Annotated in this window: 54 protein-coding genes (1 of these 54 cut by a window edge); 34 read left to right on the top strand and 20 right to left on the bottom strand. The window is 58.3% G+C overall.

The features are described from left to right. The 5 genes from KOL70_RS18245 to KOL70_RS18225 all read right to left on the bottom strand — a co-directional run. Window positions 1-432 carry the 5' portion of a GNAT family N-acetyltransferase gene (locus KOL70_RS18245; protein ID WP_021509059.1) on the bottom strand. Its footprint begins 81 nt before the window's first position, so 432 of the gene's 513 nt are visible here — the first part of the coding sequence; its start codon is at window positions 430-432; the stop codon falls past the left edge of the window. Window positions 433-441: 9 nt separating this feature from the next. Then, entirely contained in the window at window positions 442-1,374 is a 933-nt protein-coding gene (locus KOL70_RS18240; protein ID WP_058759106.1) for an ABC transporter substrate-binding protein, read from the bottom strand. A gap of 17 nt (window positions 1,375-1,391) precedes the next feature. After that, entirely contained in the window at window positions 1,392-2,705 is a 1,314-nt protein-coding gene (locus KOL70_RS18235) for an LLM class flavin-dependent oxidoreductase (protein ID WP_216864123.1), read from the bottom strand. Window positions 2,706-2,784: 79 nt separating this feature from the next. Beyond that, the gene (locus tag KOL70_RS18230) at window positions 2,785-3,921 is read right to left on the bottom strand and encodes an amidohydrolase (RefSeq protein WP_215481275.1); all 1,137 of its coding nucleotides are present in this window, start codon (window positions 3,919-3,921) and stop codon (window positions 2,785-2,787) included. 12 nt (window positions 3,922-3,933) lie between these two features. Then, complete coding sequence (locus tag KOL70_RS18225) at window positions 3,934-4,929, bottom strand: MsnO8 family LLM class oxidoreductase (protein ID WP_215481274.1); 996 nt, start codon at window positions 4,927-4,929, stop codon at window positions 3,934-3,936. Window positions 4,930-5,348: 419 nt separating this feature from the next. Between KOL70_RS18225 and KOL70_RS18220 the strand changes: the two genes are divergently transcribed. The 8 genes from KOL70_RS18220 to KOL70_RS18185 are packed head-to-tail and all read left to right on the top strand — an operon-like array spanning window position 5,349 to window position 13,756. Beyond that, complete coding sequence (locus KOL70_RS18220; protein ID WP_215481273.1) at window positions 5,349-6,971, top strand: TIGR04028 family ABC transporter substrate-binding protein; 1,623 nt, start codon at window positions 5,349-5,351, stop codon at window positions 6,969-6,971. 10 nt (window positions 6,972-6,981) lie between these two features. Then, window positions 6,982-7,926, top strand: a complete 945-nt coding sequence (locus tag KOL70_RS18215) for an ABC transporter permease (protein WP_199189147.1) — start codon at window positions 6,982-6,984, stop codon at window positions 7,924-7,926. After that, window positions 7,923-8,780, top strand: a complete 858-nt coding sequence (locus tag KOL70_RS18210; protein ID WP_150360323.1) for an ABC transporter permease — start codon at window positions 7,923-7,925, stop codon at window positions 8,778-8,780. The genes KOL70_RS18215 and KOL70_RS18210 overlap by 4 nt, the downstream gene beginning before the upstream one ends. Beyond that, window positions 8,777-10,387, top strand: coding sequence for an ABC transporter ATP-binding protein (locus tag KOL70_RS18205; RefSeq protein ID WP_215481272.1), 1,611 nt, complete (start codon window positions 8,777-8,779; stop codon window positions 10,385-10,387). Before KOL70_RS18210 ends, KOL70_RS18205 begins: the two co-directional genes overlap by 4 nt. Further along, on the top strand, window positions 10,384-11,388 hold the full coding sequence (locus KOL70_RS18200) for a putative FMN-dependent luciferase-like monooxygenase (protein ID WP_215481271.1): 1,005 nt from the start codon (window positions 10,384-10,386) through the stop codon (window positions 11,386-11,388). The genes KOL70_RS18205 and KOL70_RS18200 overlap by 4 nt, the downstream gene beginning before the upstream one ends. Before the next feature lie 12 nt (window positions 11,389-11,400). Beyond that, window positions 11,401-12,504: an alkylhydroperoxidase domain protein gene (locus KOL70_RS18195; protein ID WP_215481270.1), complete on the top strand. Its 1,104-nt coding sequence runs from the start codon at window positions 11,401-11,403 to the stop codon at window positions 12,502-12,504. A gap of 2 nt (window positions 12,505-12,506) precedes the next feature. Continuing rightward, window positions 12,507-12,884 carry a peptidase dimerization domain-containing protein gene (locus KOL70_RS18190; RefSeq protein ID WP_031280000.1) on the top strand — a complete coding sequence of 126 codons (378 nt, stop codon included), beginning with the start codon at window positions 12,507-12,509 and terminating at the stop codon, window positions 12,882-12,884. 23 nt (window positions 12,885-12,907) lie between these two features. Continuing rightward, the gene (locus KOL70_RS18185; RefSeq protein ID WP_215481269.1) at window positions 12,908-13,756 is read left to right on the top strand and encodes a VOC family protein; all 849 of its coding nucleotides are present in this window, start codon (window positions 12,908-12,910) and stop codon (window positions 13,754-13,756) included. 154 nt (window positions 13,757-13,910) lie between these two features. Here KOL70_RS18185 and KOL70_RS18180 read toward each other — a convergent pair whose 3' ends face one another. Next, window positions 13,911-14,177 carry a YdgH/BhsA/McbA-like domain containing protein gene (locus tag KOL70_RS18180; protein WP_058770242.1) on the bottom strand — a complete coding sequence of 89 codons (267 nt, stop codon included), beginning with the start codon at window positions 14,175-14,177 and terminating at the stop codon, window positions 13,911-13,913. A gap of 621 nt (window positions 14,178-14,798) precedes the next feature. Here KOL70_RS18180 and KOL70_RS18175 point away from each other — a divergent pair. Genes KOL70_RS18175 through KOL70_RS18130 form a run of 10 tightly spaced genes read left to right on the top strand, consistent with a single transcriptional unit; the run spans window position 14,799 to window position 24,865 of the window. After that, window positions 14,799-16,382: an arylsulfatase gene (locus tag KOL70_RS18175; protein ID WP_127834936.1), complete on the top strand. Its 1,584-nt coding sequence runs from the start codon at window positions 14,799-14,801 to the stop codon at window positions 16,380-16,382. Window positions 16,383-16,430: 48 nt separating this feature from the next. After that, a complete protein-coding gene (locus tag KOL70_RS18170; protein ID WP_215481268.1) occupies window positions 16,431-17,726 on the top strand; it encodes an anaerobic sulfatase maturase in 1,296 nt (431 codons plus the stop codon). Continuing rightward, window positions 17,723-18,724, top strand: coding sequence for a MoxR family ATPase (locus tag KOL70_RS18165; RefSeq protein ID WP_215481267.1), 1,002 nt, complete (start codon window positions 17,723-17,725; stop codon window positions 18,722-18,724). The genes KOL70_RS18170 and KOL70_RS18165 overlap by 4 nt, the downstream gene beginning before the upstream one ends. Next, window positions 18,721-19,650, top strand: a complete 930-nt coding sequence (locus tag KOL70_RS18160) for a DUF58 domain-containing protein (RefSeq protein ID WP_215481266.1) — start codon at window positions 18,721-18,723, stop codon at window positions 19,648-19,650. Before KOL70_RS18165 ends, KOL70_RS18160 begins: the two co-directional genes overlap by 4 nt. Then, entirely contained in the window at window positions 19,631-20,068 is a 438-nt protein-coding gene (locus tag KOL70_RS18155; protein WP_215481265.1) for a DUF4381 family protein, read from the top strand. The genes KOL70_RS18160 and KOL70_RS18155 overlap by 20 nt, the downstream gene beginning before the upstream one ends. Continuing rightward, on the top strand, window positions 20,061-21,038 hold the full coding sequence (locus KOL70_RS18150) for a VWA domain-containing protein (RefSeq protein ID WP_215481264.1): 978 nt from the start codon (window positions 20,061-20,063) through the stop codon (window positions 21,036-21,038). The genes KOL70_RS18155 and KOL70_RS18150 overlap by 8 nt, the downstream gene beginning before the upstream one ends. Further along, a complete protein-coding gene (locus tag KOL70_RS18145) occupies window positions 21,035-22,537 on the top strand; it encodes a VWA domain-containing protein (protein WP_215481263.1) in 1,503 nt (500 codons plus the stop codon). Before KOL70_RS18150 ends, KOL70_RS18145 begins: the two co-directional genes overlap by 4 nt. After that, the gene (locus KOL70_RS18140; protein WP_215481262.1) at window positions 22,534-23,550 is read left to right on the top strand and encodes a BatD family protein; all 1,017 of its coding nucleotides are present in this window, start codon (window positions 22,534-22,536) and stop codon (window positions 23,548-23,550) included. Before KOL70_RS18145 ends, KOL70_RS18140 begins: the two co-directional genes overlap by 4 nt. Continuing rightward, the gene (locus tag KOL70_RS18135) at window positions 23,547-24,569 is read left to right on the top strand and encodes an HAD family phosphatase (protein WP_211726844.1); all 1,023 of its coding nucleotides are present in this window, start codon (window positions 23,547-23,549) and stop codon (window positions 24,567-24,569) included. The genes KOL70_RS18140 and KOL70_RS18135 overlap by 4 nt, the downstream gene beginning before the upstream one ends. Next, a complete protein-coding gene (locus tag KOL70_RS18130; RefSeq protein ID WP_150058950.1) occupies window positions 24,566-24,865 on the top strand; it encodes a YicS family protein in 300 nt (99 codons plus the stop codon). Before KOL70_RS18135 ends, KOL70_RS18130 begins: the two co-directional genes overlap by 4 nt. 83 nt (window positions 24,866-24,948) lie before the next feature. Here KOL70_RS18130 and fetB read toward each other — a convergent pair whose 3' ends face one another. Together fetB and fetA are read right to left on the bottom strand one after the other, a co-directional pair. Continuing rightward, entirely contained in the window at window positions 24,949-25,710 is a 762-nt protein-coding gene (fetB, locus tag KOL70_RS18125) for an iron export ABC transporter permease subunit FetB (RefSeq protein ID WP_021509035.1), read from the bottom strand. Then, window positions 25,697-26,365 (bottom strand): iron ABC transporter ATP-binding protein FetA, encoded by a 669-nt coding sequence (fetA, locus tag KOL70_RS18120; protein ID WP_215481261.1) that lies wholly within the window; start codon window positions 26,363-26,365, stop codon window positions 25,697-25,699. The genes fetB and fetA overlap by 14 nt, the downstream gene beginning before the upstream one ends. Window positions 26,366-26,525: 160 nt before the next feature. Between fetA and KOL70_RS18115 the strand changes: the two genes are divergently transcribed. Then, window positions 26,526-27,425, top strand: a complete 900-nt coding sequence (locus tag KOL70_RS18115; RefSeq protein ID WP_215481417.1) for a nickel/cobalt transporter — start codon at window positions 26,526-26,528, stop codon at window positions 27,423-27,425. 101 nt (window positions 27,426-27,526) lie between these two features. On the opposite strand, the gene fhuE is transcribed toward KOL70_RS18115, so the two are convergent. Further along, window positions 27,527-29,725, bottom strand: a complete 2,199-nt coding sequence (gene fhuE / locus KOL70_RS18110) for a ferric-rhodotorulic acid/ferric-coprogen receptor FhuE (RefSeq protein ID WP_211724603.1) — start codon at window positions 29,723-29,725, stop codon at window positions 27,527-27,529. A gap of 712 nt (window positions 29,726-30,437) precedes the next feature. On the opposite strand from fhuE, the gene KOL70_RS18105 reads away from it, so the two are divergent. Beyond that, window positions 30,438-30,839, top strand: a complete 402-nt coding sequence (locus KOL70_RS18105; RefSeq protein ID WP_021509031.1) for an H-NS family nucleoid-associated regulatory protein — start codon at window positions 30,438-30,440, stop codon at window positions 30,837-30,839. A 143-nt stretch (window positions 30,840-30,982) separates the two neighbouring features. Here the strand turns inward: KOL70_RS18105 and KOL70_RS18100 are convergent, their stop codons facing one another. Genes KOL70_RS18100 through KOL70_RS18090 form a run of 3 tightly spaced genes read right to left on the bottom strand, consistent with a single transcriptional unit; the run spans window position 30,983 to window position 34,602 of the window. Further along, window positions 30,983-32,182 (bottom strand): aminotransferase class I/II-fold pyridoxal phosphate-dependent enzyme, encoded by a 1,200-nt coding sequence (locus tag KOL70_RS18100; RefSeq protein ID WP_215481260.1) that lies wholly within the window; start codon window positions 32,180-32,182, stop codon window positions 30,983-30,985. A 16-nt stretch (window positions 32,183-32,198) separates the two neighbouring features. Continuing rightward, window positions 32,199-33,497 (bottom strand): LLM class flavin-dependent oxidoreductase, encoded by a 1,299-nt coding sequence (locus KOL70_RS18095; protein ID WP_058770255.1) that lies wholly within the window; start codon window positions 33,495-33,497, stop codon window positions 32,199-32,201. 34 nt (window positions 33,498-33,531) lie between these two features. After that, window positions 33,532-34,602 carry an iron-containing alcohol dehydrogenase family protein gene (locus tag KOL70_RS18090; protein ID WP_058770256.1) on the bottom strand — a complete coding sequence of 357 codons (1,071 nt, stop codon included), beginning with the start codon at window positions 34,600-34,602 and terminating at the stop codon, window positions 33,532-33,534. Between the two features lie 252 nt (window positions 34,603-34,854). Between KOL70_RS18090 and KOL70_RS18085 the strand changes: the two genes are divergently transcribed. From KOL70_RS18085 to KOL70_RS18045, 9 genes are all read left to right on the top strand, one after another. Next, the gene (locus KOL70_RS18085) at window positions 34,855-35,400 is read left to right on the top strand and encodes a GNAT family N-acetyltransferase (protein WP_215481259.1); all 546 of its coding nucleotides are present in this window, start codon (window positions 34,855-34,857) and stop codon (window positions 35,398-35,400) included. Then, on the top strand, window positions 35,397-36,548 hold the full coding sequence (locus tag KOL70_RS18080) for an amidohydrolase (RefSeq protein WP_215481258.1): 1,152 nt from the start codon (window positions 35,397-35,399) through the stop codon (window positions 36,546-36,548). Before KOL70_RS18085 ends, KOL70_RS18080 begins: the two co-directional genes overlap by 4 nt. Next, window positions 36,545-37,861: an MmgE/PrpD family protein gene (locus KOL70_RS18075; RefSeq protein ID WP_215481257.1), complete on the top strand. Its 1,317-nt coding sequence runs from the start codon at window positions 36,545-36,547 to the stop codon at window positions 37,859-37,861. Before KOL70_RS18080 ends, KOL70_RS18075 begins: the two co-directional genes overlap by 4 nt. A 40-nt stretch (window positions 37,862-37,901) precedes the next feature. Beyond that, window positions 37,902-38,606 carry a YafY family protein gene (locus KOL70_RS18070; RefSeq protein WP_215481256.1) on the top strand — a complete coding sequence of 235 codons (705 nt, stop codon included), beginning with the start codon at window positions 37,902-37,904 and terminating at the stop codon, window positions 38,604-38,606. Window positions 38,607-38,723: 117 nt separating this feature from the next. Next, the gene (locus KOL70_RS18065; protein ID WP_071813632.1) at window positions 38,724-38,966 is read left to right on the top strand and encodes a ParD-like family protein; all 243 of its coding nucleotides are present in this window, start codon (window positions 38,724-38,726) and stop codon (window positions 38,964-38,966) included. Then, entirely contained in the window at window positions 38,929-39,270 is a 342-nt protein-coding gene (locus tag KOL70_RS18060; RefSeq protein ID WP_021313439.1) for a type II toxin-antitoxin system RelE/ParE family toxin, read from the top strand. Before KOL70_RS18065 ends, KOL70_RS18060 begins: the two co-directional genes overlap by 38 nt. A gap of 72 nt (window positions 39,271-39,342) precedes the next feature. Continuing rightward, the gene (locus KOL70_RS18055; RefSeq protein ID WP_215481255.1) at window positions 39,343-39,726 is read left to right on the top strand and encodes a VOC family protein; all 384 of its coding nucleotides are present in this window, start codon (window positions 39,343-39,345) and stop codon (window positions 39,724-39,726) included. 499 nt (window positions 39,727-40,225) lie between these two features. Further along, window positions 40,226-41,380: an MFS transporter gene (locus KOL70_RS18050; RefSeq protein ID WP_215481254.1), complete on the top strand. Its 1,155-nt coding sequence runs from the start codon at window positions 40,226-40,228 to the stop codon at window positions 41,378-41,380. Between the two features lie 34 nt (window positions 41,381-41,414). Then, the gene (locus KOL70_RS18045) at window positions 41,415-42,209 is read left to right on the top strand and encodes a hypothetical protein (protein ID WP_058759084.1); all 795 of its coding nucleotides are present in this window, start codon (window positions 41,415-41,417) and stop codon (window positions 42,207-42,209) included. A 124-nt stretch (window positions 42,210-42,333) separates the two neighbouring features. Here KOL70_RS18045 and KOL70_RS18040 read toward each other — a convergent pair whose 3' ends face one another. The 4 genes from KOL70_RS18040 to leuE all read right to left on the bottom strand — a co-directional run bounded on the left by KOL70_RS18040 (window position 42,334) and on the right by leuE (window position 46,677). Then, complete coding sequence (locus tag KOL70_RS18040) at window positions 42,334-43,041, bottom strand: cysteine hydrolase family protein (RefSeq protein ID WP_215481253.1); 708 nt, start codon at window positions 43,039-43,041, stop codon at window positions 42,334-42,336. Beyond that, window positions 43,034-44,344 (bottom strand): cytosine permease, encoded by a 1,311-nt coding sequence (locus KOL70_RS18035; RefSeq protein ID WP_215481252.1) that lies wholly within the window; start codon window positions 44,342-44,344, stop codon window positions 43,034-43,036. The genes KOL70_RS18040 and KOL70_RS18035 overlap by 8 nt, the downstream gene beginning before the upstream one ends. Then, on the bottom strand, window positions 44,337-45,785 hold the full coding sequence (locus KOL70_RS18030) for an amidase (RefSeq protein WP_215481251.1): 1,449 nt from the start codon (window positions 45,783-45,785) through the stop codon (window positions 44,337-44,339). The genes KOL70_RS18035 and KOL70_RS18030 overlap by 8 nt, the downstream gene beginning before the upstream one ends. Window positions 45,786-46,038: 253 nt before the next feature. Continuing rightward, the gene (gene leuE / locus KOL70_RS18025; RefSeq protein WP_058770263.1) at window positions 46,039-46,677 is read right to left on the bottom strand and encodes a leucine efflux protein LeuE; all 639 of its coding nucleotides are present in this window, start codon (window positions 46,675-46,677) and stop codon (window positions 46,039-46,041) included. Window positions 46,678-46,715: 38 nt separating this feature from the next. Here leuE and KOL70_RS23765 point away from each other — a divergent pair, with 38 nt between their 5' ends. Further along, the gene (locus tag KOL70_RS23765; RefSeq protein WP_256445338.1) at window positions 46,716-46,847 is read left to right on the top strand and encodes a hypothetical protein; all 132 of its coding nucleotides are present in this window, start codon (window positions 46,716-46,718) and stop codon (window positions 46,845-46,847) included. A 31-nt stretch (window positions 46,848-46,878) separates the two neighbouring features. On the opposite strand, the gene KOL70_RS18020 is transcribed toward KOL70_RS23765, so the two are convergent. Then, a complete protein-coding gene (locus KOL70_RS18020; RefSeq protein ID WP_104093355.1) occupies window positions 46,879-47,760 on the bottom strand; it encodes a LysR family transcriptional regulator in 882 nt (293 codons plus the stop codon). Window positions 47,761-47,883: 123 nt separating this feature from the next. On the opposite strand from KOL70_RS18020, the gene KOL70_RS18015 reads away from it, so the two are divergent. Beyond that, entirely contained in the window at window positions 47,884-48,738 is an 855-nt protein-coding gene (locus KOL70_RS18015) for a Vmh family MBL fold metallo-hydrolase (RefSeq protein WP_215481250.1), read from the top strand. A gap of 48 nt (window positions 48,739-48,786) precedes the next feature. Here KOL70_RS18015 and KOL70_RS18010 read toward each other — a convergent pair whose 3' ends face one another. Then, window positions 48,787-49,767, bottom strand: coding sequence for an alpha/beta hydrolase (locus KOL70_RS18010; RefSeq protein WP_369974302.1), 981 nt, complete (start codon window positions 49,765-49,767; stop codon window positions 48,787-48,789). Window positions 49,768-50,109: 342 nt separating this feature from the next. Between KOL70_RS18010 and yddG the strand changes: the two genes are divergently transcribed. Then, on the top strand, window positions 50,110-51,024 hold the full coding sequence (yddG, locus tag KOL70_RS18005; protein ID WP_215481249.1) for an aromatic amino acid DMT transporter YddG: 915 nt from the start codon (window positions 50,110-50,112) through the stop codon (window positions 51,022-51,024). 47 nt (window positions 51,025-51,071) lie between these two features. Here the strand turns inward: yddG and KOL70_RS18000 are convergent, their stop codons facing one another. Beyond that, a complete protein-coding gene (locus tag KOL70_RS18000; RefSeq protein ID WP_031279996.1) occupies window positions 51,072-52,040 on the bottom strand; it encodes a GlxA family transcriptional regulator in 969 nt (322 codons plus the stop codon). 112 nt (window positions 52,041-52,152) lie between these two features. Between KOL70_RS18000 and KOL70_RS17995 the strand changes: the two genes are divergently transcribed. Then, window positions 52,153-52,794: an HD domain-containing protein gene (locus KOL70_RS17995; protein ID WP_215481248.1), complete on the top strand. Its 642-nt coding sequence runs from the start codon at window positions 52,153-52,155 to the stop codon at window positions 52,792-52,794. A gap of 556 nt (window positions 52,795-53,350) precedes the next feature. After that, window positions 53,351-55,027 (top strand): DUF4041 domain-containing protein, encoded by a 1,677-nt coding sequence (locus tag KOL70_RS17990; protein ID WP_215481247.1) that lies wholly within the window; start codon window positions 53,351-53,353, stop codon window positions 55,025-55,027. Between the two features lie 307 nt (window positions 55,028-55,334). On the opposite strand, the gene KOL70_RS17980 is transcribed toward KOL70_RS17990, so the two are convergent. Continuing rightward, a complete protein-coding gene (locus tag KOL70_RS17980) occupies window positions 55,335-56,402 on the bottom strand; it encodes a mechanosensitive ion channel family protein (protein ID WP_058770269.1) in 1,068 nt (355 codons plus the stop codon). Window positions 56,403-56,565 lie beyond the last annotated feature (163 nt).

Here is a 56,565-nt window from a genome sequence, read left to right as displayed (position 1 = left end):
CTCCATATCTTCGCGCAGCTCAAACTGCGGCTGATAGCCGTGGCCGATATACAGCTGTACCGCTTCCGGCTGACGGAAACCGGTGGTGAGAAACACGCGCTGATAGCCTGCGCGCAGCGCCCGGCGCTCCAGTTCCTGCAGGATCAGCAGTGCCAGTCCCTGACGGCGCAGGTCACGCCGCGTCCAGATGCGCTTCAGTTCGGCGGTGGTAGCATCCCACGGTTTGTAGGCCCCCATGGCGATGATCTCACCGTCGCGCTCCAGCACGATGAACAGCCCGCGCGGCGGCAGATACCACTCGGTCAGCTCAACTTCATTGTGCTTCCTGAAGAAATCGCCGTAGCGTGCTGCATATTCACCAAACAGACCGTCAAGAATCGGCTGCAGCTCCGGCGCTTCCGGTGACACTTCGCGGAAAAATTGCTGGCTCATGCCGCCTCCTTAATCGCCCAGTCCGGGCGGATTGATCTCGGAACGATCCAGACGCTCCACGCCTTCACCCCAGCGGTTCAGCACCTTGTCGTAGTCACCGTTTTTGATCACGCCATTGAGTGCGGTGTTAATTGGCTGCACCAGCCCGTTGTCTTTCTTCACCGTCACCGCGATGTGCGCCGCCTTCGGCCAGCCGCCGTCCACGCTACCCACCAGCCGGGTCTTTTTGGTCAGCGCCGCTTTCCATGCGCCAATCACGTTAGGGCCGAAGTAAGCGTCGGCGCGCCCGGCCTGTAGCGCCAGCGTCTGCGCAGCGTCATCTTTGGTATAAACCGGTGTGAAAGGCTTCAGTCCCTTAGCCTGATTCTCTTTATCCCAGGCCAGCAGGATGGCCTCCTGATTGGTGCCGGAGCCGACGATGATGCGCAGGCCGGCGATATCTTCTGCCTTGCTCAGCGAGGTAATCGGGCTGCTGGTTTTCACATAGAAGCCCAGCGAATCTTTGCGGTAGGTGGCAAAATCAAAACGCTGTTTACGATCTTTGGTCACCGTCACGTTGGTGATCGCCGCGTCATATTTGCCCGATGCCACGCCCAGCGGCCAGTCTTCCCACGAGGTGGGCACGATGTTGAGCTTCAGCCCGAGGCTGTCGGCCACCAGACGCGCGATATCCACCTCACTGCCCAGCAGCGTTTTATTGTCGTCGCTGAATACCGTGAGCGGCGGCGAGTTGAGTGCCGCCACCGCCACGGTGAACGATCCCGGCACGGCAAATTTATGGCCCGCCGGAATTTGCGCCACGGCGGCAGGATTCTCTGGCGTGTTGATGGGCGTTTTATTGGCGGCAAGACTCACCTGCTGACCATTGACGGCCACGTCCTCGGCCAGTGCCGCACTGCTCAGGCCCAGTAACAGCAGCGCAATCAGGGATTTTTTCTGCATAGCGTATTTTCTCATCGTTATTGTGGTGTGAACTGGTTGAGCGGTTGTTTCAGACCAAAGCTGGCGCGCAGCGTGCTGCCCGGGTATTCGCGACGCGTGAGGCCGCGCGCCTGGAGAACCGGAATCACCTGATCAACAAAACGCTCGAAGGTGTCCGGCGTGCCGCCCTGAATAATGAAACCGTCAGTGGCTTCGGTTTCGAACCACAGCTGCAGACCATCCGCCACCTGCTGTGGCGTGCCGTGAAACAGCGGACGCGGCGTCGCGGCTTCCAGCGCCGCCTGGCGCAGCGTATGGCCGTGTTCGCGCGCCTTGCGTTTGATTTCTTCGGTGGTGCTACGGAAGCTATTCTGGCCAATATCGCCAATGTCCGGGAACGGCTGGTCGAGCGGATACTGCGAGAAGTCGTGATGGTCAAAGAAGCGACCAAGGTAGTTGAGTGCATCCTCAATTGAGACCAGCGCCGCGGTGGTCTGGTACTGGCGCTCGACGTCTGCGTCATCCTCCCCCACGATCACACTGACGCCCTGGAAAATGTGCAGATCGCCCGGTTCACGCCCGTTCGCCACCAGCTGCTGCTTCACATCCCGGTAGAACGCCTGCGCTTCTTCGCGCGTTGGCTGATGGGTGAAGATGGCGTCAGCATGACGCGCCGCCAGCTTGCGGCCATCTTCCGAGGCGCCCGCCTGAAAGATAATCGGCCGGCCCTGCGGCGTGCGCTCAATATTCAGCGGCCCCTGTACCTGGAAAAAATCACCGTGATGATTCAGCGTGTGCAGTTTGTCAGGCGCATAGAACTGACCGCTGGCTTTGTTGCGCACAAACGCGCCCTCTTCCCAGGAATCCCACAACCCTTTCACCACCTGCAGATATTCGTCGGCGATGCGGTAGCGCAGCGCATGCTCGGGATGCTGCTGACGCGAAAAGTTTTTTGCCGAGCCCTCCAGCGGCGATGTCACCACATTCCAGCCCGCGCGCCCGCCGCTGAGATGATCGAGACTGGCGAACTGGCGGGCGACGGTGAACGGCTCACTGTAGGAGGTGGACACCGTACCGACCAGGCCGAGATGCTCGGTGACGCCGGCCAGCGCCGACAGCAGCGTCAGCGGTTCGAAGCGGTTAAGAAAGTGCGGGATCGATTTCTCATTGATGAACAGGCCATCGGCGACAAACAGGAAATCCAGTTTGCCAGCCTCGGCTTTACGGGCGATACGGCGGGCGTAATCAAAACTGATGCTGGCATCCGCCTGCGCCGCCGGATGACGCCAGGCGGACATGTTGCCGGATGCGCCGTGCAGAATGGTGCCGAGGCGCAGTTGTCTTGCAGTCATAATCGTCTCTCTTTGCTCATGGCGCAGCCTGCCGGCGATAGCCTTATCGCCGTACAGCGCTGCCAGAAATGGAAGGAAATCAGTTAAGGATGGCGTCGCGACATCGCGCGTTTAGCTGCTGCAATGCCTGTTGCGCCAGCTGACTAAAGTAGTGTGCTGCCGGGGCGATCAGCGCTTCATCGGGGTTGAAGCCACCGTGATGCAGGCCAAATTCACTGGCGCTGCCAATGCTGACAAACGCGCCCGGGAGCTGCTGCAGGTAATAAGCGAAATCTTCACCGCCAAGGTGCAGCTCAGCCTGTTGCACCTGATAACCCACCTGCTGCGCCACCTGACTGGCAAACTGTGCCCAGTGGGCGTCGTTCTCCAGTACCGGCGGCCCCGGATGCCAGCTAAAGGTGGCCGTGGCACCGCTGGCGGCGGCGATATTGACCACCACCTCGCGCGCACGCTGCTCCAGCTGCGCGCGCACCTGTTTATCGTGCGTGCGCACCGTGCCGCCAAATTCCGCTTCAGCCGTCTGCTGACCGTCGTGCCTGTGTGCATCAATCCGCGTGACGCTCAGCACCAGACTGTCCAGCGTATTAAAGCTGCGGCTGGTGAGGGATTGCAGCGCCTGAATAATCTGGCTGGCGACCAGGATGCTGTTTACGTCCGTGCGGGTGCTGTGCACGCGCACCACAAATTTATCGGCGTTGGCATAAAACGCACCGCTGCGCGTGGCAAAGGTGCCCGTGGGCAAACCCGGTTCGTTGTGCATGCCAAAAATCGCCTGTACCTGATCCAGCACCCCCGCATCGATGAACTGCCGCGCGCCCTGGGCAATCTCTTCCGCCGGCTGGAACAGGATGCGCACCCGCCCCGCTAGCTGAGCTTCCCGTGTTTTCAGCTGCAGCGTGGCACCCAGTATCACTGCACTGTGCACATCGTGACCGCAGGCGTGCATGACGCCGGCTTGCCGTGAACGAAAAGGCAGCCCGGTGGCTTCATGGATCGGTAATGCATCGATATCGGCACGCAGGGCGATCAGGGGCGCGCCCTGACCCACTTCCGCCACCACGCCGGTGTGCAGCGGATAATCCAGCAGGCGCACGTCAGCCTGCTGCAGCCAGCGGCGCAGCCGCGCGCTGGTTTCCACTTCATGACCGGAGAGTTCCGGCCAGCTGTGCAGCTCGCGCCGCCAGTCAATCAGCTGCTGTTCGCTTACTATCGTCACAGGACCTCCCGGTCAGGCGCTAACCAGACGATGCGTCGCCAGCAGTTCGAGGGATTTCACCCGCGCCTGCTCCTCCGCCACCGGCGTATCAATAACAAACTCTTCAATGCCGTAGCGCTGGTGCAGCGCATCAAGCTGCGCGTGCACCTGTGCCGCGGTCCCTTTCAGCAGCGACGGCGTGCGTGGCTCAATCACGTAGTCACTGAAGCCGCCCTGACGCACATAGCGCTCAGCCTGTTCAATGCTGCCGACGTTAACGCTCTGTCCGCCCGTCACGCTGACGTGATAAATGCGCAGTGTGTCGACCAGCAGGTCGGCTTCTGCCGGCGAATCCGCCACCACCACCTGTACCGCCACCAGCGCACGCTGACCCTGACTGTGCTGGCGATAGCTGTTCAGCACCTGTGCCATCAATTGCGGATCGCCGTTGTGGTGTGCGGCGAACACCAGCTGCCAGCCGAGCTCTGCCGCCAGTCGGGCGCTCGCTTCGCTGGCCCCGAGCAGAAAGCGATTGGCCGGACGCGGCGGCTGCGGCGTGGCGCGCAGAATCTCTTCATTCCCCACCGGCGGCACACTGAGCCAGCTATCCAGCAGCGCCAGCTGTTCGGCAAAGCTGCCTTTCTCCTGCTGATGCACCCCCAGTTGCAGCGCGCGGGTGGAAAGCGGCAGTCCGCCGGGCGCTTTCCCCACGCCCAGGTCGATACGTCCAGGTGCCAGCGCAGCCAGCAGGTTAAAGTTTTCCGCCACTTTATAAGGGCTGTAGTGTTGCAACATCACGCCGCCGGAACCCACGCGGATATGTCGGGTCTGGCCAATGATCCAGGCAATCAACAATTCCGGCGAAGGACTCGCCAGCTGGTCGCTGTTGTGGTGCTCCGCCAGCCAGAAGCGGTGATAACCCCAGGCTTCCGCGCGCTGAGCCAGCTGCAGTGTGCGATGCAGGGCCTGCGTGGCGCTCTCACCTGCTGCAATCGGTGATTTGTCGAGCAAACTCAGTCGGTATGACATGCGCCTGTTCCTTATTTCGATGAATAGGGTTGCGATGAATATGGCGCTTAGTGTGGCGGGGAGATTTATATTTCGTAAAACAACTAAATCGGCAAAGCGAATCAGGAAATGAGAAATAGTCATAATACTTGCTGGTGAAAGCCTGATTTTTCGTAAAGCGGATTTCGCTTTCTGTCGGGGTAACATTACGCGAGGAAGTAATGATCTGCAGCAGCAATAACATCAGCGCAGGTTTTCAGGTTGAGAAAAAAACAATTTTTATCGCGCCAGGAAAACAACCCGGTAATTGCGGCATACAATTAATTCTCCGCTTTTGTTATTTTCGCAAAAGCTTAGTGCAATTCATTGGTTCAACTGACGGGTTGCACATTTGATGATGATTTCAGCCCACCGGGCACTTGATAACAAAGGAAATCATCATGAAGACGCATTTTCACTTGCGGGCGCTGAGCTTAGCCCTGCTGACAGGGATATTTAGCGCCCACGCGGCGGAGACGCCGGTCAAAGGCGGCACGCTGATTTATCTGGAACAGCAGGCACATACCAATCTTTATCCGCCGGCCGGGGGTTTTTATCCCAACGGCGGCATTCTTAATCAGATCACCGACAAACTGACGTGGCAAAATCCGAAAACGCTGCAGGTGGAACCGTGGATTGCCGAAAGCTGGAGCAGCAACGCGGATAAAACGGAATACACTTTTAAAATTCGCCCTGGCGTCACCTTTTCCGATGGCACGCCGCTGGATGCGAATGCCGTAGCGAAAAACTTTGATACTTACGGACTCGGTAATAAAGCCCAGCGCCTGCCGGTGTCTGAAGTGATTAATAATTACCAACGCAGCGAAGTGATTGATCCCCAGACGGTGAAGTTTTATTTCAAACAGCCCTCACCTGGATTTTTACAGGGCACGGCCACCATTGGCTCCGGCCTGGTTTCGCTCAGCACGCTGCAGCGCAGTTTCGACCAACTCGGCGATGCGCGCCATATTATTGGCTCCGGGCCGTTTGTGGTCAGCGATGAAAAGCTTGGGCGGGAAGTGGATTTAACCGCGCGCAAAGATTACCAGTGGGGACCGAAAAACAGCACCCAGCAGGGACCGGCGAATCTGGCTGGCATCAAATTTATCGTCACACCGGAAGATAGCGTGCGCATCGGCGCGCTGCTGGCCGGCCAGGCCGATTTTATTCGCCAGGTGCAGGCGTATGACGAAAAACAGGCGCAGCAGCAGGCGTTCCCGGTTTACGCAGCGCCGACGCGTGGCGTCAACGACAGCATCAGCTTCCGCCCGGATAACCCGCTGGTCAGCGATCTGCGTGTACGTCAGGCGCTGTTACACGCGACCAACGCGCAGCAGGTGGTGCAAACGCTGTTTTCACCTAACTATCCGCAGGCCACCTCGGTACTCGCCGCCCCGGCCGCCGGGTATGTCAACCTCGCGGACAAACTGAAATATGATCCCGCCCGCGCCAGGCAACTGCTTGATGAGGCTGGCTGGCAGCCCGGCAGCGACGGCATCCGCGCCAAAGCGGGGCAAAAGCTGGCCCTGACCGTGTATGAATCGCTGCCGCAGCCGCAGAACAAAGAAGTGCTGCAGCTGGTGGCCCAGCAGTGGCGTCAGGTTGGCGTCCAGCTCACGGTGAAAGCCGGTGACGCCGGCAGCCGCACGCTGGACAACCTCGATCCGCTAAAAACCCCGCTCACGGTCTCGGAAGTGGGCCGCGCCGACCCGGACGTGGTGAAGAGCATGTTTTATCCCGCCAACCGCGATGCGCTGCTGCAAAAAGGCGGCTCCAGCGACAAAGTCCGGCATTTCCGTGACGACCAACTCAACAAGCTTTTGGTGGCGATCTCGGCCGAAGTCGATCCGGCGAAACGTCTGGCGCTCACCGGAGACGCCCAACGTTATCTGCTGGATCAGGCTTATGTGATCCCGATCTTTGAAGAGCCGCAGGTGTTTGCCGGCGCGCCGTGGCTGAAGGGCGTGAGCTTTGAAGCCGTAGGCCGACCGTCGTTCTACGGCGCATGGCTGGAAAAACATTGAGAGGATGATGATGCGACACTCAATGCTGCATAGAGCGGGACAAAGCCTGCTGGTGTTATGGGCGGCGTTTACCCTGTCGTTTCTGCTGCTGCAGGTGCTGCCGGGCGATGCGGTGCTGATCAAGTTCCAGAATCCGGATCTGGGTCTCAGCCCGCAGCAAATTGCAGAGATGCGGCAGGCCTACGGTGCCGATAGCCCGATCTGGCAGCAGTATCTGCATACGCTGCTGGCGATGCTGCGCGGTGACTTTGGCTACTCGGTGCAGGCAGGTGTGCCGGTCAGCGATCTGCTGCGCAGCAATCTGCCCGCCACGCTGCAGCTGGCGCTGGCGGGATTTGCCGTTGCCTGCGTGGTCGCCTTCGCACTGGCGGCGCTGGCGCGACTGCCTGCGCTGCGCCTGCTGCGTACGCTATTGCAGTCGCTGCCGGCACTGTTTATTTCGCTGCCGACGTTCTGGCTTGGCATCGCGCTGATTCAGCTGTTCTCCTTTCAACTGCGCTGGATTCCGGTGATCAACCCATCGCCCCTGCAGGGACTGATTCTGCCGGTGCTGACTGTCGCCGTGCCCATCTCCGCCCCGCTGGCCCAGATTCTGCTGCGCAGCATCGATCAGGTTGCTACTCAGCCGTTTGTCGCCGTGGCCCGCGCCAAAGGTGCCAGCGCACAACACGTGCTGTGGCGCCATATCATGCGCAACGCGCTGCTGCCGGTGCTCAATGTGGCCGGTTTGCTGCTGGGGGAACTGATCGCGGGCGCGCTGATTACCGAAACCGTGTTCGGCTTAAGCGGCATCGGCCAGCTGACCCAGCAGGCGGTCAACAATCAGGATGTGGCGGTGTTACAGGCGGTAGTAATGATCTCCGCACTGGCGTTTGTACTGATCAATCTGCTGGTCGATCTGCTGATGCCGCTGTTCGACCCACGTCTGCAAACCGTAGCCGGAGGAAATTCATGAGTCTGGTCGATTACTCTACCGCGCGTCAGGGACAGCCGGCCTTGCGGCGCGATCGTGCCCGTCGCCTGCAGCCCGGCTTGTGGCTGGCATGGACGGTGCTGGCGCTGGCGTTTGTGGCGGCCGTGGCACCGCAGCTGTTTACCCACTATAGCCCGACCGAAGGTATTGCCGGCGCGCAGCGCTTAGCGCCGCACAGCGCGCACTGGCTCGGCACCGATCAACTTGGACGCGACCTGCTGGCGCGCATCGTCTATGGTGCCTCGCAGTCGCTCTCTGCGGCGGTCGCGGCGGTGGCGATGGGGCTCACTGGCGGAACCGCGCTGGGCGTCCTGGCCGGGGCCGTGGGCGGCCGCGGTGAACAGGCACTGATGCGACTGGTTGATGTGCTGCTTTCAATCCCGGCGCTGCTGCTGTCATTAAGCCTGCTGATCCTGCTGGGTTTTGGCACCGTGCACGCTGCGCTGGCGGTGGGCATCGCCTCGATTGCCAGTTTTGCCCGGCTGGCGCGCGGCGAAGTGGTGCGGGTACGCCGCAGTGAATATGTGGAAGCGGCTTATGGCAGTGGCGGCCGTTTCTGGCAGGTACTGTGGCGCCACATTGTCCCCAACTCGCTGACCGCGGTGATTGCCTTCGCCGCGCTGCAGTTTGGTCAGGCCATTCTGGCGCTCTCAACCCTCAGCTTTCTCGGCTATGGCACGCCGCCACCGACCCCCGAATGGGGTTTGCTGATCGCCGAAGGCCGCAACTATCTGGCTACCGCGTGGTGGCTGACTACCTTTCCCGGCGTGGTGGTGGTCGCCGTGGTGCTGGCGGCGAATCGCGTCAGCCGTCAGCTGGCAGGAGGTGACGCATGACAGCGCTATTGAGCGTGGAAAACCTCAGCCTCAGCTATCGCCAGCGAGGCGTGTGGCGTGAAGTGGTGCATAACGTGAGCTTTTCCCTGCAGCCGGGCGAAATGGTGGCGCTGGTCGGTGAATCCGGCTCAGGCAAAACCACCACGGCCCAGGCGATTATCGGTCTGCTGGCGGACAATGCCCGGCGCGATAGCGGTAAAATTTTGCTGAACGGCACCGATATCGCCGGCTGGTCATCCCGGCGCATGGACAGCGTGCGCGGCGTACATATCAGCCTGGTGCCGCAGGATCCCGGTAATTCGCTTAATCCGGTGAAGACCATTGGCGATCAGGTTGGCGAGATCCTGCAGCTGCATCAGAAGCTTAGCCGGACCGCGCGCCAGCAGCGCGTGCTGGAGCTGCTGCAAAAAGTTGGACTGAGCCATCCTGAGCAGCGCCTGCATCAATATCCGCATCAGCTCTCTGGCGGGATGAAGCAGCGCGTGCTGATTGCCATCGCGCTCGCCCTGCAACCACAGTTGATCATCGCCGATGAGCCGACCAGTGCGCTGGATGTCACGGTGCAAAAGCGCATTCTCGATCTGCTCGACCAGCTACGCCGTGAGTTCGCCACCGCCGTGCTGTTTGTCACCCACGACCTGGCGCTGGCCGCGGAACGCGCGGACCGTCTGCTGGTGTTTCGTCACGGCGAGATCCAGGAACAGGGAAGCGCAGCGACGCTGGTCAGCGCGCCACAGCATCCTTATACCCGCCAGCTATTACAGGACGCGGTGCCCGACGCTACCGCTCTGCCTTATCCGTCCGCAGCCCGTTTTTCCACACCGGCGATTCAGCTCAACGCCATCGATAAACAGTTTGCGCTTGGCAGGCAGCAGACGCTGACGGTGGCGAAAGCGGTCAGCCTGACGGTGCCACGCGGCACGACGCACGCGCTGGTGGGTGAATCCGGCTCCGGCAAAACCACGCTGGCGCGCATTCTGCTTGGCTTTGAACGCGCCGATCGCGGCAAAGTGGTGATCGACGGCATTGATGCCAGCAGCCTGCGCGGCGAAGCGCTGCGCCAGCTACGGCGCAAAATCCAGTTTGTATACCAGAATCCGTTCGCCTCGCTCGATCCGCGCCAGACGCTGTTTAACATCATTGAAGAACCGCTGCGCAACTTTGGCTCGCTCAGCGCCGCCGCACGCCAGCAGCGGGTGCACGAAGTGGCGCAGCGGGTGGCACTGCCGCTGGAACTGCTGACGCGCAAGCCGCGCGAGCTGTCCGGCGGCCAGCGTCAGCGCGTCGCCATCGCACGGGCGTTGATCCCGCAACCGGCGATCCTGGTGCTGGATGAGGCAACGTCAGCACTGGACGTCACGGTGCAGGCGCAGATTCTGCAGCTGCTGCAACAGTTGCAGCGCGAGCTGGGCCTCACCTATCTGTTTATCACCCACGATTTGGCCACCGTACGACGACTGGCACACAGCGTTACCGTGCTGCGCGCCGGCGAAGTGGTTGAACAAGGTGACACCGTCACACTGTTCAATGCGCCGCAGCATCCCTACACCCGCGCGTTGATTGACGCCATTCCGGTTTTCCGTCCGCTGATTAAGGAGTCTGCATGACGCGCAAACGCATCGGTTTTTTTACCCGCCTGCTCGACGACACCACGGCGCAACAGCGCTACCGGCTGGCGACGGAACAGATTCAGCATGCTGAACGCTGCGGACTTGACAGTGCCTGGATCGCGCAGCACCACTTTCATGAAAAGGAAGGCGGGCTGCCCTCACCGCTGGTGTTTCTTGCTCACGTGGCCGCGCACACACGTCATATCCGCCTCGGCACCGGCATCATCACCCTGCCGCTGGAAAATGCCCTGCGCGTGGCCGAAGACGCGGCGGTGCTGGACCTGCTGAGCGACGGACGACTGGAGGTGGGGCTCGGATCCGGCGGCACGCCGACCTCATTCTTGCCGTTTGGCCTGACCAGCGAACAGCGCGCTGGCGTGTTTGCCGACCAGTTGCATACGCTGCTCAGCGCGTGGCGCGGCGACACGCTGGCCCATCCGGACAATCATCTCTATCCGCCGGCTCCCACGCTGGCGCAGCGCGTGTGGATCGCCACCTTTTCCGTTGCAGGCGCGACGCGTGCCGGCCAGGCCGGTCACGGGCTGATGTTATCGCGCACCCAGCCGCGGCCGGCGGGCCACCCGGACCTGTCGCTGCAGCAGCTGCAAAACCCGATGATCGATGCTTATCTCGCGGCGCTGCCGTCGGGCGTTGCGCCCCGCATCCTGGCTTCACGCACCGCGTTTGTTGCCGACTCAAACGACTACGCGCGCCGCCTTGCCGCGCCCGGTCTGCAGCGCCAGGCAGAGCAGTTTCGCAAGGCGGGCCACGACATCACCGGCAGCACGCTGGAGAGCCACGCGCGCCAGCTCGATGCGCATATCGGCGATGCGGACGCGGTGCTGGCTTCGCTGCTGGCCGACAGCACGCTGACGCGCGCCACCGACATCACCTTCCAGGTGCACTCTATCGATCCGCCGCACGCCGATACGCTGCGTTCGGTGGCGTTAATTGCTGAACATATTGCCCCCACGCTGCGTGCGCTGGGTACCGCTTAACAGGAGAAAACCATGTCTCAGGCTACAGATTTACTGGCGGCGCTGGCCGATATCGACCCGGCGGCGCAACTGGCAGAGGCGCGCAACGTGCGTCAGGCCGCGACCCGACACGCCCAGGGCAGCTATGAGGTGCTGTTTGACCCGGATGACGATGATTTCCCGCTGGCGCAGCGCTACGCGCTCGCCGGGCAGGTCGCCGGCTGGCACGGCGTCACGTCATTGCAGGCACACTATCAGCAGCAATCCAGCGAAAGCCCGGCAGATGCGCGCTTTGCCGCCGGTCGCGCCTTTGCTGAGCTGCTGAGCCTGCATCCGGTCGACGCCACACCGCAACAACTGACCACGCTGCGCCATGCCGGCTGGACGCCGCGCGGCATCGTCACGCTGGCGCAGCTGGTGGGATTTGTCAGCTTTCAGAGTCGCCTGCTGACCGGCCTGCGCCTGCTGAGCGGTGAAGCATCGCGCGCGCAGCCGCATGCGGTGGCCGGCAAATGGCATAGCGCCCCGCTCACGGCCAGCGGTCAGACTGCGCTCACCGCATTTACCCAGCAGGAGCTGGGCTGGGAGCCGTGGCTGGCAGCCAAACCGCTCAGCGAGTTTACAGCGGAAGAACAGGCGACACTGGCAAAAAACGGTCATAGCGAGTCCGACTATTTCCGTCTGCTGGCGCGCAATCTGCCGCTGCTGGAACAACGCACGCTGACGGATAAAGGCATTTTTTATACGCCGGGCGGTTTGCCTCGCGCCGAGCGCGAACTGGCGGCCACGGTGGTGAGTAAAGTCAACGGCTGCATTTACTGCGCGTCCGTGCATGCCCGCAAAGCCAGTCAGCTGTCAAAAGATGAGACTGCGGTGCAGAAACTCCTGAATGTCGCGCCGGGTGCCGAGCTGGCACACGGCCAGTCCGCGCGCTGGGCGGCGATTATCGATTTTGTCGCCACCTTATCGCTAACCCCGGTCGCCAGCAGCCAGACCCAACTGCAGGCGCTGCGCGAGCACGGACTGGATACGCTGCAGCTGCTGGACCTGATCCAGTCCGCCGCGTTTTTTGCCTGGGCCAACCGCCTGATGCTAACGCTGGGCGAACCTTTCTTACCCGAACAGCCGCAGGGATGACCATGACACACACGTTATCTGCCACACCGGCAGCGTTTACTGACCATTTTCATATCACCATTCACGGCAAAGGCGCTCACGCTGCACGTCCGCATGAGGGCATCGACAGTATCGTTACCGGCAGCCACATCGTCAGCGCGCTGGCGGCCGCCGGCCTGGATGTCACCCGCTTTCAGGGCGGCAACAGCTGGAACGTGCTGCCGCCAGAGGTCGTCGTGGAAGGCGTGCTGCACAGCGAGGATGCCAGTGCGCGCCAGCGGTCATCGGCGCAGGCCGCGACGCTGGTCAGCCATATTGCCCGGGCGTTCGGCGCCGAAGCGCAGCTCGCCTGGCAACCGCAACGCGAAGCCGAACGCAGCGCGACACCGCGGTCATCGTAATGATGCGAACCAGGAGGCAGATAATGGCGATACCGGTACCCGTTCCACAGCTCGATCATGCAGTGATCAATGTTGCCGATCGGCTGGATGACGCCAGCGCGCTGTATCGCCGGCTCGGTTTCCAGCTCACGCCACGCGGCCATCACTCGCTGGGCTCCAGTAATCATCTGGCGGTGTTTGGTGATAATTATCTGGAACTGCTGGGCTATGAAGCCGGGCGTGCGCACCAGCGTCAGGATATCTGGCAGGCACCGGCGGGCCTGAGCGGTCTGGTATGGAAAACCGGCGATGCCGATGCAGTGTGGCGCTATCTGGAAAGTCAGGATATTGATGGCGATCCCGCCGCCAGTTTTTACCGGCCGGTGCAGTTGCCGGATGGCAGCGCACAGCAGGCGCGTTTTCGCACCGTTCGCCTGCGCCCCGCACTGGTGCCAAACGGACGCAGTTTTTTCTGCCAGCATGAGACACCGCAGGCGGTCTGGCAGCCAGTGTGGCAGCAACATCCCAACGCGGTGACCGACATTATTGAGTTTGTGGTGGTGGCGCAGGATCCGGCAGCCGCCGCGCTGCCCTACAGTCGTTTATTTGGTGCCGATAAGCTCACCGCCTGCCAGCAGGGCGCGTTTGTGCTGAAAGCGGGCGTGGCCACCGTGCGCTTTGCCGCTGCGCACTATGTGACGCAGCGCTTTACCGGCCTGCCGCCCGATTATGACGGCAGTGCGCGTATGGCCGCGCTGACGCTGCGCAGCAGCGACTTACGCAGGGTGAAAGCCAGCCTGCTGCTGGGCGATGTGCCTTTCCGCGAAGAGCCAGACGCCATCGTGGTCAGCGCGGAACAGGCCAGCGGCGTGGCGCTAAGGTTTCAGCTATGAAAGCATTGCCGGAGTAGATTGCCTGCTGAGGACCAGGCAAGCGAACCAGATCTTAATCTCATCGCTTACTGTAGAAATAGAAACACGACAACAGGCCGTTATTAAAACGGCCTGTTGCAATGACTATGACGCCTGATTTGCAGCGTATAATTTATTATTTATACACTGTTGCCGTACCCTGTATTTTCTTACCTTCTTTGCCGGAGGTGATCACAAAATATTTACCCCCCATCTCATCGGCCTTTTTCGAGATTTCAGCCATGGCCTCTGCCGGTGAACTGTATTCATTATTGGTACTAACCTTACCAACTTCCTGATACTGCTTAGCCTCTTCTTTAGTAATCTCCTGCGCTGCCAGAGCCGATAAAGAGAAAGTTGACGCCACCAGCAATGACATTATTGCTACCGTAATTTTTTTCATAAATCACCCCAGATTAATTGATTCCATCCCGTTCCGGATGGCCTTTTAAGGCTTAGGTGAGCCATAAAAATAACGCAAACCTGAACGCTAAAAAATATGACCCGCCTCGTAAAAAATAACCAGCCACTTTCAGCCAACAGAAAAATAATTTATATATTACAATAGGTTAAGTAATATTCAGCTTATTTAAAATAAGAAATACCTTAGCCGAAATGCGCAGCAGTGCGATACAGCAGAAAAAAATCACTCTGCCGCTCACATTTTTAAAATAGCACTTGGCATTCCAGTTATGAGCCGCTATGGTTGCTACATAACCAGATACACAGCCTGCTCATTTTTTGCATTTTTATACCTTGGTTACTTATACCCTCTCGCACACCGCATATTTTTCGCCTGCACGCAGCCTGCGTGCAGCGGGCCACGCTTTAATAAAAACTATTTAAAATCACAGATAATCAGACTGACTGAGCACCGCCATTCCGCACCGGGAAATAGCTATCAAAAAGATGCGTTTATTCATCTGCCGTCCTTTCAGGGTAAGGAGGAAATAACCGTCTGCGCAGCACTTATTCGGTCGGAAAAATTCTGACCTGGTCGGAATACAATTATCGGAGTGCAGAAATGTCCAGATTACCTTTTAGCAAGTCACTATTAGCGTCCATGCTATCTGTGGCCTGCTGTTCCTGGAGCGCCCATGCGGCTCCTCAATCCCCGACGCCCTCTACCGCGCCCGAGCAAAATTCGGGCAAGCCTAACATCGTGGTGATTTTTGGCGATGACATTGGCTACTGGAACATCAGTTCCTATAACCAGGGCACCATGGGATACAAAACGCCCAACATCGACAGTATTGCCGCCGAGGGCGCCAAATTCACCTCGTATTACGCCGAGCAAAGCTCCACCGCCGGACGCTCGTCGTTTATCACCGGGCAGATGCCGTTCCGCACCGGCATGAGTAAAGTCGGTATGCCAGGTGCGCCGCAGGGTCTGCAGAAAGAAGATCCGACCATTGCCTCAATTCTGAAACAGCTCGGCTATGCCACCGGTCAGTTTGGTAAAAACCATCTGGGCGATCGCAATGAATTCCTGCCTACCGCACACGGCTTCGACGAGTTCTTTGGCAATCTTTATCACCTGAACGCCGAAGAAGAACCGGAAAACCCGGACTATCCGAAAGATCCTGAGTACCGTAAACAGTTCGGTCCGCGCGGCGTCATTAAAGCCAGCGCGGATGGCAAGGTTGAAGATACCGGGCCACTGAACGTGAAACGTATGGGCACGGTGGATGAAGAGTTCCTCGCCGCCAACAACGATTTCATGGAGCGTCAGGTCAAAGCGGGCAAACCGTTTTTTACCTGGTTCAACACCACGCGCATGCACAACAAAACGCACATTAAACCGCAGGATCAGGGCGTGACCGGTCTGGGCGACTACGCGGACGGCATGGTTGAGCACGATAAAATGATCGGCGAGGTGCTGAAGAAAATCAAAGACCTGGGTATCGAAGATAACACCATCGTGATTTACACCACCGACAACGGTCCGATGATCGCCACCTGGCCTGATTCCGGCATGACGCCATTCCGCGGCGAGAAAAATACCGGCTGGGAGGGCGGGTTCCGCGTCCCCGCGATGATCAAATGGCCGGGGCATATTAAGCCTGGCACGATGATCAACGATATTTTCGGCAGCAACGACTGGTTCCCGACGCTTGTTGCCGCAGCGGGCGTGCCGGATATCAAACAGCAGCTGCTGAAAGGCTATAAGACCAGCGCCATGACCTACAAAGTGCATCTGGACGGTTACAACCAGCTGGATTTCCTGCAGGGCAAAGGGCCCGACCAGCGTAATGAGTTCTTCTACTGGAGCGATGACGGCGATCTGTTAGCGATGCGCTACGGTCGCTGGAAAGCGCATTTCATGATTCAGGAACACACCGGCCTCGACCTGTGGAAATATCCGTTCGTTAAACTGCGCACGCCACTGATCTTCGACCTGGAGATCGACCCGCTGGAGCGCGGTGACAGCGGTATGGATTACAACCACTGGTTCTATGACCGTCTGTTCCTGCTGGGTGGCGCGCAGAAATATGCCGCAGAAATGCTGCAAAGCTTCAAAGAGTTCCCGCCTCGTCAGAAACCCGGCTCCTTTACCGTTTCGGATGTGCAGAAACTGATTGACGAAGGCAGCCCGGCCACTAACTGAGTTATGACTCACAGCCGGGCACGCCGTGCCCGGTATTCGGAGGCATTGATGAAATACAGCACCACACTGCCGGTTCGCCCGTTGCCCTCGGCGGAAAAATACAACGGCATCGGTCCGGCGTATAAACGCCGCTTTCACGTGATGGCCAAGCCCACCGGCTCGCGCTGCAATATCGACTGCAACTACTGTTTTTACCTGCATAAAGAGCAGCTGCTGCAGCAGGATCATCACAGCGGCATGTCCGATGAAGTGCTGGAGAACTATATTCGCCAGTACATTGATAGTCAGGATGGCGATCGGGTGGTGTTCTCGTGGCAAGGCGGTGAACCGACGCTGATGGGGTTGCCGTGGTTTGAAAAGGTGGTGGCGCTGCAGCAAAAGTATCAGAAGCCAGGACAACGCATCGAGAATGATCTGCAAACCAATGGCATCCTGCTGAACGATAGCTGGGCGCGCTTTCTGAAGCAGCATCACTTTCTGGTCGGGCTGTCGATTGATGGCCCGCGCGAGTTGCACGATCGCTATCGCGTAACACGCAGCGGTAAACCGACTTTCGACAAAGTGATGGCGGGTGTGGCCGCGCTGCAACGCCACGGCGTGCCGTTCAACGCGCTGGTCACGGTCAACCGGACCAATGCACGCTTTCCGCTGCAGGTGTACCGCTTTCTCACGCGCGAACTGGGCGCGACCTATCTGCAATTCAATCCCTGCGTTGAGCCAGTCGATTTTACCCAAACCGCGCCGCAGTTCTGGCGCGATGACAGCATCCCGGTGAGCGGTTCCCGCCGCGCGCGGCCGGGCGATCTCGACTCGGTGGTGACCGACTGGTCGGTCGATCCCGATGACTGGGGACGCTTTCTCATCGCCGTGTTTGAGGAGTGGGTCAACAACGATTTAGGGCGCGTGCAGGTTAACCTGTTTGAAACGGCAGTGGCGCAAACCCTGGGCCTGCCGGGCCAGATCTGCGTGACTTCAGAGTTCTGCGGCAAGGGCCTCGCCATTGAAAAAAACGGTGATATCTATGCCTGCGATCACTACGTCTATCCGGAGTATCAGCTGGGCAATATTGCCAACACTAAACTGGCGCACCTGGCGTTTTCCGAACGGCAAAAAGCGTTTGGCCTCGGGAAACGCGACACCCTGCCCGCCGTCTGCAAACGCTGTCCTTACCTCAAATTATGCTGGGGCGAATGCCCGAAAAACCGCATCGTGCGCAGCGCAGAGGGTGAACCCGGCCTTAACTATCTCTGTCCCGGCATCAAAGCGTTTTTTTCCTATGCTCAGCCGATCCTGGTGGGTATCGCCACGCTGCTTGAGCGGGAAAAACAGGGAGTGACGCAATGACCCTGCGGCAACGGTTTCTCGACCTGGAAGCGAGCATGAACCAGCAGGTGCTGGGTCAGCCAGAGCTGGTGCGCATGCTGATTATCGCGCTGCTATGCGACGGCCACGTTCTGCTGGAAGGACTGCCCGGACTGGCCAAAACCCGTGCGGTGCGTGAGCTGGCGCGCCACATTGAAGGCAACTTCAGCCGTATTCAGTTCACACCGGATCTGCTGCCCTCGGATATCACCGGCAGCGAAATTTATCAGCAACACGCCACGCGTGAAGAGGAGCAGTTTCGTTTCCGGCCAGGCCCGGTGTTCGGCAACCTGATTCTGGCCGATGAGATCAACCGCGCCTCGGCCCGCGTGCAGTCGGCGTTGCTGGAAGCCATGGAGGAGCGTCATGTCACGGTGGCGGGCAACAGCTGGCCGCTGCCCGGCGTGTTTATGGTGCTGGCGACGCAGAACCCGGTCGATCAGGAAGGCACCTGGCCTCTGCCGGAAGCGCAGCTGGATCGCTTCCTGATGAAAGTGCTGGTGCACTATCCCTCGAAAGAGAATGAACAGCGCGTGATGCAGCTGGTGCGCGCCGAACAGCAGGCAAAATATCGCGAACAGGACACCCCTGCCGTCAGCGCCGCTGTGCCGCCGCTGGTGAAAATCAGCCAGGCGGACATCGGGCGCTGCTGGCAGGCCATTTCCGACATTTACGTCGCGCCCACGGTGGAAGATTACATCGTCTCGCTGGTGGAAATGACGCGCCAGCCGCAGCAGGTCAGCGACACCTTTGCCAGCTATGTGGCGCTGGGTATCAGCCCGCGCGGCACGCTGGCACTGGACCGCGCCGGGCGTGCGCAGGCGTGGCTCGAAGGGCGCGATGCGGTGTTGCCGGACGATATTCAGCGCATTGCCCCGGCGGTGCTGCGGCATCGTCTGCTGCTGAGTTATCAGGCCAGCGCCGACCAGGTGACAGCCGATGATGTGGTGCGCATGCTGCTGGATGCGGTGGTCGCATGACGGATACCGCACTGGCCGTCACCCTGCCCGGCCTGCTGGCGCTGGCGGGTGCAGCGCAGCAGCTGCGCAATCCGCCGGCTCAGCTGCCGCCCGGCGCAATGGCCGGCGAGCGCGTGTCGCGTCAGCAGGGACGCGGACTCAATTTTGACAGCCTGCGCCGCTATCAGCCGGGCGATGATGTGCGGCTGATCGACTGGCAGGCCACCGCGCGTCTGCGCACACCCTGGGTGCGGTTGTATAACGAAGAGCGCGAGCGGCCGGTATATCTGCTGGTTGATCAGCGCCTGGACATGTATTTCGCCACGCGCGGGCTGACTAAATCGGTTGCCGCCGCTCATCTGGCAGCGCTGCTGGCGTGGCGTAGCTGGCACGATGGCGATCGTCTCGGGGCCGCCGTGTTCAGCGATGATACCCTAAGGTTGCAGCGCTGCCGCTCGCCGAAACTCGCCCTGGCGCCGTGCCTGAATGACCTGCATCAAATGAATAATCAGCTGCCGGCGCGCTATCCGCAGGAGCCCGCCAGCAGTCTGCCACTCCATCAGGTGCTGCAACGTATCCGGGCGCAGGTGCCTGCCGGAAGCTGGCTGGCACTGATCAGCGATTTCCACGATCTTGACGCTCAGAGTGACGCGCTGCTGGCGGCGCTGGCGCGCCGGTGTGATATCACCGCCTTTGTGCTGCTCGACGATCTGCATCTGCGGCTTCCGCATCAGGGCTATCTCGCCGCGCATTACCAGCATCAGCACGTTACGCTGCCGCTTTCGCCCGCGTTGCGTCAGCAGATTAGCGAGCGGGTCACCGCCCGGCTGGCACAGCAGCAGACGCGACTGCTGCGGCTCGGCATCCGCGTGCAGCACATTGTGGTGAGTGAACCGTTATTGCGTCAGCTGACGCAGGGAGACGAGCATGCTGGAAAAAGGCTTTAGCGTTCCGCCACTGCTGCAGCCTGACCTGCCGCCCGCGATATCCTGGCTGCCGCTGCCTGCGGGCTGGTGGTGGCTGGCAGGCGCGTTAGCGGCCCTGCTTGTGCTGCTGGCGCTGTGGCGCACAGCGCGCTGGCGGCGCAATCGCTGGCGGCGTGAAGCGCGTCAGGTTTTACGTCACGACAACAGCATTGATAGCTGGCTGCGGCTGATTAAGCGGGTGCGGCTGGTGCACCAGCCGCGTGCTCAGGTCAGTGAACTGAGCCTCAGCCAGTTACTGCAGGAGCTACCGCTGGATGCCGCGACCTATCAGCGGCTGTTTGACGGTTACTGCCAGCCGGACAATAGCCTGTCGCCTGATGAAATGCAGCGCCTGCGCAGCCAGCTGCGGCGCTGGCTGGAGGCACTGCCCGATGTCTGAACTGCTTACCCGCTTCGATTTTGCCTGGCCGTGGGTCTGGCTCCTGCTGCCGCTGCCGCTGCTGACGCGCTTTCTGCTACCACCACGCCAGCCGGTCAGCGAAGAGGTGCGCGTGCCGTTCCTGCCGGAACTGGTGAGGGAGTTGCGTCTGGAGAATGCCCCTCCGGCCAGCCGCTGGCCTCAGACGCTGCTGTTCTGGCTGGTGTGGCTGCTGTTACTGGCCGCGCTGGCGCGCCCTGAGCTGCTGTTGCCACCGCAGCTACAGCATAAGCCGATGCGCAATGTGGTGCTGGTGCTGGATGTTTCCGGTTCGATGGCGAAAAACGACGCCGGCGCGGGCACCACTCGCCTGCAGGCGGTGCAGCGCTCGGTGCACAATTTTGTGCTCCAGCGAACCCGCGATCGCATCGGGCTGGTGATTTTTGCCAGTCAGGCGTGGCCGTTTGCGCCGATCAGCGCCGATAAGCAGGCACTGCTGGCGCGCATCAACCAGCTGGCACCCGGCATGGTGGGCCAGCAAACCGCCATCGGCGATGCGCTGGGGGTAGCGGTCAAACTGCTGGACAGCAGCCTGGAACAGGACGCCAGCCGCATGGTGATTTTACTTACCGACGGCAACGATACCGCTTCACAGCTGCCGCCCGCCCTCGCTGCGCAGCTGGCAGCAGAGCATCAGGTGCAGGTTGATACCATTGCCTTTGGCGATCTCAACGCCAGCGGCGAGGACAAAGTCGATAGCGCGCTGATGCAGGATATTGCCCGCATCACCGGCGGCAGCGCGTTTCAGGCGGCTACCTCAGGCAGCGCACTGCAACGTGTCTGGCAATCCATTGACGCCCAAACTCCGGCGCAGGTGGCGACGCTCGGTCTGTCGTTTACACGCCCGCTGTTTGCCTGGCCGCTCGGCGCGGCGCTGGCGCTGTTAACCGCGGCGTTGTTGCTGGCGCGACTGCGGGAGCGTGCAGCATGAATGGCTTTCATTTTATGCACCCGTGGTGGCTGTCCGGGCTGCTGGTTTGTCTGGCACTGGCGTGGCTATTGCGCGCGCCGCGCAGCGCCTGGCAGCGCATTATGACAGCGCCGTTTCACGCCCTGATTACCGGTAAGCGACTGCAGCGGCTGTCACCCGTACCGTGGCTGCTGGCGCTCGGCGTGCTGGCGCTGGCAGGGCCGTCATGGCAGAAGGCGTTACCGGGCGGCGTTACGCCGCAAAGTAACGTGATGGTGATTCTGCAACAGGATCTCAGCATGCTGGCGCAGGATCTCCCGCCCGACCGGCATCAGCGCATGCAGCATAAGATCGCTCAGCTGATGCAGCAGATGCCGGGTAGCCACTTTGGCCTTGTGGTGTATCGCGGCGGTGCCTGGCTGACCACGCCGCTGACCAACGATCCGGCCTTTTACTCGCTGTTCTTGCAGGCGCAGCAGCCAACGTTACTGCCGGACGGTCAGGGCAATGGCCTGGCGGCCGCTCTCAGGCTGGCCGATGATAATCTGCCGGACACGCCGCGCAGCATTGTGCTGGTGGCCGATACGTTGCGCCAGGATGATGCCCGGTTGCTCGGCCAGACCTCGCTGCCGCTGCAGCTGTGGGTGCCCGGCACTGCGCCAGGCGGCCCCTTGCCGCCCGCTTTCGCCAGTCAGGCTATTGATACCCGCCTCAACGTGGCGCGCTTCCAGCAGCTACGCGCCAACGGCGTGGCGGTTACGCTCGCCACCCCCGATGACAGCGATCTGCCTGCCATCAGACGCCATATTCAGCAAAGCCTCAGCGCCCAGCAAAACAGTCGCGAGGATCTGCCGTGGCACAACAGCGGCTACTGGCTGATTGCGCCGATGTTGTTGCTGCTGCTGTGGTGGCGTCGTCAGATACTGATCGTGCTGATTGTGTTGCCGCTCGGTGGGATAACGCCGCCGGCCGCCGCCGCGCTGCTGGATGCGTTTATCCCGCCCGACCTGCAAGGGCAACATGCCTTTCAACGGCAGGATTACGCGCGCGCGGCGCAGCACTATGTCGATCCGCTGCGCCGCGGCATTGCGCTCTACTATGCCGGTGATTTTTCCGCCGCCAGCGGCGCTTTTCGTCAGGCACCCGTGACGCCTGAATCGCTGTTGTGGCTGGGCAACAGCCTGGCGCAGCAGAAACAGTGGCAGCAGGCGCTGCAGCATTACGATCAGGCGCTGAGCCTGCGTCCCGACTGGCGAATGGCACAGCAAAATCGCGCCAGTATCGCGCGCATTGTGATGCAGCTTCGTCAGCAGGAGCGCGATCGCCAGGCGGCACAGGGAAAAGAGCAGGATTACGATCCTGACGGCAGCAAAAAAGACCTTCACAAACAGCAGGGCGTCGCGCAGCAGGTCATGCAGCCTGCAGGTCACGCGGCACCGCAGGTCAGTCAGTGGTACGACAATCTCAGCCTGTCGCCCGGTGGCCTGCTGGAATATCTCTATCGTCAGGAGTCACCATGAGAACGCTGCTGATTTGCCTGCTGCTGCTGACCGGGCCCGCGCGCGCCGCAATGGACATCACGCGCGAGCTGGTTGGCGATGACCGTTTGGTGCCGGGTCAGCCGCTGCGCGTCGCGGTAACCTACTGGACCGATAGCTGGTTTAACCCGCCGCCACAGTGGCCTGACTTCCCGGTCAGCAACGGCACGCTGTTGCCGGCGGCCATTCCCAATCAGCTGGTATCGCGTCAGCGTGACGGTGTCAGCTGGAGCGGCATCCGCATGGAGCGCCAGCTGATGGCCTGGGATCAGGGCAAACTGCAGCTGCCGGCGCTGGACATCACCCTGCAATCCGCGGGCCAGCCGCCGCAGACCGTTACGCTGCCAGCGCTGGAAAAAAATGTGCGCTGGCCGCCGGGTGTGCAGCAGCCGGATCGCTTCCTGCCCGCCGCCACGCTGCATCTGCAGGAAAAAGTGACGCTATATTGTGCCGCGCAGGGCGACGCGCTGCATGTCGGCGACGTGGTGGAACGGCAGATAACGCTGCAGGCCAGCGGTGTGGTCGCCGGACAGATTCCACCGGTGCTGATCGACCTGCCCGGTGCCAGTACCCAGCTGCTGACGCCCGAGGTTAGCGTCCTGACCAGCGGACGCGGTGAAATCACTGGCAGCCAGCGACGCGAGCGGCTGCGCTATCTGCCGGACAGCGCCGGCAGCCTGACGCTGCCGCCGGTGCAGCTGCGCTGGTGGGATACCCGACAACAGACATGGCAGCTCGCCACGCTGCCCGCCCATCACTATGACATTCTGCCTGCGCGCCCGGCCGGCAGCGAACAGGTGCTGCGTGCCGGGCCTGAACGCCCCTGGTGGCAGTGGCTGCTGCTCGCCGCAACCGTGGTTCTCCTCGTCGCAGTGCTGTGGGCTGTCCGTCGTTTACTGCGTCAGGCGCTGATGTTTGCCGGCCATGCGTGGAGCCGCCTGTGGCGTATTCATGCGCTGCCCGATCTCGTTCCACATCACAGGAGTCGCCGATGAAAACTGTTTCTATACTGGCGGGCCTCACGCTGTGCCTCGCTAGCGTCAGTCAGGCTGACGATCTCTCCGCCTGGCGTGAGGGTGCGGCAAAGCGTGCCATTACACAGTGGGTGGATGACACCACCCGCGCCGGCAGCGCTGACTTTATTCCTCTTAACCAGCGCTACGTGGTGTTCGATAATGACGGCACGCTATGGCCGGAAGCACCGCTCACCTTTCAGCTGCAGTTTGCGCTCGATGAAGTGAAACGGCTGGCACCGCAGCATCCGCGGTGGCAGCAGGATGCGCTGGTGCAGGCGGTGGTCAGCAACAACACGGCCGCTATTGCTGCCAGCGGGAAAAAGGGGCTGATGCATTTGCTGACACTGACTCACAGCGGTATCACCACCGATGAGTTTGCACAACGCGTGCAGAACTGGGTGGCGACGCAGCGGGATACGCGTTTTGGCTGCCGCTACGATCGCATGGGCTATCTGCCGATGCGCCAGCTGCTGGATTATCTGCGCGCTCACGGTTTCCGCACCTGGATTATCTCCGGCGGCGGCATCGATTTTATGCGCGTGCTGGCGGAACAGATGTACGGCATTCCACCCGAGCAGGTGGTTGGCTCGTTTTCCCTTGCGGAATTTTCACTCAGCGACAACGGCACGCAGTTGCGGAAAACCATGAATGGTGCATTTTATGATGATGAAGCGGCCAAACCGGTGGCCATCCATCTGTTCATGGGCCATCGGCCGGTAGCAGCGTTCGGCAACAGCGACGGCGATGTGCCGATGCTGCAATACACCTCGGGGAATCCTGCCGCCAGCACCTTCGGCCTGCTGGTGCATCACACCGATGCACAGCGGGAATACGCCTACGATGCGCATCCGCCGGCCAGCGGCAAACTGGTTAACGGTCTCAGGCTGGCCGCGCACTATGGCTGGACCGTTGTCGATATGAAACAGGACTGGGGTACGGTGTTCGATCCCGCCCAGTGCCCGGCCGCCGTTTCCGTTCATCAAGGAGAAGCAAAATGAAAACATTACCTTTCACTGCCATGATCGCCCTGCTCACCCTGAGTGCCACGTCTGCGCTGGCAGCGTCGCCGTATGAGAATCTGGCGCTGGCGCTGCGGCAGCAGACCATGATCAACGATCTGCGCACTCACTGCCGCGTGCCGGTCTCCATCGACGACGAAAAAATCAAGCAGACCTTTCTGGCGGATAAGAGCAATCACAACGCGCTGCTGCAGGCGGCTGATGCGCTGAAGATGGGCAAGCATCAGCATTATCAGCAGCTGATGTCGCAGATAACCTGCCCGGATTTTAGCTGATCGTCGCTGGCAGGAAATGCCAGACGCCATCGTGGTCAGCGCGGAACAGGCCAGCGGCGTGGCGCTGCGGTTTCAGGCGTAATCTACGGTTTGAGCTGCGCCCGCGCGGTGTAAAAGCGACGGTAGGACAGATACGCCGCGATGATGGTCGACAGGCTGGCGGTGGCAATCAGCATAAACGTCACCATGATCTGGTACTTGATGGCCTTTACCGGATCGATCCCGGCGAAAATCAACCCGGACATCATGCCTGGCAGACTTACCAGCCCCACCGTTTTCGCGCCGTCAACGGTGGGGATCATCGCGGCACGAATACTGTCACGCATCAGCCCGGCGGATGCGCGTTTGATCGGCGCGCCCAGGCTGAGCATCTCCATGATTTTCTGCTGGTTGTCGCTAAAGCGCTGATTGAGGTTGGTGAAACACAGTCCGACCGCCACCATGGCGTTACCGGCAATCATGCCGGAAATGGGGATTACCTGCATGGGAACAAAGGCAATGGCGCCGCTCAGCAGCAGCACCGTTAGTGTCAGTGCCGTACCGCTGGTAATCGCCACCAGCGCGATGATAAAACCATGATCGATCCGCCGGCTGCGTTTGCGCGCATTCAGCGCTGCATTGACGCAGATAAACAGCACCATCAGTAGCGTCAGCCAGTCATTATTGACATCGAAAATTGACTTCAGCACGTAACCGACGATCACCAGCTGGATAATGGCGCGCGTGACACTCCACAGAATGTCTTTGCTCATCCCCAGCTTCTCTTTCTGGCTAATCAGCAGCGCTACCAGCACCAGCATGAGTGAAAGCAGCAGCGAGCTGTCGCTGATATTATGCTGATTCATACTGTTCTCCCGCTGCGGGTGGGGTCAGCCGCAGAATACGCTCAGCGGCATCAATCTCCTGTACGTCATGGCTGATACGGATCACCGCCAGCCCTTTTTCCGCCACCAGCGCGGCAATCAGCTGGTTAACCCGTTGTTTATTGGGCTCGTCCAGTGCGCTGGTCACTTCGTCCAGCAACAATACCTGTGGCAGAAACTGCAGATTGCGCAGCAAAGCCACCCGCTGTTTTTCACCGCCAGAGAGTCCGGCAACGTTTTTGTCCAGCATTTCGGCGGATAAATGCAGACTGCGCAACGCCGCCACCAGCTGCTCGCGCGACGGTTGTTGCTGACGCAGCTGCCACGGCAGCGCCAGGTTATCATAAACCGTGTCACCAAACAGTTGCGGTGTCTGGAAACAGTAGGAGACCTGCTGGCGATAATGTTCGACTTTCAGCGTGTGAATATCCCTCTGCTGAAACAGGATCTCGCCGCTATCGGGCTCCAGCAGTGAGGCAATAATTTTCAGCAACGTGCTTTTGCCGCTACCGGACGGGCCGGTGAGCAACAGCGTTTCACCTGCGTACAGCTGCAGTGATACCGGCGCCAGCAAGGTGCGCCCCTGCACGGCCAGCGTGACGTCTTGTACCGCCAGCAAAGGAGAATCAGCAGACATAAAAGGCATCCGTGAGAAATTGTCGGCAGATTATAGTCAGCTGCACAAGGCAGGGGAATGCGTCACGATGCGGAGAGCGGCTGCCGTTTAACCGCCGTGGCTTTACAACGCGGCAGAAATCCGCATGCTGGTGACATTCAGGACCACTTTCTTCATTACTATGACCGCCACCAAAACCGGATTTCTCTGCGCGAGCGTGCTGCTGCTGAGCGCGCTGACGCTGCTGTCGTTGCACTGGAGCGCGTTTCAGGCATGGGCGCTGCAAAGTCAGATTCAGCTGCACCGGCTGCTGGTTACCCATTTACTGCAAATCAATAGCGGCCAGTACAGTGCCGGACTGTGGCTGCTGGCTGTGACCTTCATTTACGGCATTCTGCACGCGGTGGGTCCCGGGCACGGTAAATTTATCGTTACCACCTGGCTGACCACCCATCAGCCCCCGCGCGGCGTAGCGCTGAGCGTGCCGCTGCTGGGCAGCCTGGTGCAGGGCCTGAGCGCGATTGCCTTTGTCTTTATCCTCGCGGTTGGTTTTAACCTGACCACCGGCGATCTCAGCCTGAGCCGCTGGTATCTGGAGAAAGCCAGCGCTGTGTTCATCGCCGGGCTGGGCGTGATGATGCTGCTGCAAGCCTGGCGCAGGCCGCCAGCGGAGCATAATCATGATCATTGCGGCCACGCGCATGGCGTCGCGGCTGGGCACCACAGCGACTGGAAAAGCTGGACGGGCATTATTATTGCCACCGGCGTGCGGCCGTGCAGCGGTGCGCTGACGGTGCTGCTGTTCGCCAGCGTCATCGGCATTACGCGCTGGGGCATGCTGGCGGTGATGAGTATGGCGCTCGGTACCGGCATGGCGCTGGTGGCGCTGGCACTGTTTGTGCAGCATTACCGTCAGCGCGCCGGGCAGCTGTGGCTGGCAGAGCGCTCGCCGCAGGCGGCATCGCTGCTGAGAGCGGTACGGATCGCCGGTGGGATATTGCTGGTGATGTTTGCGCTGGTGCTGTTTTTTACCGTGGTGCCGGTGAGTGCCAACGGGGATTATATTGCGGCGGGATGTTGAGGTGCATGGGTTGGGGTGGGTGCGGTTTTCCCCTCACCCTAACCCTCTCCCGCACGCGGGAGAGGGGACGTTAAGTGCCGCTTTGGGCACGGGCTTAATGATCAGAAACGGTATTTCGCGGACAGCATAAAATTGCGCGGTTCGCCGTAGACGATGCCGGTGCTGTCGACGTTTTCGTCGTACTCTTTGTCGAACAGGTTATTCAGGTTGGCCTGCAGGCTGAGGTTTTTGGTCACGTCGTAGCGCGCGAACAGATCCACCAGCGCATAGCTGCCCTGACGGGTGCGCCAGGTGCCATTGCCATCCGGGCCACTGATATCCGCGTAAGTTCCCGCCTGCCAGTTCACCCCGCCACCCAGCGTCAGCTGGTCCAGCATCGGCAGGCGATAGCTGGTGAACAGGTTGAACGACGTGCGCGGCAGCTGTGAATTATAGCGATCGCCGTTGGCGTCTTCCGCCACATACGAAGTCCCGCCAAAGGTCATCTGCCAGTTATCGGTCAGCGCCCCATTCACCTCAAACTCGACGCCACGACTTACCACGCCCTTCTTCGCCACGTAAATGGTGTTACCGGTCTGCGCATTGGTCTGTCCGGTGCTCTGACCGACGTTATCCAGTTCGGTGCGGAAGATCGATACCGAGGTGGTCAGACGGCTGTTGAACCAGTCGGATTTCACGCCGGCTTCGTAGTTTTTGCCAATCACCGGCGAGAGATACGCGCCTGACGCATCCTGATAATCCTGCGGCTGGAACACCGAAGTGTAGCTGGCGTAGGCAGACCAGTTATCGTAGAAGTCCCAAATTACCCCACCGTACGGCGTGATGTTGTTTTTCTCCATCTCTGCCGTCAGCGTCTGGCGGTTCCAGTTGGTGTAGCGCGCCCCGACGATCAGGTGCAGCGGATCGGCCAGATTGATGCGCGTCGCAAGATACGCTGACTTCTGCCGCACCAGTTGGGTGTCGGCCGCAGGTTCACGCGGATTCCAGTCGGTTTCCGGGAAATCGCCGTTAAATTGGTTGAAGTTGCCCAGCTCGGCTGACGAAATGTTGGCCCAGGCGCTGTAATATTTGTTGTCCTGACGGCTGTAGTTCACCCCGACCATCAGCTCATGCTGGCGGCCCAGCAGTTCATAAGGACCGCTGGCGAAGGCATCGACCGCATCCACCTTACGTTTGCCGGTGTTGTAGCCGGTTCCGCCCACCACCGGATAGCCGGCATAACCAGAGACGCCTGCGCCAGTGGTTTTATCGAAGTAACCGTCGAGATACAGCTGCTTGCTGTCGAGGAACATCTCGTTATGCGTGCCGTTAAGGGTGATGTTCCAGCCGTTATCGAAATTCTGCTGCAGGTTAACAAAGACCTTTTTATTTTCTTTGTTGTTGTAAGCCCATTCAGGTGCGGTGTTATAGCCGCGACGGGAGTGGATCTGCGTGCCGTCGGTGTACCAGCGTGGCGCGCCGCCCCACATCGGTGAATCCGTGTTCACCTGGCTGAATTCATAACCAACAGACAGTCTGGTGGCGTCCGTCACGTCAGCGTCGACCACGCCGTAGATAAACTTCTTATCGGCGCCGTAGCGTTCAATGAAGCTGTTTTTGTCTTCATAGCCGGCCACCAGGCGACCGCGCACGTTGCCTTCCGGTGACAGCGGTGCAGAAAGATCGGCGACGTAACGCTGCTTATTCCAGCTGCCATAGCCAGCTTCAAGGCTACCGGTAAACTCTTTGCTGTCGGCATGTTTACGCACCATGTTGATGGCGGCGGAAGGATTGCCCGGTCCGGTCAGCAGGCCCGTTGCGCCACGCACCACTTCGACGCGCTCGTACAGCGCGGTATCGGTCTGCGCATCACCGAGGTTCCAGCGCTGGGCAAACGCGGTCGGAATGCCGTCGGTCATGTAATTATCGATCAGGAAACCGCGCGAATAGTAATTGATGCGGTCCATATCGGCGGCCACACCGTGGATGCCGGTGGTGTTGCTCAGTACGTCGTTCAGCGACTGCAGCTGTTGATCCTGCATGCGCTGCTTGCTGATGATGGTGACCGACTGGGGAATATCACGTGCGGTCAGCGCCATTTTGGTGCCGGCCCGCGTCACCGGTACGCTGTAATCCGCTGCGGCCTGCGTCTGCTGCGCTTCCGCGCTGGCGCTGGCATCAACGGTCAGGGTGGCCTCACTGTTTTGCGTATCGGCCGCCTGCGCGACACCCGAGGCAACCAGCACTGCCAGCAGTGACAGGCGCAGCGCGCGCTGCGGCGCAAGACCTGCGTCCCGGACGCGCATCTCTTTGCAAGACATAATATTCCTCAATCGGCTTATCGTTATTTTGTGGTGAGCATGTGGTTAAGAAAGCAAATGAGAAATATACGCATTAAGATTAACATTGCAAGAAATTGTTACTGCCTTTCTGACGCCTTTACACTGCGAAAAAATCTTATGCTTCAGGGAGTAACGGCACTGATACTGCTTTACAGGAAACTATCACGCCTGAAATCATCCTTAATCTGAGTCAACCGGTGCGTGACCTACGGCCTCCCCGCCTGAACGGCTGTGCCTGCATCCTGCTATGGCATCTGAACACCACGTATGTACCAGCCTGGTACCCGGTCACCGCCATTGATTTATAATTACGCTGCCGATGGGAAGGTGTTTATAAAATTTCCTTTTCTGCGCTAAGGTTGACCAGTTATGCTTTTAATCCCTGCAGCAATCGCTGCGTTGTTAACATGACGCCATTTATTAAGCTGTAAATCGCCGTGACGTATATTGCGTGAGATGCTGCGATGTTAAATGAACGGTTTAACGTAGGTGGCTGGTAATATTAAATCCGCCGCTAACATGTTTATGCGTAATCAATGAAGAGACAAAAATCTTTACGCCCAATCAAAAACTGTACAGGCCGGGGCATATTTCCGGACAAATCTGTCGGCGGGTGAATATTTCCATTTGAATAAAATTGCCGTAGAATGCACGCTTTCAAATCAGTGGTATCAGTAATAAGGGTTTATACATGAGCGATGCACTCAAGGCATTGAACAATCTTCGTACGCTGCGTGCTGAAGCACGTAATATTGAGGTTGCGGTATTAAACGAAATGCTGGAGAAGTTTGCCGTGGTGGTCGCCGAACGCCGCGAAGAGACGGCTGCAGAGAGTGCTGCACAGCGCGAAAAAGAAGAGAAGCTGGCGTTATATAAAGAGATGCTGCGCAAAGACGGCATTACAATTAATGAACTGGCGCAATTAAACCAGGGTGAAACGAAGAGCAAAGCAAAACGTGCACCGCGTCCGGCGAAGTATAAATTTACCGACGAACAGGGTAATGAGAAATTCTGGACCGGTCAGGGTCGTACTCCCTCGCCGATAAAGTCAGCGATTGACGCTGGCGGTTCGCTGGATGATTTTCTGATTTAATCCAGTCGCAGGAAATCGGGGCGGAACCGGCTAATTGCCGCATCACCGCCCCTGTATCGCGGCACCCTAAATGCTTTCATGCAATCCTTTCATACAGTGTGCTGCGAGGTGATTAGGCCATTACGCCTTCCCACACCCGCCCGTCAGATTAACGCTGCACAGGCGCGCGCAATGCGTTTACCCGCCTCCTCAACGCTATCGATATCCGTGGCGATCGATAAACGGAAATACGGCGACAGGCCGTAAGCACTGCCCGCCACGCCGGACACACCGCTCTCCAGCAGATAATTCAGCACATCCTGTTCGTCATGCAGTACGGCGCCGTCAGGCCGGGTTTTGCCCAGCAGGCCAGCACAGCGACAAAAGACAAAAAATGCGCCCTGAGGTTGCAGCACTTCAATGCCGGCCACCTGCTGCAACTGCTGCACAATGACATCGCGTCGCGCCTGATACGCGGCGCGCTGCGGGGGCAGAAAATCGAGCCCACCGTTAAAGGCCGCAACCGCCGCCGCCTGGCTGATGGCGCTGGCACCAGAACTGTTCTGCGACTGCACCACCACCATGGCATCAATCAGCGGCTGCGGCCCGGCAGCAAAGCCAATGCGCCAGCCGGTCATGGCATAGGTTTTCGACACGCCTCCCACCAGCAAAACGCGTTCAGCCAGATCCGGTGCCACCTGCAGCAGGCTAATGTGCTGACGATCGTCAAACAGGATATGTTCGTACAGCTCATCCAGCATAATCAGCACATTGGGATGATCGCGCAGCACCGTCGCCAGGGCCTGCAACTCCTGTGCGCTGTACACCATGCCAGAGGGATTGCCGGGATTGTTCAGCACCAGCCAGCGGGTTTTCTCAGTGATCGCCTGCGCCAGTTGCGCCGGCTGCAGCTTGTACTGCTGCTCAAGCGGACAAGGCAGCAGCACCGCCTCGCCACCGTTGAAACGCACACTGTCCGGAAAAGTTGGCCAGTATGGCATGGGCACAATCACCTCGTCGCCGTCGTTTAGCGTCGCGGCAAACGCGTTGAAGATGATTTGCTTTGCGCCGTTGGCGATACAGATTTGACCCAGCGCGTACTGCAGCTGGTTCTCGCGCGCCAGTTTGGCCTGCACCGCTTTACGCAGCGCGGTGGTGCCATTGGTCGGCGTATAACGGGTTTCACCGTCATCCATCGCGGCGCTGGCGGCGGCACGGATGTGCGCGGGCGTATCAAAATCCGGCTCACCGGTGGTGAGGTCAAGAATATCCACGCCCTGCTCTTTTAGCTGGCGCGTCAGCTGGCGTGCCGCCGCGTTAGCCGAGAGCGACACAGACTGTACGCGCTTCGATAGGGTGATCATGTTGCGCTCCTGTCTCTCACACCACCGGCAGGCCGAGGTTTTCACGCAGCGTGGCGAACTCGTACTCTTCGCGGAACAGACCGCGACGGCGCAGTTCCGGAATCACCAGCTCCACAAACAAATCCAGCTGCTCGGACATGATCGCCGGCATGATGTTGAAACCATCGGCGCCGCCCTCGTTGAGCCACAGCTCAAAGTCATCGGCAATATCCTGCGCGGTACCAACGATTACCCGGTGACCACGCGATCCGGCAGCTACCGCGGCCAGTTCGCGCAGCGTCAGATTTTCACGTTTCGCCATGTCGGTCATCAGTTTCACGCGGCTCTGGTTGCCTTCACCCAGCGGCACTTCCGGCACCGGACCGTCGAGCGGATACTGGCTCAGATCCATATTGAAACGCAGCGAGAGCTGACGCAGACCGTTGTCGATATCAACCAGCGTGTTGAGCTCTTTCCATAGCGCTTTGGCCTCTTCGCGCGTGCGGCCAACAATCGGCATCACGCCAGGCATGATCACCACGTGATCCGGATTGCGTCCGGCGGCAATCACCTGATCTTTCTGCGAACGGTAGAAGCTCTGTGCTTCTTCCAGGCTGGCCGAGGCGGTGAAAATCACCTCGGCGGTCTCTGCCGCCAGCTTCTGCCCATCGCTGGAAGAACCGGCTTCGATAATCACCGGACGCCCCTGCGGTGAGCGGGTAATGTTCAGCGGGCCCTGCACCTGGAAGTGCTCACCAACGTGGTTAATCGGCTGAATTTTGTCATCAATGAAGTACTGACCGGTCTCTTTGTTGGGCTGCACCGCCCCCGCCTGCCAGCCGTCCCACAGCTTATAGGTGACATCAAGGAATTCACGGGCGCGCGCGTAGCGCTCCGCATGATTAGGCATATCGCTGCGGCTGAAGTTACGCGCCACATCGGTAGAGAACGACGTCACCACGTTCCAGGCGGCGCGGCCGCGACTAATGTGGTCAAGCGACGAGAAGCTGCGTGCCATGGTGAACGGGTCGCTGAAGGTGGTCGAGGCGGTCGCCGCCAGGCCAATACGTTTGGTGTTGACCGCCAGCGCCGACAGCAGCGTTAACGGCTCCAGACGCGCCATGGTGGAAGGCAGACGATACATGCTGGTCGCCAGTGCATCACCCACGAAGAACAGATCAAACTTACCGGCTTCGGCTTTTTTCGCGATGGTGATCAGCCAGTCAATATCCGTCGGATCGCCCAGATTTTCCGTCAGCCGCCAGCCGCTCACGTGCTGTCCTACCGGTTGCACAAACAGCCCTAAACGGATGCGGCGTGAAGATGAAGTAGCCATATTTTTTCCTGGTCAATAAAAGGGTCAATAACAATTAAAAGGCGTTCTCGGTCGCCAGCAGCGCCTGCTCTAAGGCATCTGCGCTGATGCGGAACGGCAGACGTTCGGCGCTGGCCGCCGGGAATTTGATCTGTTCAGCAATGCTTCTGATGGCTGCGCGACGATCGCCGTGCAGCGGCGCTAAGGTCAGCGGCATATCATACTGTCGCAGCAGCGCCAGCAGCGCGGCGTCCGGCTCACCATCGTGCTCAATCAGCGACTGCACCAGCAGGCTGTAACCGACTTTTTCACCGTGCAGCCAGTGGTGCAGCTCCGGCTGATGGGTCAGACGGTTATGAATGGCGTGGGCAAAGCCTGGCGTTGGCAGCACGTCACGCACGCTGTTGGCCAGGCCGGCCAGCACAATACTGGCATCGATCACCTTCACCAGTTCCGGCGTTACCTGCTGTTGCTGGTTGGCCAGCACGGCGGCGGCACCGTGCTGGCGATAGACATCCAGCGCGCGCTGCGCGGTCATCACTTTAAGATCGAGGGCGAGATCGTGGGGGTTGTGCCGCAGATAAGGATAGAACTCGTAGTATTTAGCCAGCGCGTCAACGATGCCCGCTTTGAGGTAACGCACATCACTTTGCGCAATCACTTCGCTGTCTACCAGCACCAGTTCAGGCATTTTGCCCAGCGGCTGGCTGCGCACGTGGCCGCCCTGCGCGTCATAAATAATCGCCACCGGCGACCAGGCGGCACAGGTCGCCGCGACGGTGGCGAAATTAACGACGGTGATTTCCGGTAACTGGCTGCCGACCGCTTTAGCCGCATCCAGTACGCGCCCGCCGCCAATTGCCAGCAGCAGTTCAGCCTGCTGCTGTTGCAGATTGCTTTTCAGCGTATCAATGGCCGCGTCGGTGCATTCGCCGTGTAAATACTCGATTTCCCAGCGAATACCACAGGTTTCCAGACTTTGCGTTAATTGCGGATTAACCGCCTGCCAGGCGCGCGGAGAGGTGAAAATACGGATATGCGTAGCATAAGGTTTAATGAATTCGCCGGTGCGCGCACGCAGTCCCGGTTCGTGTGCGTAGGCACGCGGAGATTTAATCGCTAACACGTTGTCACCCTGATTAGGAAAAACGCCATAACAAAATTGTTATATTTCAGAGGATTAATGCGAAATAGTTATAGCGCTATGTATTTTATGCATACTACGGTAAATGGCTATTAGTGCAATGAAAAAGCCGTTATTTCATTTTCACAAATTTGCATTAGCTTATCCGGATTTCACATATAGCCTGTCAGCGCTTTACTGCTACTCTGAGCCTTCTTTTTTTATCGCCCGCCGGGCGGTTTTCCGGGGATAGCTATGACACTTGAGTTTCGTCAGGTCACAGAAGACGAAGTGGACACTTATCAGGCGCTGATGCATGCCGCCTATGCGCCCACGCTGGCGCTGGGGATCAAATTTGATGCGGCCACCGCTGACCGCGAGAAAACGCTGCGGCATCTGCAAAGCCACGGCGTGTATGCGCTGTATGCCCAGGGCGTGATGGTCTCCTCGGTCACCGTGCGTTATCCATGGGGCCCGCTGCCGGGTCCGTTCGGCCTGCCGCACATCGGCTGGTTTGGCGCTCACCCGGACTACGCGGGGCAGCAGTTTGGCCGCCAGGTTCAGGCTCACCTGGAGCAGGAAATTTTACGCGGCCAGTTACGCGCTCCGGCGGTTTCGCTCGGTACCGCCATCAGCCATCCGTGGCTGATTGATATGTATCGCAAGCGCGGATTTGTGCTCATGCACACCACCGATCTCGGCAAAGGCCACATCACGCAATATATGAAAAAAGTGCTGGATGAAACCGCGCACGATGCCTGGCTGACGCGCCAGGCGGCATCACAAGGAAGCCAGGCATGAGCCAACTGAATGAAACAGCGCTGGGCGAGCAGCTGATCGCCTTTCGCCACGAACTGCACCGTTTTCCGGAACTCTCTAATCAGGAGTTCGAAACCACCGCCCGCCTGCGCCAGCAGCTGGAACAGCACCAGATTCGCATCGTTGATTTGCCACTGAAAACCGGTCTGGTGGCGGAGGTCGGCCCGGCACAGGGGCCGCTGATTGTGCTGCGTTCGGATATTGATGCGCTGCCGATTGAGGAGCAGTCGGACGTCGCTTTTCGCTCGGAGCGTCCTGGCGTGATGCACGCCTGCGGCCACGATTTTCACGCTTCCGCTGCACTTGGCGCGGCGATTCTGCTTAAGCAGCAGGAGGCAACGCTGCCCGGCCGCGTGCGGATTCTGTTCCAGGCCGCCGAAGAGACCGGCCAGGGCGCGCCAGATGTCATCGCTACCGGCGCGCTGCAGGAGGCGGTGGCGATTTTCGGCATTCACAACGATCCGTCGCTGCCGCCTGGCGTGGCGGGCAGCAAAGCCGGCGCGCTGACCGCGGCGGTGGATCGCTTCGATATCCGCATCACCGGCACCGGCAGCCATGCCGCCAAACCGCATCAGGGCAACGATCCGATCGTTATCGCGGCGCAGATTGTCTCCGCGGCGCAAACGCTGATTAGCCGTAACGCCCCCTCCGCTGACAACGCGGTGGTGTCGATCACCCAGCTGCACAGCGGCAGCACCTGGAACGTCATTCCGGACAGCGCCTGGCTGGAAGGCACGGTGCGCACCTTCTCTCAGTCCACGCGTGAGCGACTGGAGCAGCGCTTCCGCGAAATCGTGCTCGGCCTCGGTGCGGCTTTTGCCGCAGAGGTTGAGTTTAACTGGCACGCCGGTCCGCCTGCGGTGGTGAATGATGCGCACTGGGCGGATTTTGCCCTGCAACAGGCCACCGCCAGCGGACTTGAAGCGCGCGTGGTGGAAGCCAGCCCGATCGGCGAAGATTTTGCTTTTTATCAGCAACAGCTGCCCGGCGCCTTTGTGATGATCGGCACTGGCGAACCTTTTGCGCTGCACCATCCGGCTTTTCGCATCAATGATGCGGTGTTACTGCCCACCTCACGCTACCTCGCGCAGCTTGCCGTGGCGGCGCTGCGCAGTCTGGAGCAGGCATGAACCTGAGCGTCGCGCTGGCTGAGCGCATCCTGCAAAGCCAGCCGGATGCGGCGGCACGTGATGCCGCGCGCACTGGCGTGCAGGATTTTCTGGCTGTGAGCTGGCCGGTGTTACAGCAGCAGGTCCCGGACAGCGGCTTACCGGCGCTGCGACAGGTTTATGGCGACGGCAGCGTACGCTCACAGGCGTTACTGCTGGGCTATGCCGGCCATGCGCTGGATTACGATGATTTCCATGCCGATTTTCGTGGCCATCCCAGCGTGGCGATTCTGCCCGCGCTGTTTGCCTGGCAGCAGCAGCAGCCCGCCACTGCCGAAGCGTTCCTTGATGCCTATGTCATCGGCGTGGAAGTGGCTGGCCGGCTGGGACTGGCCGCCAGCCAGCAGCACTATGCGCTGGGTTATCACAACACGGCCACGCTGGGCACGCTGGCGGCGGCGGCCGCGCTGGCACGTCTGCTGCAGCTTAATGCAACCGACTGCGCCACGCTGATCGGCATCGCGGCGACCCAGGCCAGCGGACTGCGCGCTCAGTTTGGTTCAGCGGTGAAGCCGCTGCACGCCGGACTGGCGGCAGAGCGTGCGGTGATGGCGGCGCAGCTGACGCTGGCGAAATTCGATGGCCGGCATGAAGGCGTGCTCGACGCGTTTCTCGCCGCCAGCAGTAACGGCGAGGCGCAGCCGCAACGGCTGGTGGAAAACTGGGGCGCGCCGTGGCGCATCAGTACCCCCGGTCTGGAGTTCAAACCCTTCCCCACCTGCGCCGGAACTCACAGCGCTGCCGAAGCGGCACGTCTGCTGCGGCGCGCCTGGCTGGCGGAAGGCCACTCGCTGGACTTGCTGCTGGAAAATATTGATGACATCACGGTCGCCTTCCCGCCGGGTGGTGACATCGCGGCGGCAGTTCGCGTGCCGGCTAACGGCATCGAAGCACGCTTTAGCCTGGAGTACGTGATCGCCGCCATGCTGATGTACGACGATTTACGGCTGGAAGATTTTGCCGTAGGTGCACTCAATCCGGCGGTTATGCCGCTGGCGGCCAAAGTGCGTCGCACGCCGGATGCGTCCGCGCCGCCCGATGCGCTCAACCCGGCGCGGCGTTTTCATCTCGTCACGCTGACGCTGAAAGAGGGTCGTCAGCTGCAGCAGCGCCGCACGCGGCAGCAGTCGCTGGCGGATGGCGTAGATGTGGCGGCCAAACTGCGTCAGGCGCTGCGCCATGAAGTGCCGGCGCGCCAGCAGCAGTTACTGGCTATCAGCGAGCTGCAAAGCACGGCGGATTTGGCTACATTAAGCCAACTGTTGCGCGCCTGAATCCTGGCGGCGCGCGTTCTTCGCTTAAGGCTGGCGTATCATGTCTAAAACTCAGCGGCTTCCTGAACTGCTGCAATTGCTGCGCTGTCATCGCTATCCGCTGACCGCGCAGCGTATCGCCGAACAGCTGCACATCAGCGTGCGCACCGTCTATCGTGACATTCTTAGTTTGCAGCAGCAGGGCGTAGAGATTGAGGGCAGTGCGGGCGTTGGTTATTTACTGAAATCCGACGGCCATTTGCCGCCGCTGATGTTTTCCCGTCAGGAGATTGATGCGCTGGTGCTCGGGCTCAACTGGGTCACCCGACACACCGACGAAGAGCTTAAGTCCGCCGCGCGCCATGCGCTGGCTAAAGTCCAGGCTGTGATTCCGCCGCATCTCACGCAGAGTATCGATCACCAGTCGCTGCTGATCGCCTCCCAGGGCGAAGCCTTGTTCGAAACCCATCTGCCGCAGATTCGCCAGGCAATCCATCAGCGCAGCAAGATCAGCCTGCGCTACAAAGATCTGCAGGATAACCTCTCCACGCGCATCATCTGGCCGGTGGTGATTGGCTACTTTGAACGCGTGCGCCTGCTGTGCGGCTGGTGCGAACTGCGCCAGGAGTTCCGCAATTTCCGCGTCGACCGCATTGAAGCGATCAGCGTCACCAGCGAACTCTATCCCGGCACGCGTCATCAGTTGCTGAAACGCTGGCGGGATTATCACCATTTGCGTCACCCGGCGGACAGCGCGACACGCTAGCGACATAAAGTTGCCATAAGCGACAAAATGTCGCATACTTAGCCGCGTGCAGCAGTAATCGCAACTCAACATTACAACAGTCAGTCCATCACCGCTTTCATCCGCGAGGTAATATTCATGGCCACAAGTATTCGTTTAGACGATGACTTCGTGAGCGACGTAAAAATTCACGCTGAAGCCGCCAGCCGCAGCATTCCAAAGCAGATTGAGCATTGGGCGAAGATCGGCCGGATTGCTGAGGATAATCCGGACTTACCGTATAGCTTCATCGCTGAAGTATTGATCGCCCAGGCTGAAGTCGATAATCAGAAGGTTTCGCCGTATGTCCGCCGAACACCCCGATCCAAAACCACAAAATAGCATCGAGGTTTATCAAACACGCCGCTTTGAAAAAACGCTCGATAAATTGCCCGATACACAGCGTGCCATCGTCGAGGATGAGATCGACAGGATTGTTGATGCGCCTGAAATCGGTGAGCTCAAGAGAGGTGACTTAAACTTTTTACGCGTGCACAAATTTCAGCTGAATAACCGCCTGACGCTGTTGGGTTATAGCTGGGTGGAAAATAAACTGGAACTGTATCTGCTGGATATCGGACCCCATGAGAATTTCTATCAGGAACAGAAAAAGCACCGTAAAGCCGATCTGAAAATTATCAGTTAACCCATCGACTCCTGACAAAATCTGTCACAGCCTCCCCCTACTATGCAGCGGTAAACACACAAGGAGATCACCATGCTTACCGCTAACATGACCATTATTTATGTGCCCAACGTCGTAAAAACTGCTGATTTTTATGCCGCGCTGTTCGACATCAAACCCGCAGAACTCAGCCCGACCTTTGCCATGTTTGTGTTTGAGAGCGGCTTTAAACTGGGTATCTGGTCGCAGTATACCGTTGAACCCGCACTCTCCCTGCCCGCCAGTGCGGCGCGTAGCGAAATTGTGTTTAAAACCGCGCGCAAAGACGATGTCGATTTTCTTTATCACGAATGGGGCGTGCTGCGTGAAATCACTATTATTCAATCGCCGGTGCGCATGGACTTTGGCTACACCTTTACCGCGCTGGACCCGGACGGGCACCGCCTGCGTGTCTGCTATTTACAGCTGGATGAGTAAGTGAAGAGACCTGGCGCTGACGGTTGCAGGTTGTTAAATGCACTGAGTAATCATTAACTATATTTATATTCTTAATTGCCGGTTAATGACATCAACGCTGCTGTTCAGTTAAGCAACGTGCAGGTAATTCAACCTGGTGGATAGCGGTGCGATTTATCACGCAATAAGTTGCACCGCTACACAGTGCGCGAGATGCTTGTATTTCCTCTGGCTAATATCTATATATTACAGCGCATTATAATAAGATTGTCATCGTTGACTTTATCCATCATTACCGTTTCCCTCCCACATCGCGCTTTTTTAAAGTGCCTTCCGTGTATGCAATAAATAAAATCTACTGAATACAGCCACCTGAACACGCTACGTCGTTTCCAGGACAAGTCTTGTTACTGTTAAATATTAATTACGTTTTTATGGACCTCTGCACAGGCTGCAGTGTACCTGTAGCCCGACCATGGAGAAGGCCAGGCGATTAAACGCCGTACTACACCGGGATGTGATGATGAACAGTAATCTGCTTAACCTGCGCCAGCAGCGCGCGACGCGCACGCTATTTTTTATCGCCGGACTGGGCATGGCCGCCTGGGCGCCGCTTATTCCCTTCGCCAAAGCGCAGCTGGCGATCAATGACGGCATGCTGGGGCTGCTGCTGTTCTGTATCGCCGCAGGCTCCATGTCAGTTATGCCCTTTACCGGCGCGCTGATTGCCCATTTTGGCTGTCGCACGCTGCTGCTGCTGTGCGGTGCCGGACTGGCCCTGGATCTGCCGCTGCTGATGCTGCTGTCCTCACCATTGCCGATGGCGGGCGCGCTGTTGCTCTTCGGTGCGATCAACGGACTGATGGATGTCAGCATGAATTATCAGGCGGTGATAGTGGAGCGCGAGGCCGGGGCCAGCAAGATGTCGGGCTTTCACGGCTTTTACAGTCTTGGCAGCATTGCTGGCGCCGGCGCGGTGAGTCTGCTGCTGTGGCTGCAGGTTGCGCCCCTGCTGGCACTGCTGCCACTGTGTGCGTTGATTTTATTGCTGCTGCTGATGAGCCATACCGCCCTGTTGCCCCGTCGCCGCACGGATGCAAAACCAACGCGCGGAACGCTGCGCGCCCTGACGCACCGTAACGTGGTGCTGATTGCCCTGCTGTGTTTCCTGCTGTTCCTCACCGAAGGCGCCATGCTCGACTGGTCAGCGGTGTTTATGAACAGTGAACGCGCCATGTCGATGCAGCTGGCCGGTTTCAGCTTCACGCTGTACGCCACGGCTGTCGCCACGCTGCGCCTGTTTGGCGATCGGCTGATTAATCACTATGGCAGTCGCCGCGTGCTCACCTGGGGCGGTCTCGTCGCCAGCGGAGGGCTGGCATTGGCCATTTTCTCCGTCTGGCTGTGGAGCGCTCTGCTCGGCTTTGTGCTGGTGGGTATCGGTCTGGCCAATATCGTGCCGATTTTGTTCAACGCGGCGGGTAACCAGCGCACTGTCGCCGCGCATTACGCCATACCGGCCGTCACGCTATGCGGTTACTCCGGGCTACTGCTGGGCCCGGCCCTGATTGGCTTTAGCGCCCAGCTCACGTCCCTGACCACCACGCTCAGCGCCGGCATCGTGATGTTGCTGCTGGTGACTTTCGCGGCGCGTTTCGCTCTGGCAGCGAAATAGCGCCTCTGCCCTGTCATATTCACAAGGAGTTTCTATGACAACCTCAACGCAACCGGTGTTTAGCCTGCACTACGTCGGGCTCAATCTGAAGAAAGGCGTTAATGCCGCGACCTTCGAAGCCTTTCTCAAGGCGCGCGGCACGCAGATTCCTGCTTATCCGGGCTGGCAATGGTCGCTGTTAAAAGGCCTGCGCGGCGAACGCCAGGAACAATACCTGATGCTGTATCAGGCTCCCAGCCAGGCAGAATATGACCGCTATATCACACCGGCTGGCGAACTCACGGCTGAGGCCATCGCCTTCTGGCAACAACGGCCCGAGGCGTGCGCGCTGCTTGAGGAGTGGAAAAACTTTGCCACCTATGGGGAGTTACCAACGCTGTTCTCCACCTTCTCGCTGCTGGCAGAAAACCGCCACAGTTCACTGCCGCCCGGCCCGAACTTTCAGCCCGATGCTCAACCTGCGGTGGCACGCGTGGTCGGTTTTCATCATCTGGCACTACGCGCTGGCGTGACGGCTGCCGACTTTGATCGCTTTATGATTGAGAACGTCGCGCGCATTGATGACTATCCCGGCTGGAAGTTTCACATGCTGAAGGGCACCGGCGGCAATCGAAGTGAGCAATATGCAGTGATGCTGGTGATCGAAAGTCTCGACTCGCTCAATAGCTTCCATCCGGCGATGGACGTCTCAACCGAAAAATCGCTGACGTTTGTGAAAAACCATCAGGAGAGCGAGCGTATGTATGATGAATGGCGCACCATGGCCTCGTTCTCCGGCGCACCGCAAATGTATACCGACTATCTGACGATTGCCGGCAACGTCGGCTGAGGTTGGCCATGACCGGCGGAGGCCGGTCAGACTGCATCATCACGCCCGCGCAGGGTTGTGTTCGGTCGTGGCTGGCCCGGCACCTCAACGCCTGGCCAGCCCGCCGTTCGCGTCCGTTGCCGGATTAGCTCACCCGCGCCGCTGCCGGGCTGTTCAGCGCGGCCAGCAGCGTTGCAGAGTCCGCCACTGCGCCGAATATACCGCCCTGCATATGAATCATGCTGAGCGCCGCCTCATGATGCTTCAACTCCGTCGCCGCGCAGCAGTCGCTCAGCACCAGACATTCAAAACCGCGATCGTTGGCTTCGCGCAGTGTGGTATGCACGCAAACGTCGGTGGTGATGCCGCTGATGATTAAGTTGCGGATACCGCGACTGTGCAGAATCAGCTCAAGGTCGGTGGCGTAAAAAGAGCCTTTGCCGGGTTTATCAATAATCACTTCATCCGGTAGCGGCGCCAGCTCGGGAATGATTTCCCAGCCTGGCTCACCGCGCACCAGAATGCGGCCACAGGGCCCTGCTGCACCAATCTCCGCCTGCATCCGCCGCGATCGCCAGCGCTTGTTGGCCGGTAGATCGCTCAGGTCCGGACGATGGCCTTCACGGGTATGGATGATCGGGAAGCCGGAGTCGCGCATGCGCGCTAACACCTGCTGCAGCGGTTTGATGGGGGCGCGTGTCAGGGAGATGTCGTAACCCATAGTGTCAACATAACCGCCCTTACCGCAGAAGTCGGTTTGCATATCAATCACCAGCAGCGCGGTGTTTTGTACCGTGCAGTTGCCGTCAAAAGGCCACGGATAAGGCGTTGAATCAACGATATAATCAGGCATTGCTTTTCTCCATTACCGCCGCGCTGCTTTCCGGTTTCCATTTCACAATCAGCGTGTAGCTCACTGCCGCTGCCACCAGACCAATGACCGCTTCACCAAACTGCGGGAATTCAAGGTGGGCCATCACCGCACACAGGCTGCCGATGGCCCAGGCGGCGAACGCGCTGCCGCGCAGGCGCCGGGTTTGACGCTGTTCGCTGATTTTTGCCATAAAGATCAGATCAACAATCATCACTGCGCCAAACGGCGGCACCACCATGCCAAGCAGGCTGAGCCATTCGAGGAACCAGGACCACACGCCGGCCAGCGCCAGCACGCCACCGATGGCCCCGAGGATCAGCGTCCACAGGCGCATTTTGCTGCTGAACAGATGGCTGAAACCGACCGCGCCGTTATACAGGCAGTGCGTGCACACCGAACCGAGGTTGATAAACACAAACAGAAAGGCAATGACGGAGAGCAGCATGCCGTGCCCCATCAGCAGCGGCAGGAAGTTACCGCCGTTGCTGAGCGGATCGACCGCCGCGCCGACGGCGACAATCACCACACCAAACAGATAGGAAATCACATTCGCCAGCGGGAACGCGGAAAACGCGGCGATCACCGCTGATTTGCCGTCCTTCGACCAGCGGGTAAAATCCGCTGTCATGGTGCCGGAATCCGCAAAGCCGGCAATCACCATGGTGACCGCCGTGCCCATGCTCATGGCGCCAGCGGCTGCCGGACTGCCCTGCCACTGGGTCAGCGTGGTGAAATCATGATCCTTGCTCACCAGCCACAGCGCAACCAGCCCCAGCACCACAAACAGCGGAGCGGCAATCATTCCCAGCACCGACAGCGCCCGCACCCCAAGAAAGGTGACGCCAGTATACAGCACCATGGCAAACGCGGTGACCGCCAGCGCATTCCAGCCAAAAGTCTGGTTGATCACCGTCCCGGTCAGGCCGGTCTGAAAGGCGTACCAGCCTATCACCACAGTAGAAAGAAAGCCGGACACCAGGATATAGCCTTTGGTGCCAAAGGTCCGCTTCGCCTGCAGCGCGAAGTTCATACCGGTATGCCCGGCGAACCAGCTAAGTGCGCCGACATAGGCAAACAGCACCAGGTTACCCAGCAAAATCGCCAGCAGTGCCGGCCAGAAGCCAAGATGCCTGGTGATAATGCCGCCGAACAGCGCATTGGTGAGGATCATCGGAAAGCCAAACCACACCGCCGACACCGAACCCGTCGAGTGGCGATGGCTAAGCGGCACCGGCTCATGCTCGAACTCCTGCTCCAGCGCAGGGGAAGATTTGTTACTCATGGAGAACTCCAATAGCAGCAGGATAGTGATGATTCCATGGTTGGATGCGCTCAAAAGCGGCACTGGCCGCCAGCACCAGGCCATCGTCCAGATGACGACCCACAATTTGCATACCGATCGGCAGACCACCGGCCGTGAAGCCGGCAGGCACCGAGGCGGCAGGCTGACCGGTAAAATTGAACGGGAAGCAGAACGACAGCCAGTGATCGCTGCGCACCATGCGGCCATCAATGACTTCCGGGCCCTGCATATGCAGCGCAAATGGCGGCACCGCCAGCGTCGGCGACAGCAGCAGGTCGTAGTGCTGCATAAAGCGCCACAGCTGGTTGCAGAGCTTTTTGCGCGTGGTATTGGCGTCGGTGAAATGCTCCGCGCGCCAGTCGCGCTGCAGCATGGCACTCAGGTGCGGTGACATCGCAGCACCCAGCTCGCTCTGCATCTGGCGCATGCCGCTCAGATCGCTTTCGAACGCCACCAGCGCAGCAAAGCTGGCGCTTTCGTCAGCGATGCCGGGATCCACCTCCTCCAGCTCTGCGCCCAGCGCCGCAGCGAAACGACGTGCGGCCGCGGTGACCACGGCGCGCACTTCCGCATCGACGGCGATATAGCCAAAGTCGGCGCTGAAAGCGATGCGCAACCCCTGCAGTGGCCGATGCAGACTGCCCAGCCAGTCAACATCACTGCACGGGATGGAGTGCCGATCGCGCATGTCCGGACCGGCCATCACCGACATCATCAGCGCGCTGTCGCGCACGCTACGCGTCATCGGACCGATATGTTCAAGCGATTCCCAGCTGGAAACGCCAGGATAACGCTCATCGCGGCAGCCCGGCCACAGCGGCACCCGCCCCATCGAGGCCTTGAGTCCATAGACACCGCAATGGGCCGCCGGGATACGTACCGATCCTCCGCCATCACTGCCGAGCGCAATCGGACACAGCCGCGCCGCCAGCGCCGCGCCAGATCCCGCACTCGATCCGCCCGGCGTTTTGCTCACATCCCAGGGATTACGCGGTGAGGGAAACAGGGGATTATGGCCGACACCGCTGTAGCCAAACTCCGGCGCGGTGGTCTTGCCCAGCAGGATGGCATCCGCCGCCAGCAGGCGCTCAACGGTGATGTCATCTTCTTCGGGAATAAAATCGGCGTAGGCGGCCGATCCTGATGTGGTTCGCACACCGGCGGTACAGATCAAATCTTTTACCGCCAGCGGCACCCCCGCCAGTGCGCCCAGCGGCTCGCCGCGCGCACGACGGCGGTCGATCTGCTCTGCCTGTGCCAGCGCCCGCTCCGGCGTTAGCGTACAAAACGCCTGAATCAGCGGCTCCCGCTGTTCCAGGCGATCCAGCGTCGCCTGGGTTAACTCGCGCGCGGAAACCTCGCCGTCGCGCATCCGCGCCGCCAGCTGGGTGGCATCTTCATCCAGCAGTGCATCAAACATGATCGTTCTCCCGGGTTAATTGGCTACCGGGAGGAGTGCAGTTTGCGTGCCAGAATAGTGTGGTGTGCGCGGCCGTTATGCGCCGGACCAGATGGGATACGGTCTGGGATACAAGATGGAATACTTATGGATGCGGCAGCCATACCGATGCAGGCAATGCGCACAAACTGTGCGCACCGCTGCATCATCGCGTTGCCATTTTAGGGTGCAGCCGGCGGAGGCGACGTTGCTGCCGTGGCGTGCTTCAGAAGGGTTAGCTTTGCGCGCTGACTAACCGCACGGCGAAGCCAAAAAACAGCATGCCGGTCAGCATGTTCGCCAGCTTAACCAGGCGGGTGCGGCTGCGCAGATAGCGCACCATCACCGCGCCAGCCACCAGCAACAGGGAATAGTAGCTGAAACTGATCACCTGAATCAGCGCACCCAGGGTGGCAAACGCCGGCGCGGTATGGGTTACGCGCGGATCGATAAACTGAATGAAGAACGAAACGTAAAACAGAATCGCCTTGGGATTAGTTACGCCAAGCAGCAGCGCACGCAGGAAATAGTTTTCCTGTTTTACCGCTTCAGCCGGTTGATCGCCGCTGCGTTTGCGCAGCGCGCCGATGATAATCTTCACGCCGAGATACAGCAGGAACATGGCACCAAGATAACGCACCACCATAAAAATATGCGGACTGGTACGGATCAGCGTCGCGACGCCCGCCCAGGCGAGGAAAATCAAAATCAAATCGCCCGCCATCACCCCGGCTATCGCCTGACAGGCCGGCTTTGCCCCACGACTCATCCCGGTGCGCAGCACATACAGGCTGTTGGGTCCGGGTAATAGAATGATCACCAGCGCGCCCGCCAGGAAAGTCCAGAGATTGATAATGCCTAAATCGTGAAACATTACGGTGCTACCCCATGCCGTTAAGCAGGTAAAAATGAGTGAAAGTGGAACCCGGCGCGCTGCTCAGCTGCCGCGGCGCGGCGCATAGTAGCAGTTGTGCGGTGGATTTGTCGCTTAACGCCACGGTTCAGGTGGTCGAAACGGTGTTACGTAACACATACAGCGCGTGACAGGCACCAGTGACGTTGTCACAGTGATGATTCAGAGGTTTTGCAACTGCTGCGTCACCGCATCCAGAAATACCCGTAATACCGCAGGCTGGCGTTCGCGCGACATATACAGGCCATAAATGCCTAAGGTGCGCGGTTGAAAGCCGGGCAGTACGCAACGTAACTGACCGCTGGCGAGCGCAGCCTGTGCCTCCATTGCCGGCACCATGGCAACACCACAGCCGGCGATAGCAGCATCACATAACACGGATGAAATACCGGCGCTGAAATTGCCGCTCACCACCACGGAAACCGCCTCGCCTTGCGCATCGTGAAACTGCCAGCGCTGCCCGGCAAAGCGGCTGTAGTGCAGGCAATTATGTTGTGCCAGATCCGCTGGCGTCTGCGGTTCGCCCCGCTGCGTTAAATAGGCCGGCGCGGCGCAGACTACCGAGGCACATTCACCCAGCCTGCGGGCAATCGCGCCGGGCTCCGGATCGTCGGTAATGCGAATGGCCACATCGATGCGCTCACCCACCAGGCTAACCGGCTGATTATTGATCTCCAGCTCAATACGCACCGCCGGGTAACGCGCGAGGAACGCCGGAATCATCGGTCCAAGAATATGTGTGGCGGTTGAATGTGCACAGGCCACGCGCAACGTGCCCTGCGGTTTGCCCTCATCGCCCTGCTGTTCAATCTCGTCGGCCAGCCGGGCCAGCGCGCGTGTCTTATGCAAAATCTGTTCACCCGCCGGGGTAATGGTCAGCCGCCGTGAAGAACGGTGTAGCAGGCGAGCGCCCGCCCACTTCTCCATTTCATCAAGATAGCGACTGACCATCGGGCGCGAAATATCCAGCGCGCGCGCCGCCGCGCTCAGGCTTCCCAGTTCACAAATCCGGTTAAACACCCGCGCTGCCGTCACTCTGTCCATGCAGGCTCCATCTGATCGTTTTATGCAACTGATCATATCTGATTGCGGGAATTCTGCCAGCTGGCGATTTGCTTACAATAGCGTCTTTCAGTGACGGCACGTTGCCGTAAAAAGGAAGATGCCATGAAGATGAAATCACTCGCGCTGCTGGTCACCTTAGCCGCCGCGCCGGTTTTTGCCGCCCCGTTGCAGTTAGACGTGTATAACCCACAGGAACAGGGAATTTTTCCGGTCTCGTCGACGCTGGTCTCCGGTCCGCATGAAGCGATTCTGTTTGATGCGCAGTTCAGCCCCAAAGATGGCGAGAAGCTGGTGGAACTGATTAAAGCGCGCGGCAAGCAGTTGACCCACATCGTGATCACCTCGGGCGATCCGGATTTCTACTTCGGTCTTGAGCCGCTGGTGCAGGCGTTTCCGCAGGCCAAAATAGTCGCCTCGCCGCTGGTAGTGGAACATATCGAAGCGACCAAAGATGCCAAGCTGCAGTACTGGGGACCGCAGATGAACGGCGCTGCGCCGCACCAGCTGTATGTGCCGCAGATTACCCACCAGACGCGGTTTAGCGTCGATGGTGAGCGCATCGAGCTGCGCCACGCGGCAGAAAAATCAGCCTACGTGTGGATTCCCTCAAATAAGGCAATACTCGGTGGCACAGTGGTGGATTCGGGCATTCATGTCTGGACCGCGGACACCCAGACCGCAGCCAGCCGCGCAGAGTGGCGTCAGGTAATGCGAGAAATGCAGCAGTTGAAGCCGCAGGTGGTGATCCCCGGCCACTATCTGGGCGCGCGTCCGGCAGGCGATAAGGCGGTCACCTTTACCCTGGATTATCTGCAAAGTTTTGAGCGGGCGCTGCAACAGCACAAAGGCTCCGCGGCGGTGATTCAGGCGATGAAACAGGCGTGGCCAACCTTAGCGGATGTCAGCTCGCTGGAGCTGAGCGCGAAGGTGAATACCGGTGAGATGAAGTGGAAGTGACGCGAGGATAAATAAACGGGCCAGACGCCGCCACGCCTGGCCTGAAGCTTACTGCAGATGGGTTTTCAGCTCTTCCGCCGCCTGACGAATCGCAGTGCGGACTGCCGGCACCTCGCTCAGCGGATTGAGCAGACCGTAGTCATGAATCAGACCGTTATAGCGCGTCACGGTGACATCCACACCGGCGGCATCCAGTTTGCGACCAAAGGCTTCACCCTCATCACGCAGCACATCCAGTTCTGCCGTCTGAATCAGCGTTGGCGGTAAGCCCTGCAGCTGCTCTTTTGTGGCGCGCAGCGGCGAAGCGAGAATATTGTCGCGCTCGCTCTGTTTGGTGGTGTAGGCGTCCCAGAACCATTTCATCATGTTACGCGACAGGAAATATCCGTTGGCAAACTGGTGATACGAAGCGGTATCAAAGCGCGCATCGGTTACCGGCCACAGCATGATGTCATAACGAATCGCTGGCGTTTGCTGCTGTTTAGCCTGCAGCGCGACCGCCGCCACCATATTGCCGCCGACGCTGTTACCAACCAGCGCCAGGCGCTTACCATCGACACCAATTTCACTACCGTGTTCCGCCACCCAGCGTGTCGCCGCATAAGCCTGATTGATGGCCAGCGGATAATGCGCTTCGGGTGACGGCGTATAGTTCACAAACACAGCCGCTGCGCCAGATTCCACCACCAGATCGCGCACCAGACGTTCGTGGGTCGGGAAATCACCGAGGATCCAGCCGCCGCCGTGGAAGAACATAAATACCGGCAGCGTACCCTGTGCGCCCTGCGGTTTTACGATATTCAGCTTAATGGGCTGGCCGTTTACCTGAATGGTTTTTTCAGTGACGTCGGCCGGCGGCAGCGTTACGCCCTTCTGCGCATCAATCAGGACCTGGCGCGCCGCCTGCGGTGACAGTTGCTCAATCGGTTTGCCGCCGCTGCTGTTCAGCGCCTGTAAAAACTGCTGCACGTGACGTTCAGGTTGTGGTGCGTCAGCAAAGCTATTTACAGATGCAGTAGCCATCGCCATGGCAAGCAGAGAGTGTTGTAATTTCATGGTGTTACTCCTTTAATATTTTTTGCGATTATATCGCACGCTATTTAAATGATAATGACTTGATGGTCGTGTTCTGAACTGAGACTGAATTTATATAGCGCGCTATTTAATAGCAAGATATTTTTTAGCCAGGATTTACATCATTGCTCTATTACACTGATTTTAATCAGGATATTTTTTCAGATTTTTGCCTGCAGGCGGGTGCGCTTTCCGGCCAGCCACATCGGCAACCTGCAGATTCATCTTGTCTGCGTCCCCGCCAGCCGCCACACTGGCGAGCACGCCGCGATTTTTCACACATTGAGGTAACGGGTAATGCCGCAGAGTAAAGCTACCCTGACTGGTCTGCTGGCCATTCTGCTGTGGAGCACGATTGTAGGATTAATAAAAAGCGTCAGTGAAAGTTTTGGTCCGGTAACCGGTGCCGCGCTGATTTACAGCGCCAGCGCCCTGCTGTTGCTGCTCACCGTGGGTTTTCCTGACCTGCGCCAGTTTCCCCGCCGCTATTTGCTGATCGGTAGCCTGCTGTTTGTCTGCTATGAGCTCTGCCTGTCGCTGTCGCTGGGTTTTACTCATAGCGGCCATCAGGCGATTGAAGTCGGCATGGTTAATTACCTGTGGCCGGCGATGACCATCGTTTTAACGGTGATGGTTAACCGGCAAAAGACCAGCCCGTTGATTATTCCCGGCCTCCTGCTGGCCGTCGCCGGTATTTGTCGGGTACTGAGCGGCGATCGGGGATTTTCACTGGGCGAAATGATCGACAACGTGATGGATAATCCGCTCAGTTATGGTCTGGCATTTGGCGGTGCGATGATTTGGGCGGTTTATTGTGTGGTGACAAAAAATAGCGCGAAAGGCAGTAACGGCATCACGCTGTTTTTCATGTTAACTGCGCTGACGCTGTGGCTGAAATCGCTGCTATCACCGCAGGTGCCCGTGGTGTTCTCACTGCAGGCGTGCATCAGCCTGGCGCTGGCAGCAATGGCGATGGGGTTCGGCTATGCGGCGTGGAACGTCGGCATTTTGCACGGCAATGTCACGCTGTTAGCCGCAGCCTCCTACTTTATCCCTATCATTTCGTCGCTGATAGCCGCTTTTATCCTTAACTCCAGCCTGACCTTCTCCTTCTGGCAAGGTACGGCCATGGTTTGCCTCGGTTCGCTGCTCTGCTGGTGGTCAACGCGCGGGGCTGCAACGCATAAGCTGGAAAGCAACACGCTGGAATAACCGGCTGGATTTCGCAGCCGGACGAGAATACAGACAGTGGTGCAGACTCAGCGCGGCGGCGGGAACATTTTGCGATACAGCGACGGCGTCATGCCGGTCACTTTGACAAACGCGCGGCGCATCACATCGGCACTGTGATAACCGCAGGCCGCCGGGATCGCTTTGAGCGGCAGCTCACCGGCATCCAGCAAAGCCCGCGCGTGGCTGATGCGTGCCTGTTCCAGCCATGCGCCAGGCTGGATCTGCATTTCCTGCTGAAACAGACGCGCTAAATGCCGCGTACTGAGGTGCATGTGCGCCGCCAGGTCTTCCAGCCCGCGAATCTGTGCCAGATGCGCGATTGCCCAGCGCTGCATCTCCTGAAAGGCGCTGCGTCCGGCCAGGGACACCTGCTGTTTACGCACAAAATGTCCCTGTGTCACCGGGCGCTGGAAGAACATCACCAGGCTGGCGGCCACCTCCTGCGCCAGCTCGCGCCCGAGATCCTCTTCCACCAGCCGCAGCGCCAGATCCAATCCGGACGTCACGCCCGCCGCCGTGCGTAATGCACCATCCGCCACATACAGCGCATCGGCTTCGACCTGCGCATCGGGTAGCAGTAATGCCAGCCGTTCCGCACATGCCCAGTGAGTAGTGACTTTCCTGCCGTTCAGCAAACCCGTTTGCGCCAGCAGCAGCGCCCCCGTACACACCGAGCCGTAACGCTGGCTGCGCTGACAGAGCGCGATAATCTGCTGGCGCTCACTGGCGGAAAGCTGCATCTGGCTGGCGTCAGGTGCTCCGGCAACCAGAAAGGTATCGGCGCGATGCTGTGTCGCCGCAGTTAGCGCAACGTCGGCTTCCAGCCGGACACCAGACGAGCAGCGGATGCTGGTGTGCTGCAGCGACATCACGCTGAGCTGATACACCTGACGATGCAGCAGCCGATTTGCCTCGGCAAACACATCCAGCGGCCCGGAAATATCCAGCAACTGAGCGCCGGGAACGGCCAAGAGGGTAATGTGATGGTGAGTCATTGTCTGGCTGTCCGCTTAAATCGCAATGTCAGAAATCATCGTTAAACAGAGATTCATGACATTGTCGCGCGGCTTTATGCTGAACGCAACTTCACTAAGCGGAGACATCACCATGAGTTTTACTATTAACGGCATTCGTATTCCGGACAGCAAAATGGCGCGCGATGCTACCGCGCTGGTACGTGACATCGAATCGGATCTGTTATTTCATCACTCCAGCCGCGTTTTTTACTGGGGCGCTTTGGCAGGTCAGCGACTGGGGGTCAAAGTGGATGCCGAGCTGCTTTACGTTGGCTCCATGTTTCATGATGTGGGCCTGACGCAACAGCATTGCAGCTGCGATAAGCGCTTTGAAGTCGATGGCGCCAATGCGGCGCGCGATTTCCTGCAACATTACGGGGTTGCCCAGGCGGACATTGATAAAGTGTGGACGGCGATTGCCCTGCACACGACGCCCGGCATTCCGCAATTTATGGCCGGGGAAATCGCCCTGGTGACGGCCGGCGTTGAGATGGATGTGCTGGGTATTGACTATGATCACTTCAGCGATGAGCAACGTGAAGCCGTGGTGCAGCAGCATCCCCGTCCGGCACAGTTTAAAGAAGAAATTATCCAGGCATTTTATGAAGGCATTCAACACAAACCGGCGACGACTTTCGGCAACGTGAAAGCTGACGTCATCGCTGATAAGCAACCGGCATTTCGCCCGATGAATTTTTGCCGGATTATCCGCCAGTCGCGCTGGGCGGGTTAACATGGACAGCGGAGATAGCTCATCGCGAACGGGAGAAATGGCGACGGAAGCGTGCGCTGTGAATCCCGGCAACAAAATTAACTCATCGAACATTGTCAGCAGGAGAGAATTTTCGTTGCTACTATAGTGACGCAACACACAGCTCAAGCGTTGCGACGAGAATTTTTCCTGTAGTTTTTTGTTATGCCCGCTCTGCGGGCATTTTTTTCCGAAAAATGCACCGTCACGCTGCTGCCAAACCCCTTACGCCGCAGGTTTCAAACGGCCTGATTGCCCTGCTTCCAGCAATGCCTTTGCGGTCGTCCTTGTACGTTCAGTTAACAGAGGGTCATGCACGGACACGGTGTTAACCAAAGCAATCAATTCATAACAATTCGACCATGCTATAGGTATTTCTTCATTACAATTTCATGAAACTCATCACCCGGTCGCCCAGCGGCAGGTTCAAACTTTCCACTGTAAATAATATTTTTGAATGTGCTTTTTCAGATATAGAAGTGATAACATAGTTAAGAAGCACGGCTGTTACAAATTGATAGAGTAAAAGGACTTTGAAATGGAATTATTTTTAGTAGTAGTACTCTTATTAGCACTTCTGGCTCCGGTTTTATCTGTCGTACTTTTCAAAAAAAGTAAAAAATACCGAGAGGAAATAGCTTTTTTAATCTCCGGCAAAAATACGCTTGGCGAAGAATTAGGTGAAACGCAGAAAAAATTAGCTCAGGCTATACGTGACCACGCAGAACTTGAAGGAAAAGCCACTCCTTTGTGGCAGTATCAGGAATTACACGATGCAGTATTAGATGCGGAGAAAAAGATTAAAACTGCTGACGCTATTGCCAGAGAAAAATTGGATGAAGCGCAAAAACAAGCGGCAAGAGCGGTAAACGAAGCTCACGATCAGGCTGCATTAACAATAAGCAACGCCAATAGCGAAGCTGTCGCTATCACCCAGGATGCGCGTGATGCTCGCCTGAAAGCCAAAGAACGACTCGATAACGCGAATAGTAAAGCGGATGAGCTGATCTCCAACGCAAATGATAATGCGATGAAAATAATCGCGGATGCAGAGATACGTGCAATGGAAATAGCTGGCTCCGCATATGAAGCGAAAGAGTTTGCAGAGACCTATCAGGCTGTCGCCAGGTCAATGAAAAATAAAATTGAAGGGTACGGCGATGAATGGATAGTGCCAAACCGAAGCGTTTTGGACGAACTGGCAGAGAATTATGAATTTACGGATGCAGGAAAAGAACTGCAAAAAGCCAGAGAGTTAACTAAGTCTCTTATCAAAACGAACAAAGCGGCAAGCTGTGATTACGTCGAACCAAACAGAAGAAACACCGCCATCAAATTTGTACTGGATGCTTTCAATGGAAAAGTCGACAGTACCCTCTCAAAAATTAAACACAACAATTACGGCAAATTATCCCAGGAAATAAAAGATGCCTTTGAGCTTGTTAATTTTAACGGTTCAGCCTTTAGGTCAGCCAGGATCACTGATATCTGCTTGCAGGCCCGACTCAACGAGCTTAAATGGGGAGTAGCTGTAAATGAAATTATGCTTGAAGAAAGAGAAGAACAAAGACGAATCAAAGAACAGTTGCGTGAAGAAGAAAAGGCGCGTCGCGAGTATGAAAAAGCGATAAAAGAAGCTGAAAAAGAAGAAAAAACAATTCAGCAGGCGATTGATAAAGCGACTAAAGAACTGATGCTCGCAGGCGAAGAACAACGTATAGCCCTCGAACAAAGACTGGCTGAGCTACAAATTAAATACGAAGAAGCTGAAGCCAAAAACCAACGAGCCATTTCGATGGCACAGCAAACACGTTCAGGTCATGTGTATGTGATCAGTAATATCGGCTCGTTTGGAGAAAACGTTTATAAAATTGGGATGACACGCAGGCTCGAACCGCTCGACCGGGTTCGTGAACTTGGCGATGCCAGCGTCCCGTTTTCATTCGATGTACATGCAATGATCTATAGTGATGATGCTCCTTCGCTTGAAAACCACCTTCACAAAGTGTTTAACGATAAACAGGTAAACAAAGTTAACTCGCGCAAAGAGTTCTTTAATGTAGGTATTAAAGACATCAAATCCACGATTCAGGAAATGAGCATTGATGTGCATTGGACAATTTCTGCAGAAGCCAAAGAGTACAGAGAGTCTTTAGCCATCGAAAATGAACGCAACACAGCGTTAAAAGAAAGCGAAGAGTTGATTGTTGCATAATATTTTGTAGCCATGATATGACCTGATGATGATACGTCAGGTCATTGTGAATGTAAGAATAAGTGGCGGATCTGGTGACATTCATTCGTAACGGCTGGGGCAATCAGGCACCTGCGGTAAGCGCGGATCAGGTGGCAAAACTGCGTAAAGATCTGCCGAAGGGAGCGGAGGCGGATAAGGAAAAGAGTCAGTAAAAACTGACGGAGAAAATGTCCTGTTCAGGGCCCCGATAAGGGCCCTGATAATGACGCCGGATAGCCATGGCAACCTGAGCAACTACCGTGCAATGCCCCATCGCCAGCCTGCACTATGCTTTGTCGGCGTCGGTCAGGGTGGCTCTCACCTGCGGCAGACTCTGCGGGTAATTCTGCTGAATGAATTCAATCATTTTCTCGCGTACATAGCAGCGCAGATCCCATGCCGTCGGTGAGTTCTGCGCGGTCATCAGTAAACGGATGGTCATGGTTTTTTCCGTGGTATCGGTCACCTGCAGTACCTGAGTTTCGCGATCCCAGAGCCGCGTCTCATTGAGGATTTTTTCAAAATGCTCGCGCAGCGGCGCCAGCGGCATCGAGTAATCAACATAGAGAAACACAGACCCTAATATCTGCGCATTATTTCGCGTCCAGTTCTGAAATGCATTCTCGGTAAAATAGGTGATGGGCAGCACCAGACGGCGTAAATCCCAGATGCGCACCACAACATAAGTCAGATTGATTTCCTCAATCCAGCCCCACTCCTTTTCGACCACCACCGCATCGTCAATTTTTATCGGTTGGGTGAAAGCAATCTGAATGCCGGCAAACAGATTCACCAGCGACTTTTGCAAAGCGAAACCAATAATGATACCGGCGACCCCGGCACCCGCGAGGATGGTGGTGCCGAATTTACGTACACCAGGGAAGTTGAGCAGAATTAAACTCAGGCAAAACAGTACCAGGATGACGATAGCCACTTTTTTAACATAGATTAATTGCGTACGAATTTTACGCGCACGCAGGTTGTTCGACAGGTTGATATCGTAGCGAATAAACAACATATCCTGCGCTACGTTAATCAGACGAATCAAAATGGAACAGAACGATAAGATGATAAAGATATTAAGCGTGGTGGCGATAAAGCTCAGTGAGCCAGGATCGAGATGCACATAATTCATCCCCATATTGATCAGCAGTAATGGAATGAATAAAAATAATGATCCCCGCAGATGCTTTTCCAGCGATTTAAACAGCTTGCGATCGCGGCTTTGCCAGTAGCGGATAAACCTGAGAAGAAGAAAGCGGGCCAGAAAACCCAGCAGTAGCGAGAGTGTGACGAGCAATACAGCAGGCACCCATGTCGGCGCACCAGATAACTCACCAGGAAGTAATGGCATGATATTCCCTTCTGTTCAGCTAACAACCGTGGTTGTCAGATAAGTCACCAAAATCAGTAACCGTTATCGTGCCGGTTATCTGCTAAACCCATGATTTCGCACTTCAGTGGGTAAAAATATAGTTCACTGGCCGCTGTTAGCAGGGGAAAAACCCATCAGGTAA

Source organism: Pantoea sp. B270 (assembly GCF_018726825.1).
Taxonomy (GTDB): domain Bacteria; phylum Pseudomonadota; class Gammaproteobacteria; order Enterobacterales; family Enterobacteriaceae; genus Pantoea; species Pantoea dispersa.
The sequence above is the reverse complement of the archived record's forward strand: the minus strand, read 5'-3'. Positions and strand labels throughout refer to the sequence as shown.

Bases quoted from the DNA above. Each gene is read 5' to 3' on its own strand.
- KOL70_RS18240 (WP_058759106.1), bottom strand. From the start codon at position 1,374: ATGCAGAAAAAATCCCTGATTGCGCTGCTGTTACTGGGCCTGAGCAGT.
- KOL70_RS18235 (WP_216864123.1), bottom strand. From the start codon at position 2,705: ATGACTGCAAGACAACTGCGCCTCGGCACCATTCTGCACGGCGCATCC.
- KOL70_RS18225 (WP_215481274.1), bottom strand. From the start codon at position 4,929: ATGTCATACCGACTGAGTTTGCTCGACAAATCACCGATTGCAGCAGGT.
- KOL70_RS18220 (WP_215481273.1), top strand. From the start codon at position 5,349: ATGAAGACGCATTTTCACTTGCGGGCGCTGAGCTTAGCCCTGCTGACA.
- KOL70_RS18215 (WP_199189147.1), top strand. From the start codon at position 6,982: ATGCGACACTCAATGCTGCATAGAGCGGGACAAAGCCTGCTGGTGTTA.
- KOL70_RS18210 (WP_150360323.1), top strand. From the start codon at position 7,923: ATGAGTCTGGTCGATTACTCTACCGCGCGTCAGGGACAGCCGGCCTTG.
- KOL70_RS18205 (WP_215481272.1), top strand. From the start codon at position 8,777: ATGACAGCGCTATTGAGCGTGGAAAACCTCAGCCTCAGCTATCGCCAG.
- KOL70_RS18200 (WP_215481271.1), top strand. From the start codon at position 10,384: ATGACGCGCAAACGCATCGGTTTTTTTACCCGCCTGCTCGACGACACC.
- KOL70_RS18195 (WP_215481270.1), top strand. From the start codon at position 11,401: ATGTCTCAGGCTACAGATTTACTGGCGGCGCTGGCCGATATCGACCCG.
- KOL70_RS18190 (WP_031280000.1), top strand. From the start codon at position 12,507: ATGACACACACGTTATCTGCCACACCGGCAGCGTTTACTGACCATTTT.
- KOL70_RS18185 (WP_215481269.1), top strand. From the start codon at position 12,908: ATGGCGATACCGGTACCCGTTCCACAGCTCGATCATGCAGTGATCAAT.
- KOL70_RS18180 (WP_058770242.1), bottom strand. From the start codon at position 14,177: ATGAAAAAAATTACGGTAGCAATAATGTCATTGCTGGTGGCGTCAACT.
- KOL70_RS18175 (WP_127834936.1), top strand. From the start codon at position 14,799: ATGTCCAGATTACCTTTTAGCAAGTCACTATTAGCGTCCATGCTATCT.
- KOL70_RS18170 (WP_215481268.1), top strand. From the start codon at position 16,431: ATGAAATACAGCACCACACTGCCGGTTCGCCCGTTGCCCTCGGCGGAA.
- KOL70_RS18165 (WP_215481267.1), top strand. From the start codon at position 17,723: ATGACCCTGCGGCAACGGTTTCTCGACCTGGAAGCGAGCATGAACCAG.
- KOL70_RS18160 (WP_215481266.1), top strand. From the start codon at position 18,721: ATGACGGATACCGCACTGGCCGTCACCCTGCCCGGCCTGCTGGCGCTG.
- KOL70_RS18155 (WP_215481265.1), top strand. From the start codon at position 19,631: ATGCTGGAAAAAGGCTTTAGCGTTCCGCCACTGCTGCAGCCTGACCTG.
- KOL70_RS18150 (WP_215481264.1), top strand. From the start codon at position 20,061: ATGTCTGAACTGCTTACCCGCTTCGATTTTGCCTGGCCGTGGGTCTGG.
- KOL70_RS18145 (WP_215481263.1), top strand. From the start codon at position 21,035: ATGAATGGCTTTCATTTTATGCACCCGTGGTGGCTGTCCGGGCTGCTG.
- KOL70_RS18140 (WP_215481262.1), top strand. From the start codon at position 22,534: ATGAGAACGCTGCTGATTTGCCTGCTGCTGCTGACCGGGCCCGCGCGC.
- KOL70_RS18135 (WP_211726844.1), top strand. From the start codon at position 23,547: ATGAAAACTGTTTCTATACTGGCGGGCCTCACGCTGTGCCTCGCTAGC.
- KOL70_RS18130 (WP_150058950.1), top strand. From the start codon at position 24,566: ATGAAAACATTACCTTTCACTGCCATGATCGCCCTGCTCACCCTGAGT.
- fetB (WP_021509035.1), bottom strand. From the start codon at position 25,710: ATGAATCAGCATAATATCAGCGACAGCTCGCTGCTGCTTTCACTCATG.
- fetA (WP_215481261.1), bottom strand. From the start codon at position 26,365: ATGTCTGCTGATTCTCCTTTGCTGGCGGTACAAGACGTCACGCTGGCC.
- KOL70_RS18115 (WP_215481417.1), top strand. From the start codon at position 26,526: ATGACCGCCACCAAAACCGGATTTCTCTGCGCGAGCGTGCTGCTGCTG.
- fhuE (WP_211724603.1), bottom strand. From the start codon at position 29,725: ATGTCTTGCAAAGAGATGCGCGTCCGGGACGCAGGTCTTGCGCCGCAG.
- KOL70_RS18105 (WP_021509031.1), top strand. From the start codon at position 30,438: ATGAGCGATGCACTCAAGGCATTGAACAATCTTCGTACGCTGCGTGCT.
- KOL70_RS18100 (WP_215481260.1), bottom strand. From the start codon at position 32,182: ATGATCACCCTATCGAAGCGCGTACAGTCTGTGTCGCTCTCGGCTAAC.
- KOL70_RS18095 (WP_058770255.1), bottom strand. From the start codon at position 33,497: ATGGCTACTTCATCTTCACGCCGCATCCGTTTAGGGCTGTTTGTGCAA.
- KOL70_RS18085 (WP_215481259.1), top strand. From the start codon at position 34,855: ATGACACTTGAGTTTCGTCAGGTCACAGAAGACGAAGTGGACACTTAT.
- KOL70_RS18080 (WP_215481258.1), top strand. From the start codon at position 35,397: ATGAGCCAACTGAATGAAACAGCGCTGGGCGAGCAGCTGATCGCCTTT.
- KOL70_RS18075 (WP_215481257.1), top strand. From the start codon at position 36,545: ATGAACCTGAGCGTCGCGCTGGCTGAGCGCATCCTGCAAAGCCAGCCG.
- KOL70_RS18070 (WP_215481256.1), top strand. From the start codon at position 37,902: ATGTCTAAAACTCAGCGGCTTCCTGAACTGCTGCAATTGCTGCGCTGT.
- KOL70_RS18065 (WP_071813632.1), top strand. From the start codon at position 38,724: ATGGCCACAAGTATTCGTTTAGACGATGACTTCGTGAGCGACGTAAAA.
- KOL70_RS18060 (WP_021313439.1), top strand. From the start codon at position 38,929: ATGTCCGCCGAACACCCCGATCCAAAACCACAAAATAGCATCGAGGTT.
- KOL70_RS18055 (WP_215481255.1), top strand. From the start codon at position 39,343: ATGCTTACCGCTAACATGACCATTATTTATGTGCCCAACGTCGTAAAA.
- KOL70_RS18050 (WP_215481254.1), top strand. From the start codon at position 40,226: ATGATGAACAGTAATCTGCTTAACCTGCGCCAGCAGCGCGCGACGCGC.
- KOL70_RS18045 (WP_058759084.1), top strand. From the start codon at position 41,415: ATGACAACCTCAACGCAACCGGTGTTTAGCCTGCACTACGTCGGGCTC.
- KOL70_RS18040 (WP_215481253.1), bottom strand. From the start codon at position 43,041: ATGCCTGATTATATCGTTGATTCAACGCCTTATCCGTGGCCTTTTGAC.
- KOL70_RS18035 (WP_215481252.1), bottom strand. From the start codon at position 44,344: ATGAGTAACAAATCTTCCCCTGCGCTGGAGCAGGAGTTCGAGCATGAG.
- KOL70_RS18030 (WP_215481251.1), bottom strand. From the start codon at position 45,785: ATGTTTGATGCACTGCTGGATGAAGATGCCACCCAGCTGGCGGCGCGG.
- leuE (WP_058770263.1), bottom strand. From the start codon at position 46,677: ATGTTTCACGATTTAGGCATTATCAATCTCTGGACTTTCCTGGCGGGC.
- KOL70_RS18020 (WP_104093355.1), bottom strand. From the start codon at position 47,760: ATGGACAGAGTGACGGCAGCGCGGGTGTTTAACCGGATTTGTGAACTG.
- KOL70_RS18015 (WP_215481250.1), top strand. From the start codon at position 47,884: ATGAAGATGAAATCACTCGCGCTGCTGGTCACCTTAGCCGCCGCGCCG.
- KOL70_RS18010 (WP_369974302.1), bottom strand. From the start codon at position 49,767: ATGGCGATGGCTACTGCATCTGTAAATAGCTTTGCTGACGCACCACAA.
- yddG (WP_215481249.1), top strand. From the start codon at position 50,110: ATGCCGCAGAGTAAAGCTACCCTGACTGGTCTGCTGGCCATTCTGCTG.
- KOL70_RS18000 (WP_031279996.1), bottom strand. From the start codon at position 52,040: ATGACTCACCATCACATTACCCTCTTGGCCGTTCCCGGCGCTCAGTTG.
- KOL70_RS17995 (WP_215481248.1), top strand. From the start codon at position 52,153: ATGAGTTTTACTATTAACGGCATTCGTATTCCGGACAGCAAAATGGCG.
- KOL70_RS17990 (WP_215481247.1), top strand. From the start codon at position 53,351: ATGGAATTATTTTTAGTAGTAGTACTCTTATTAGCACTTCTGGCTCCG.
- KOL70_RS17980 (WP_058770269.1), bottom strand. From the start codon at position 56,402: ATGCCATTACTTCCTGGTGAGTTATCTGGTGCGCCGACATGGGTGCCT.